Source organism: Streptococcus cristatus (genome assembly GCF_003943815.1).
GTDB lineage: Bacteria > Bacillota > Bacilli > Lactobacillales > Streptococcaceae > Streptococcus > Streptococcus cristatus_F.
The window spans coordinates 1-56,652 of sequence record NZ_RJNA01000001.1; the positions used below are offsets into that span (position 1 = coordinate 1).

At 42.4% G+C, this 56,652-nt stretch carries 55 protein-coding genes, 6 pseudogenes and 1 riboswitch (1 of these 62 only partly in view); of the genes and pseudogenes, 43 read left to right on the forward strand and 18 right to left on the reverse strand.

The window, feature by feature from the left end; all coding sequences use genetic code 11:
- Positions 1-261: 261 nt before the first annotated feature.
- The 7 genes from D8872_RS00005 to D8872_RS00040 all read left to right on the forward strand — a co-directional run bounded on the left by D8872_RS00005 (position 262) and on the right by D8872_RS00040 (position 5,633).
- The gene (locus tag D8872_RS00005) at positions 262-1,122 is read left to right on the forward strand and encodes an ImmA/IrrE family metallo-endopeptidase (protein WP_125389516.1); all 861 of its coding nucleotides are present in this window, start codon (positions 262-264) and stop codon (positions 1,120-1,122) included.
- An 8-nt stretch (positions 1,123-1,130) separates the two neighbouring features.
- Positions 1,131-1,817, forward strand: coding sequence for a helix-turn-helix domain-containing protein (locus D8872_RS00010; protein WP_125389517.1), 687 nt, complete (start codon positions 1,131-1,133; stop codon positions 1,815-1,817).
- Between the two features lie 3 nt (positions 1,818-1,820).
- Positions 1,821-3,236: a Y-family DNA polymerase gene (locus D8872_RS00015; protein WP_125389518.1), complete on the forward strand. Its 1,416-nt coding sequence runs from the start codon at positions 1,821-1,823 to the stop codon at positions 3,234-3,236.
- Positions 3,233-3,595, forward strand: a complete 363-nt coding sequence (locus D8872_RS00020) for a hypothetical protein (protein ID WP_125389519.1) — start codon at positions 3,233-3,235, stop codon at positions 3,593-3,595. The genes D8872_RS00015 and D8872_RS00020 overlap by 4 nt, the downstream gene beginning before the upstream one ends.
- Positions 3,588-3,827 carry a DUF5960 family protein gene (locus D8872_RS00025; RefSeq protein ID WP_125389520.1) on the forward strand — a complete coding sequence of 80 codons (240 nt, stop codon included), beginning with the start codon at positions 3,588-3,590 and terminating at the stop codon, positions 3,825-3,827. The genes D8872_RS00020 and D8872_RS00025 overlap by 8 nt, the downstream gene beginning before the upstream one ends.
- A 167-nt stretch (positions 3,828-3,994) precedes the next feature.
- Positions 3,995-4,759, forward strand: a complete 765-nt coding sequence (locus D8872_RS00030; RefSeq protein WP_125389521.1) for a class I SAM-dependent methyltransferase — start codon at positions 3,995-3,997, stop codon at positions 4,757-4,759.
- Positions 4,760-5,294: 535 nt separating this feature from the next.
- Positions 5,295-5,633 (forward strand): inorganic diphosphatase, encoded by a 339-nt coding sequence (locus D8872_RS00040; RefSeq protein ID WP_125389522.1) that lies wholly within the window; start codon positions 5,295-5,297, stop codon positions 5,631-5,633.
- A gap of 227 nt (positions 5,634-5,860) precedes the next feature.
- Here D8872_RS00040 and D8872_RS00045 read toward each other — a convergent pair whose 3' ends face one another.
- A complete protein-coding gene (locus tag D8872_RS00045) occupies positions 5,861-9,130 on the reverse strand; it encodes an LPXTG-anchored zinc carboxypeptidase (protein WP_125389523.1) in 3,270 nt (1,089 codons plus the stop codon).
- Between the two features lie 244 nt (positions 9,131-9,374).
- On the opposite strand from D8872_RS00045, the gene D8872_RS00050 reads away from it, so the two are divergent.
- The 6 genes and pseudogenes from D8872_RS00050 to D8872_RS00080 all read left to right on the forward strand — a co-directional run bounded on the left by D8872_RS00050 (position 9,375) and on the right by D8872_RS00080 (position 14,172).
- The gene (locus D8872_RS00050) at positions 9,375-9,641 is read left to right on the forward strand and encodes an ACT domain-containing protein (protein WP_125389524.1); all 267 of its coding nucleotides are present in this window, start codon (positions 9,375-9,377) and stop codon (positions 9,639-9,641) included.
- Between the two features lie 11 nt (positions 9,642-9,652).
- Positions 9,653-10,990, forward strand: coding sequence for a PFL family protein (locus tag D8872_RS00055; protein ID WP_125389525.1), 1,338 nt, complete (start codon positions 9,653-9,655; stop codon positions 10,988-10,990).
- Between the two features lie 263 nt (positions 10,991-11,253).
- The gene (locus D8872_RS00065) at positions 11,254-11,955 is read left to right on the forward strand and encodes a histidine phosphatase family protein (RefSeq protein ID WP_125389526.1); all 702 of its coding nucleotides are present in this window, start codon (positions 11,254-11,256) and stop codon (positions 11,953-11,955) included.
- 109 nt (positions 11,956-12,064) lie between these two features.
- The gene (locus D8872_RS00070; RefSeq protein ID WP_125371891.1) at positions 12,065-12,754 is read left to right on the forward strand and encodes a histidine phosphatase family protein; all 690 of its coding nucleotides are present in this window, start codon (positions 12,065-12,067) and stop codon (positions 12,752-12,754) included.
- A pseudogene (locus tag D8872_RS00075) lies at positions 12,751-13,490 on the forward strand (M15 family metallopeptidase). The gene D8872_RS00070 and the pseudogene D8872_RS00075 overlap by 4 nt, the downstream one beginning before the upstream one ends.
- 313 nt (positions 13,491-13,803) lie before the next feature.
- A complete protein-coding gene (locus D8872_RS00080; RefSeq protein ID WP_125371887.1) occupies positions 13,804-14,172 on the forward strand; it encodes an EXLDI protein in 369 nt (122 codons plus the stop codon).
- A gap of 95 nt (positions 14,173-14,267) precedes the next feature.
- On the opposite strand, the gene D8872_RS00085 is transcribed toward D8872_RS00080, so the two are convergent.
- Genes D8872_RS00085 through gdhA form a run of 3 tightly spaced genes read right to left on the reverse strand, consistent with a single transcriptional unit; the run spans position 14,268 to position 16,256 of the window.
- Entirely contained in the window at positions 14,268-14,393 is a 126-nt protein-coding gene (locus D8872_RS00085; RefSeq protein WP_125371885.1) for an NADP oxidoreductase, read from the reverse strand.
- Complete coding sequence (locus tag D8872_RS00090) at positions 14,394-14,879, reverse strand: GNAT family N-acetyltransferase (RefSeq protein ID WP_125371883.1); 486 nt, start codon at positions 14,877-14,879, stop codon at positions 14,394-14,396.
- Positions 14,880-14,909: 30 nt separating this feature from the next.
- Entirely contained in the window at positions 14,910-16,256 is a 1,347-nt protein-coding gene (gene gdhA / locus D8872_RS00095; RefSeq protein ID WP_049505678.1) for an NADP-specific glutamate dehydrogenase, read from the reverse strand.
- 223 nt (positions 16,257-16,479) lie between these two features.
- Between gdhA and D8872_RS00100 the strand changes: the two genes are divergently transcribed.
- Complete coding sequence (locus tag D8872_RS00100; RefSeq protein WP_125389527.1) at positions 16,480-17,415, forward strand: dihydroorotate oxidase; 936 nt, start codon at positions 16,480-16,482, stop codon at positions 17,413-17,415.
- A 265-nt stretch (positions 17,416-17,680) separates the two neighbouring features.
- Here the strand turns inward: D8872_RS00100 and yidC are convergent, their stop codons facing one another.
- On the reverse strand, positions 17,681-18,601 hold the full coding sequence (gene yidC, locus D8872_RS00110) for a membrane protein insertase YidC (RefSeq protein ID WP_125389528.1): 921 nt from the start codon (positions 18,599-18,601) through the stop codon (positions 17,681-17,683).
- 82 nt (positions 18,602-18,683) lie between these two features.
- Positions 18,684-18,962 carry an acylphosphatase gene (locus D8872_RS00115; RefSeq protein WP_048766204.1) on the reverse strand — a complete coding sequence of 93 codons (279 nt, stop codon included), beginning with the start codon at positions 18,960-18,962 and terminating at the stop codon, positions 18,684-18,686.
- 141 nt (positions 18,963-19,103) lie between these two features.
- Here D8872_RS00115 and D8872_RS00120 point away from each other — a divergent pair, with 141 nt between their 5' ends.
- From D8872_RS00120 to D8872_RS00145, 6 genes are all read left to right on the forward strand, one after another.
- Positions 19,104-19,844, forward strand: coding sequence for a TrmH family RNA methyltransferase (locus D8872_RS00120; RefSeq protein ID WP_125389529.1), 741 nt, complete (start codon positions 19,104-19,106; stop codon positions 19,842-19,844).
- Between the two features lie 44 nt (positions 19,845-19,888).
- Positions 19,889-20,380, forward strand: coding sequence for an HDIG domain-containing metalloprotein (locus D8872_RS00125; protein ID WP_125389530.1), 492 nt, complete (start codon positions 19,889-19,891; stop codon positions 20,378-20,380).
- Positions 20,381-20,399: 19 nt separating this feature from the next.
- Positions 20,400-21,083 (forward strand): Bax inhibitor-1/YccA family protein, encoded by a 684-nt coding sequence (locus tag D8872_RS00130; protein WP_045498897.1) that lies wholly within the window; start codon positions 20,400-20,402, stop codon positions 21,081-21,083.
- Between the two features lie 180 nt (positions 21,084-21,263).
- Positions 21,264-22,727 (forward strand): flotillin family protein, encoded by a 1,464-nt coding sequence (locus D8872_RS00135; RefSeq protein WP_125378834.1) that lies wholly within the window; start codon positions 21,264-21,266, stop codon positions 22,725-22,727.
- A gap of 162 nt (positions 22,728-22,889) precedes the next feature.
- On the forward strand, positions 22,890-24,314 hold the full coding sequence (gnd, locus tag D8872_RS00140; RefSeq protein ID WP_048766212.1) for an NADP-dependent phosphogluconate dehydrogenase: 1,425 nt from the start codon (positions 22,890-22,892) through the stop codon (positions 24,312-24,314).
- 9 nt (positions 24,315-24,323) lie between these two features.
- Entirely contained in the window at positions 24,324-25,013 is a 690-nt protein-coding gene (locus tag D8872_RS00145; RefSeq protein ID WP_062004390.1) for a response regulator transcription factor, read from the forward strand.
- 87 nt (positions 25,014-25,100) lie between these two features.
- Here the strand turns inward: D8872_RS00145 and D8872_RS00150 are convergent, their stop codons facing one another.
- On the reverse strand, positions 25,101-25,583 hold the full coding sequence (locus tag D8872_RS00150; RefSeq protein WP_125371867.1) for an S-ribosylhomocysteine lyase: 483 nt from the start codon (positions 25,581-25,583) through the stop codon (positions 25,101-25,103).
- A gap of 277 nt (positions 25,584-25,860) precedes the next feature.
- Between D8872_RS00150 and D8872_RS00160 the strand changes: the two genes are divergently transcribed.
- The 5 genes and pseudogenes from D8872_RS00160 (at position 25,861) to D8872_RS00180 (ending at position 30,234) form a co-directional block, all read left to right on the forward strand.
- Positions 25,861-27,474 (forward strand): ribonuclease Y, encoded by a 1,614-nt coding sequence (locus D8872_RS00160; RefSeq protein WP_061910604.1) that lies wholly within the window; start codon positions 25,861-25,863, stop codon positions 27,472-27,474.
- 98 nt (positions 27,475-27,572) lie between these two features.
- Positions 27,573-27,683, forward strand: a pseudogene (locus D8872_RS00165) (SAM-dependent methyltransferase); the annotation flags it as partial.
- 238 nt (positions 27,684-27,921) lie between these two features.
- Complete coding sequence (locus tag D8872_RS00170; RefSeq protein WP_125389532.1) at positions 27,922-28,518, forward strand: TetR/AcrR family transcriptional regulator; 597 nt, start codon at positions 27,922-27,924, stop codon at positions 28,516-28,518.
- The gene (locus D8872_RS00175; RefSeq protein ID WP_125389533.1) at positions 28,518-29,471 is read left to right on the forward strand and encodes an ABC transporter ATP-binding protein; all 954 of its coding nucleotides are present in this window, start codon (positions 28,518-28,520) and stop codon (positions 29,469-29,471) included. The genes D8872_RS00170 and D8872_RS00175 overlap by 1 nt, the downstream gene beginning before the upstream one ends.
- Entirely contained in the window at positions 29,458-30,234 is a 777-nt protein-coding gene (locus tag D8872_RS00180) for an ABC transporter permease (RefSeq protein WP_125389534.1), read from the forward strand. The genes D8872_RS00175 and D8872_RS00180 overlap by 14 nt, the downstream gene beginning before the upstream one ends.
- Before the next feature lie 287 nt (positions 30,235-30,521).
- On the opposite strand, the pseudogene D8872_RS00185 reads toward D8872_RS00180, so the two are convergent.
- Together D8872_RS00185 and D8872_RS00190 are read right to left on the reverse strand one after the other, a co-directional pair.
- Positions 30,522-30,728 (reverse strand): annotated as a pseudogene (locus D8872_RS00185) (beta-carotene 15,15'-monooxygenase); the annotation flags it as partial.
- Between the two features lie 50 nt (positions 30,729-30,778).
- A complete protein-coding gene (locus D8872_RS00190; RefSeq protein ID WP_125389536.1) occupies positions 30,779-31,573 on the reverse strand; it encodes an ABC transporter ATP-binding protein in 795 nt (264 codons plus the stop codon).
- 126 nt (positions 31,574-31,699) lie between these two features.
- On the opposite strand from D8872_RS00190, the pseudogene D8872_RS00195 reads away from it, so the two are divergent.
- Positions 31,700-31,885 (forward strand): annotated as a pseudogene (locus tag D8872_RS00195) (AI-2E family transporter); the annotation flags it as partial.
- Positions 31,886-32,137: 252 nt separating this feature from the next.
- Positions 32,138-32,517: pseudogene (gene tnpA / locus D8872_RS00200) on the forward strand (IS200/IS605 family transposase).
- 48 nt (positions 32,518-32,565) lie between these two features.
- On the opposite strand, the gene D8872_RS00205 reads toward tnpA, so the two are convergent.
- Positions 32,566-34,005 (reverse strand): TrkH family potassium uptake protein, encoded by a 1,440-nt coding sequence (locus D8872_RS00205; protein WP_125389537.1) that lies wholly within the window; start codon positions 34,003-34,005, stop codon positions 32,566-32,568.
- 4 nt (positions 34,006-34,009) lie between these two features.
- Positions 34,010-35,359, reverse strand: a complete 1,350-nt coding sequence (gene trkA / locus D8872_RS00210) for a Trk system potassium transporter TrkA (RefSeq protein ID WP_048766226.1) — start codon at positions 35,357-35,359, stop codon at positions 34,010-34,012.
- Between the two features lie 305 nt (positions 35,360-35,664).
- On the opposite strand from trkA, the gene D8872_RS00215 reads away from it, so the two are divergent.
- The 8 genes from D8872_RS00215 (at position 35,665) to D8872_RS00250 (ending at position 42,137) form a co-directional block, all read left to right on the forward strand.
- Positions 35,665-36,174, forward strand: coding sequence for a tRNA (cytidine(34)-2'-O)-methyltransferase (locus D8872_RS00215; RefSeq protein WP_185761356.1), 510 nt, complete (start codon positions 35,665-35,667; stop codon positions 36,172-36,174).
- Between the two features lie 80 nt (positions 36,175-36,254).
- Positions 36,255-36,473, forward strand: a riboswitch (FMN riboswitch).
- A gap of 144 nt (positions 36,474-36,617) precedes the next feature.
- Positions 36,618-37,175, forward strand: coding sequence for an ECF transporter S component (locus D8872_RS00220; RefSeq protein WP_062004384.1), 558 nt, complete (start codon positions 36,618-36,620; stop codon positions 37,173-37,175).
- Positions 37,165-37,815, forward strand: a complete 651-nt coding sequence (locus tag D8872_RS00225) for a phosphatase PAP2 family protein (protein ID WP_125389539.1) — start codon at positions 37,165-37,167, stop codon at positions 37,813-37,815. Before D8872_RS00220 ends, D8872_RS00225 begins: the two co-directional genes overlap by 11 nt.
- Positions 37,816-37,919: 104 nt before the next feature.
- Positions 37,920-38,219 (forward strand): MGMT family protein, encoded by a 300-nt coding sequence (locus D8872_RS00230; RefSeq protein ID WP_185761357.1) that lies wholly within the window; start codon positions 37,920-37,922, stop codon positions 38,217-38,219.
- Positions 38,220-38,278: 59 nt separating this feature from the next.
- Positions 38,279-39,226: a tRNA modification radical SAM protein MnmL/YtqA gene (gene mnmL / locus D8872_RS00235; protein ID WP_125389541.1), complete on the forward strand. Its 948-nt coding sequence runs from the start codon at positions 38,279-38,281 to the stop codon at positions 39,224-39,226.
- Positions 39,220-39,768 carry a tRNA 5-(aminomethyl)-2-thiouridylate-methyltransferase MnmM gene (gene mnmM, locus D8872_RS00240; protein WP_125389542.1) on the forward strand — a complete coding sequence of 183 codons (549 nt, stop codon included), beginning with the start codon at positions 39,220-39,222 and terminating at the stop codon, positions 39,766-39,768. The genes mnmL and mnmM overlap by 7 nt, the downstream gene beginning before the upstream one ends.
- A 47-nt stretch (positions 39,769-39,815) precedes the next feature.
- Entirely contained in the window at positions 39,816-40,070 is a 255-nt protein-coding gene (locus D8872_RS00245) for a hypothetical protein (RefSeq protein ID WP_125378818.1), read from the forward strand.
- A 12-nt stretch (positions 40,071-40,082) separates the two neighbouring features.
- Positions 40,083-42,137, forward strand: coding sequence for a cation:proton antiporter (locus D8872_RS00250; protein WP_125389543.1), 2,055 nt, complete (start codon positions 40,083-40,085; stop codon positions 42,135-42,137).
- A gap of 124 nt (positions 42,138-42,261) precedes the next feature.
- Here the strand turns inward: D8872_RS00250 and D8872_RS00255 are convergent, their stop codons facing one another.
- The gene (locus D8872_RS00255) at positions 42,262-44,535 is read right to left on the reverse strand and encodes an ATP-dependent Clp protease ATP-binding subunit (RefSeq protein WP_125389544.1); all 2,274 of its coding nucleotides are present in this window, start codon (positions 44,533-44,535) and stop codon (positions 42,262-42,264) included.
- 241 nt (positions 44,536-44,776) lie between these two features.
- Between D8872_RS00255 and D8872_RS00260 the strand changes: the two genes are divergently transcribed.
- From D8872_RS00260 to D8872_RS00280, 4 genes are all read left to right on the forward strand, one after another.
- Positions 44,777-45,007: a DUF1797 family protein gene (locus D8872_RS00260; RefSeq protein ID WP_005592360.1), complete on the forward strand. Its 231-nt coding sequence runs from the start codon at positions 44,777-44,779 to the stop codon at positions 45,005-45,007.
- A 139-nt stretch (positions 45,008-45,146) separates the two neighbouring features.
- Positions 45,147-46,001 carry a bifunctional methylenetetrahydrofolate dehydrogenase/methenyltetrahydrofolate cyclohydrolase gene (locus D8872_RS00265; RefSeq protein ID WP_125389545.1) on the forward strand — a complete coding sequence of 285 codons (855 nt, stop codon included), beginning with the start codon at positions 45,147-45,149 and terminating at the stop codon, positions 45,999-46,001.
- Positions 46,002-46,278: 277 nt separating this feature from the next.
- Positions 46,279-46,935, forward strand: coding sequence for a CBS domain-containing protein (locus D8872_RS00270; protein WP_125389546.1), 657 nt, complete (start codon positions 46,279-46,281; stop codon positions 46,933-46,935).
- 255 nt (positions 46,936-47,190) lie between these two features.
- Positions 47,191-48,732 carry an ABC-F family ATP-binding cassette domain-containing protein gene (locus tag D8872_RS00280; RefSeq protein ID WP_125389547.1) on the forward strand — a complete coding sequence of 514 codons (1,542 nt, stop codon included), beginning with the start codon at positions 47,191-47,193 and terminating at the stop codon, positions 48,730-48,732.
- 121 nt (positions 48,733-48,853) lie between these two features.
- Here the strand turns inward: D8872_RS00280 and D8872_RS00285 are convergent, their stop codons facing one another.
- Positions 48,854-49,279, reverse strand: coding sequence for a MarR family winged helix-turn-helix transcriptional regulator (locus tag D8872_RS00285; RefSeq protein WP_125389548.1), 426 nt, complete (start codon positions 49,277-49,279; stop codon positions 48,854-48,856).
- A gap of 62 nt (positions 49,280-49,341) precedes the next feature.
- Between D8872_RS00285 and D8872_RS00290 the strand changes: the two are divergent.
- Positions 49,342-49,776, forward strand: a pseudogene (locus tag D8872_RS00290) (GNAT family N-acetyltransferase).
- A 57-nt stretch (positions 49,777-49,833) separates the two neighbouring features.
- Here the strand turns inward: D8872_RS00290 and D8872_RS00295 are convergent.
- The 4 genes from D8872_RS00295 to D8872_RS00310 all read right to left on the reverse strand — a co-directional run bounded on the left by D8872_RS00295 (position 49,834) and on the right by D8872_RS00310 (position 52,537).
- Positions 49,834-50,151 (reverse strand): DUF960 domain-containing protein, encoded by a 318-nt coding sequence (locus D8872_RS00295; protein ID WP_125389549.1) that lies wholly within the window; start codon positions 50,149-50,151, stop codon positions 49,834-49,836.
- Positions 50,152-50,337: 186 nt separating this feature from the next.
- Positions 50,338-50,871 carry a nucleoside tri-diphosphate phosphatase gene (ntdP, locus tag D8872_RS00300; protein WP_005590859.1) on the reverse strand — a complete coding sequence of 178 codons (534 nt, stop codon included), beginning with the start codon at positions 50,869-50,871 and terminating at the stop codon, positions 50,338-50,340.
- 86 nt (positions 50,872-50,957) lie between these two features.
- Positions 50,958-51,734, reverse strand: a complete 777-nt coding sequence (gene recX, locus D8872_RS00305; protein WP_125389550.1) for a recombination regulator RecX — start codon at positions 51,732-51,734, stop codon at positions 50,958-50,960.
- 26 nt (positions 51,735-51,760) lie between these two features.
- Positions 51,761-52,537 carry an aminoglycoside 3'-phosphotransferase gene (locus D8872_RS00310; protein WP_125389551.1) on the reverse strand — a complete coding sequence of 259 codons (777 nt, stop codon included), beginning with the start codon at positions 52,535-52,537 and terminating at the stop codon, positions 51,761-51,763.
- A 55-nt stretch (positions 52,538-52,592) separates the two neighbouring features.
- Here D8872_RS00310 and rlmD point away from each other — a divergent pair, with 55 nt between their 5' ends.
- Positions 52,593-53,951 (forward strand): 23S rRNA (uracil(1939)-C(5))-methyltransferase RlmD, encoded by a 1,359-nt coding sequence (gene rlmD / locus D8872_RS00315; protein WP_125389552.1) that lies wholly within the window; start codon positions 52,593-52,595, stop codon positions 53,949-53,951.
- 98 nt (positions 53,952-54,049) lie between these two features.
- On the opposite strand, the gene D8872_RS00320 is transcribed toward rlmD, so the two are convergent.
- The gene (locus D8872_RS00320) at positions 54,050-54,982 is read right to left on the reverse strand and encodes a nitronate monooxygenase (protein ID WP_125389553.1); all 933 of its coding nucleotides are present in this window, start codon (positions 54,980-54,982) and stop codon (positions 54,050-54,052) included.
- Between the two features lie 292 nt (positions 54,983-55,274).
- Here D8872_RS00320 and D8872_RS00325 point away from each other — a divergent pair, with 292 nt between their 5' ends.
- Both D8872_RS00325 and D8872_RS00330 read left to right on the forward strand, forming a co-directional pair.
- Positions 55,275-55,505 (forward strand): DUF1858 domain-containing protein, encoded by a 231-nt coding sequence (locus D8872_RS00325; RefSeq protein ID WP_037617645.1) that lies wholly within the window; start codon positions 55,275-55,277, stop codon positions 55,503-55,505.
- Positions 55,506-55,507: 2 nt separating this feature from the next.
- Positions 55,508-56,652, forward strand: the 5' portion of a protein-coding gene (locus tag D8872_RS00330; RefSeq protein WP_125389554.1) for a DUF438 domain-containing protein. Its footprint extends 217 nt past the window's final position; only the first 1,145 of its 1,362 coding nucleotides appear in the window; its start codon is at positions 55,508-55,510; the stop codon falls past the right edge of the window.

The following is a 56,652-nucleotide window of genomic DNA, read 5'->3' on the forward strand; positions in this document are numbered from 1 at the left end:
ACAGTGGATAGCAAGTATGACAAATACTTACCTTCGTATAAAGAAGAAATTTTCAACAATCTTAAATTTATTAAATAAGCATCTTATAGATCTTTTATCAATCTTTGGATGGATCATATATAATAGTTAGTAAAAATCATAATCAAGGAAATAATTATTACTTGTATACAAGAAGGTGGACAATCGTCCACTTTTTTTATATAATATATTCAACCAAATTGGTTTAGTTTTGTAAATCATACTTAAAGGAGGTATCATTCTTTGGATGAATTGTATACAAGAGTAAGTAGTGCAACAAAACAAGTGTTATACCAGTACATGAAGAATAATAATATCTCGTTACTAAATTATAATTTCATTTATTTTTTTCAACATTGTATTCAGAAGAACCAAATTAAAGTGATTAGTCACCACTTCTCGAATCACAAGATAGAAGGTTTGACAGTAGTTGATGAGTTAGGTGTTAGTTTTTCTTATGAGCGAGATAATCCAAAAGTAAAACAAAATTTCACACTTTGTCATGAGTTAGGGCATTTTATTCTTGGACACGAAAGAAATTATTTTACAGAATCGATAGATAATCAGGAAAATTTACTAGAACGGGAGGCTAATATCTTTTCAGCTGTGGTATTAATGCCAGATATTGTTCTTTTATCAAAAATCTATTATAGTTGTGAGAATTTTAAACAAGTTCAAGAGAGTCTTGAAGTCTCGAAACAAGCATTATTCTTTCGTCTTTTAGATTTGCTAAGAGAATATTGTCCTGATAAAGAGAGTGAAATTAAGCAAGCGATCGATCTATACATTGACGGGAAGAATTTTTCAATCCTCCTCTTATTTCAAAATATAAAAGAACAAATTATCGAGGAATTTAATCAATATGAATCTTCTTGTATTATTCATATTAAGCAAGCTGTTAATAAAACAGGTTTTGCGACTAGCCAAGATTTTCCAGAATTATTGGATCAGAAAAATTGGAAGAAAATTAAGGAAAATAGTATCAATCTAAAAACGTGGCTTGTCTATAATAAAGGAAAGTCGATCGCCTATGTTTGGGATAAGGAAAAATTTTCAGATGAAGAGGCTAAGAAAAAAGCAGAATTGCAATTATTACTAATGTAAGGTGAATTATGTATCAACCAGAAAAATTGAAAGCTCGTAGAAAAGAGTTAAAAATGACCCAAAAAGAGATCGCAGATCAATTAGGAATTAGCTACCAAGCCTATTCAGCCTGGGAACGTGGAGTAAAAGCACCTTCTAAGGGAAAAGTAAGGCAGTTGGAACAAATCCTTAGTGTACCCAAAGGTTATTTTACAGAAATTGAGATAGTTCGTTTGTATAATACACTGTCGAGTAAAGGTAAAGATCAAGTAGTTACTTATGCTAGAGATTTAGTTCAAAAAGAGCAGTCACAAAAGGTTATGTCGATATCAAGAAAACTTTACGAATACCATGTTTATGAAAAAATGTCTGCTGGTATCGGAGCTTCCGTTTATGATGATCGAAATTATGATACTGTTTATTTCGATGAAGAGTTGGCCCATGACTTTGCTTCATGGGTATCTGGAGATTCAATGGAACCTAAATATCATAATGGTTCAGTAGCTCTTATACGTGAGACAGGTTTTGATTATGATGGAGCAGTTTATGCGGTTGTCTGCAATAATCAGACATATATCAAACGAGCCTATCGTGAAGAAGGCGGCCTACGATTGGTTTCAATTAACCCAAAATATAAGGATATTTTCATTTCTTATGATGAAGATCCAAGAGTAGTTGGAATCATAGTAGGAAACTTTATGCCATTGGAGGACTAATTTATGGGCTATTTTGATTATTCAAGGGAGCCCAAAAGTGACATTGCTTTTATAGATATGAAGTCCTTCTATGCTAGCGTAGAGTGTGTATCAAGAGGTTTGCATCCTCTCAAGACTTCGTTATGTGTCATGAGCCGAGCGGATAATTCAGCTGGTCTTATTCTAGCATCTTCTCCTATGTTTAAGAAAGTATTTGGTAAGTCTAATGTAGGACGCTCTTATGATTTGCCATTTGATATTAATACCAGAAGGTTCTCCTATTATAATGCTAAAAGACAAAGATTGAGAACAGATCCTGATTATATAAGGTTTATAGAAGAGTGGGCCAAGGTTACATTAATAGTTCCGCCTAGGATGGATGAATACATAGCTGTAAATATGGAGATTCAAAGGATATTTCAAAATTATGGAAGTCCTGACGATATTTATCCCTATTCCATTGATGAAGGTTTTATTGACCTTACAAGTTCACTAAACTATTTTATTTCAGACAAAAATATTTCTAGGAAAGATAAGCTAGATGCTATTTCTGCAAAAATTCAAAGGGATATTTGGAGAGAAATAGGGATCTATTCAACTATAGGAATGTCGAATGCAAATCCACTGCTCGCAAAGTTAGCTTTAGATAATGAAGCAAAGAGAACACCTACAATGAGGGCAAACTGGTCTTACCAAGATGTTGAAAGGAAAGTTTGGAATATCCCCAATATGACAGATTTTTGGGGAATTGGAAAACGAATGGAAAAACGTCTGAATGGTTTAGGGATTTATTCAATCAAAAAGTTGGCTAATACTAATCCAGACATGTTAAAGCAGAATTTGGGAGTGGCAGGTCTTCGCTTATGGTTCCATGCTAATGGAGTGGATGAAAGTAATGTTCATATACCCTATAAACCAAAGTCTAAATGTTTAGGAAATTCTCAGGTTTTACCACGGGATTATGTGGAGCAAAGAGAAATTGAGATTGTACTACGAGAAATGGCGGAACAAGTCGCTATTCGTCTAAGGCGAGCAGGTAAGAAAGCAACTGTTGTCGCTATACATTTAGGTTACTCTAAACAAGAAAACAAACGTTCTATCAATACCCAAATGAAGATAGAACCAACAAATAATACGGATATACTCACAAACTATGTTTTGAAGTTATTTCATAACAAATACACTTCGGGAGCAATCCGAAATGTGGCGGTCAGCTATTCAGGATTTGTGGATGAATCTTATGGATTGATCTCACTATTTGATGATGTTGACAAAGAAAAAAAAGAAGAAAGGCTCCAGACAGCTATTGACTCTGTTAGAAATCAGTTTGGCTTCAGCTCTCTATTAAAGGCAAATTCATTAGATAAAGCATCAAGAAGTATTGCAAGAAGCAAACTGATAGGAGGTCATTCTGCTGGAGGCTTGGATGGATTAAAATGATCGATCGTTCTTACTTACCATTTCAATCAGCGCGAGAATATCAGGATCCAGGTATGCAGAAGTGGATGGGCTTCTTTTTATCTGAACATACCACCTCGCTAGGTGAAGAGAAAAATCGTAGTGACTTATCTAGTAATTTGGACAAGGCTGAAAAGCTCTTGTTGCTTTCTCAGCTTTATATTGAACAGCTAAAAGGGCGACTTACCGTCAAACACAAAGCTCAAAAAATCACCATCATAGGAGAAGTTAGAGAATTATCTAGAAAAGAAATATCCGTCAAAACATGTGACGGATATAAGTTAGTTCAAGTTGACGATATCCTACAAATTCATCTTTTGGAGGAGGTAGCTTATGAGTAGAAAAGAACTCTATGAGAATAAATTACAGATGGATTATTTTTCAGAGGACTATATCCGATTTGAAGAAGATTTCCAAAAATATTCAGCGATGGATGTGCCATTGACATTTTTAATTGATGATATACTTCGAACAATGGCTATTAATCAGAAGAACTACTTCAAGCTTAATAAAGAAAATGCCAAGGATGGAAGGGATCATTATTTTTATTTTAAAGTGATGAAAGAAAAATAATCTTTGGTTCGATATTTTAAATATAGGAAAAATAAATTTTAAAAATACTAATTAAGAAAATATTGAAATAATAGTAATTGAACATATGGTATAATAAAATGAAATCAACTGCTGACAACACATCTAACCTAAATCTAAACAGTATAAAATTACGAGGAGATTATAAGATGAACGATTATATAAAATTCAATGAAGATAGATGGAATAATGTAAAAAATGACTATACTGAGCCATTGACACATGAAGAATTAGAAGAAGTTAGAAAACATCCAATTTCTGTTGCCTTAACTGTTGGGAAAAAAGTTCCGAAAGAATGGTTTGAAAAAGCCAAGGGAAAAAAGATATTAGGTTTAGCTTGTGGTGGTGGACAGCAGGGGCCCGTTTTTGCTGCAAAAGGTTATGATGTCACCATAATGGATTTTTCTAAATCACAATTAGAAAGAGATGAGTTGGTTGCTAAAAGAGAAGGCTTAAAAATCAATACCGTTCAAGGCGATATGACAAAACCATTTCCATTTGAAAATGAAACTTTTGATATTATTTTTAATCCGGTTTCAAATGTATACATAGAAGATTTAGAAAACATGTACAAAGAAGCCTCTCGAGTATTGAAAAAGGGTGGACTGTTAATGGTCGGATTTATGAATCCTTGGATCTACATGTATGATGCTGACACTGTATGGGACAAACCCGATGAGGAATTACTTTTAAAGTTTTCAATACCTTTTAATTCAAGAGAGCTTGAAGAGGAAGGCGAAATCACCATAAATCCAGAATATGGATATGAATTTAGCCATACTTTAGAAACTCAGATTAGAGGACAACTCAAAAATGGTCTCGCTATGATAGATTTTTATGAATCGTGTGACAAAAGACATAGATTATCACGTTATGGAAATGACTATATCGCTACACTTTGCATTAAACTATAATATTATAGAACATACTTCAGGAGAATAGCCCGTTTTGTTTTCCGTAAGGGTTAAAATCTAAATCCCAGTTTGTTGAAATAAAATAATTAAATAAAATGATAGAGAGGAGGTAAAAGCAAATAGCCGCTACTTCCTTTTTTGTTGTCAAACATTCAAAAATGGAAAGGAGAATTTATGAAAGAACTGAAAAATACAGATAAAAAAGGCAGTAGCACAAAGAGAAAGATTAGAAAGACCCCCCTATGAGGTTCTTGTCTATTTCAATGAAAATACAACTGAAATAATGCTGAGGGAGCTTAGGAGAAAATTGGATGAAAAAAAGATGATTTTGATTAAAAAGTCCTTGACAAGTAGCAACGGGAAAAACAGCGAAGTCTATTCTAATTTCATGTGGTGCAAGGCTTGCATAATATAGGAAATATAAACGAATAATCAGGCTATAGATAGAAAATCTCGCTCCAGCGGGATTTTTCTTGTATAATGAAGCTAGAAAGTAGCTGATGGAGGTAAAGAAAGGTTGAAATGCAAGGAAAAAATGTTTAGCGCTGTTATTGATCGGCCGGTCGGTTTTAAAGATTCTTTTGGGAATGTCTATCCGATTAATTATGGCTATATCCCTGAGCTGATGGGTGGAGATGGCGAAGAGCAGGATGTGTATATTGTTTCCCATGATCAGCAGCAGCCTCTGGAAAATTTTACAGGAAAGTTGATTGCTATCATCCATCGTCGTGATGATATAGAAGACAAGTGGGTTTTGGCTCCTGTTAATGAGGAGGTTGATAAAACTTTGATAGCGGAGCAGACTCAATTTATGGAGCAGTATTTTGATTCCTGGATTGAGATGGTGGAAGAGACTGCTGATTCCAATCCTTAATATCCATGATAAAGATCAGAAATCGGCTCTTGTTAGCGCTGTTCTAACTGGTTTAGCTTAATAATGAAAGTCTATATTCGATTAAGCTTTCCTAAATATCGGATAAAATTACAAGATGGTAAGTCACGAAAAAAATCGCATGGATGAAACTGAGATGATTTGTCCATGCGATTTTTGTATTTAGGTGGCTGTCATGAGCAAAGTTCTATCTAGCAGAATAGAAATGTTTACGCTTCTTTCTTTTTGAGTAAGAAGAGACCACCGCTTGTAGCCAGAAGAATCGTTGCAACTGTAAAGAGAGCAGAGTTTTCCTTGCTTCCTGTTTGGGGGAGCTGAGGCTGCAGGGTATTTGTTGCTTTTTGAGCTGTAGTGGTAGGCTGTGCTTCGCTTGTTTTCTGAGCAAGGCTTTCTAATCGCTCTTCTTTCGCTTTCGGAGTTGTCGGTTTGTCAGCTGGTTTGCCTGCTTGTTTTGGCTGAGGTTTTGGGTTCAGAATTTCTACAATTTCGACACTTGGTTTGTGAGTGACAGGCATATCTTTCAGCTCAGCTAATTGATCGCCAAAGACAGCGTTCGATACCCAACGGTAGAAGTGAATGGTATGTAGACGATTGGTTGGATTTCCAGCATAAACGAAGAGTGGATGTTCCTTGTAATTACCAGAAATAGCAACGATTTTATTGGCTAATTTTTCGTTGCCTGGCCACCAGCCTGCAATGTAATAGTCACTGTCTGCAATAGTCGCCAAAGTCTTGAAGTTGGCAGGAGCTTTTGCGATCCAGTTTCCAGAATTAGAATAGAAGAGATCATTCTTCTTATAGCCGCTAGTCAATGGATCTTTGTCGTCTATAATAGCCTTCATCAGACCTTCAAAATCGCTACCGCCGGAGAATCTTTCCGCATCAAATCCATCTAGAACACCCAGTTTTTCAAGGCGTTGCATAGCAGAGCCACCCACTACAATGGTTGGTTTGCGACCAAGAATAGACTTGTCAAATTTGTTGCTTTCAAGGACGATGACATCAGCTTCATCAGGCGTATCGACAATATCAAAGCCTAGATTTTTCAGTGCCAGAGCGGTATGAGTAGGTGAGTCCACTCCTGCCCAGTAGAATTGATGAGGGGGTGCATAGACTTTCAGTGCTTTCAAGCTTGGCCCTTCCGGAACCTTATACAAGGCATCTCCATAAATAGCATAATCACCTAAGAGATTTGCAAAGGTTGATGTATCAACGATATAGCCATCCTCTGTCAGATAGACCTTCTTACCTTGGCGAATAGCTTGGTTGACAGCTTTGACCGCGCTGTCAGATGTATTAGCGATGACATAGTAAGGTGCAGAGTAGTTGATATCGCGCGTCCGAGTAGCACGGAGAGCAGTGACTTCACCGAGTTTGCCATCAAAGAGTTTATCTTTAAAGATAGGCTCAGCTTTAAAGCCTCTCATATCTGGGAAGTTTACCAAAAGTTCAGCATACATGGCAGCCCAAGCAGATTCGTTTGATCCTTTGTAGAGGATATGGTTGGCATAGCCGCGCTTAGCTTGAGCCATATCGACAACTAGGTCGCCCTTCTTATAGTTGCCAACATCTTCCTTCAATTCTTGAATGACAACACCGTTTCTCTTGAAGTATTCAATCATATTAAAGGCTTGTTGGGAATCATTGTCTTTGTCGAGTCCCATTGGGATGACGTAATAGTCAGGGAAGAATTTTTTCTGACCATTTTTCACCCGTCCAACAACTTTGCCGTCAGGTCCGACCAACTCATTTTCAGCTTTTGGATCTTCAACCTTGTTGATGCCACGGAGATAGAAGTTGAGGCGCATTTCCATGAGCTTGTCAGGATCTTGGGACAGGTAAGAGATACCTCCGAGGACAGCATGGTAGCCAGCCTTGTAGGATTCCTGATTGCCCTCAGGGATTTCAATGGTATGTCCTAATATGCCGTGGTACATAGCATAGACACCAGTGTAGCCGGAGAAGGAGTCATCCCAGCCATCGCCCCAGTCTAGTTTAGGGATGATATAGCTGTCATACTTAGAGTTAGCGACGCCGGCACGTCCCATGTGATGGGCGTTTTCCAGCATATTTTCAGACAAAAGGTCGTATTCAAAGTTTGGATCGTGTGGCGGTGTCGCTGGCTCGATCAAGAATTCTTTAACGAATCCATGAATGTCATAAAGTGCAATTGGATTCCATTTGTTAATGAGTCCAGCTACAGTACGGGTTTCTGGGTTGGCCTGATAGCTAGTGTCGCGGTTTGGATCAATTCCGTTGGCAAGAGCACGCGTATTGGCAACATCTCCGTCAGGATTTTCAGTAAAGTCAAAGAGGAAAATGAATTTCTTGAGGAGTTCTTTGACATTGAGTGTGATATTTTTAGCAGCACCGTTGGCGTCAGTTGTTTGGAAGGAAATTTGTTCCTTGGTCGCAAAAGTATTGAAGAGCCCAGTGATGATGTCAATGGCTGGTTGTTCGTCAGCGTGGGTGTTATTGATAAGGACTGGAAGTTTATAGTCCAGCGTACCATTTTTCAGAGCAGCTAACATTTCAGCTGGTTTAGTAAGGGCGACTGTATTGGTTGTGTTGAGATAGTCGTCAATGCTCTTTTGGTCGGAGCTGATGATACCCAACTTGATATCGCGACCCTGAGCACTCTTTCCGATGTTCTCAATCTGTACCAAGCGATCCGTTTTAGCATTTTGGAGACTCTTTTCAATAGCTGCCAGCATTTCATCGTGGGTATGGAAATCTTCGTAGGGACGAAGGACAATATTCTTGCGAATAGTCAGGCCAAGATCTTCGCTGGTTCCGACTAATTCATGACTTCCCATAAAGTTGCGGTAGGTTCTACGGATATTGTTTGGTGTCCGCAGGCTTAAGTCTTGCCCAAATAATTCATTAAATTTTAGGGAAACTTTTAGGTCGTTTCCATCAGCTTTTTCTTCGACAGTGACAAATGGATCACCTGTGAAGCTTCCATCATCCATTTTCCAAGTTTTCCACTCGCTAATAGGCTTGTTGTCCAGTGTCCAAGTGATTTTACCAGCTTGAGCCCCCTGCTTTTGAATAGTTTCTTCAATATTGGCTTTTTCGGACATGTAAACCTTACTGTCGGCAAGCTGAATCTTGTTTTCTTGGGAGCTAGCTGCATGGACTTCTGTTTTAGTCGTAGTGTCCAGTTTTTGGGTAGTTTCAGCTGCTTTTTCCTCTGACGCTGTGGAAGGAAGACTTGGAGCCTTGCTGTCCGTAGCTTCAGATGGGCTGCTTTTCTCTAGTGAATCAGCTTGTGGAATAGTCGAAGGTTCTTCAGGCTTCTCTGTACTTGCAGGTGTAGGCTGCTCCACTAGAGAACTGATTTTGCTGTTGTCTTGCGGAGGTTCAGCAGGGTTAAGCGTATCAGCTGCCGCATTTCCTTGAGCTAAAACGGCTAAGAGAACCGCAGCGGATAGGCTGAGGGCTTGTGTATATAAGCGTTTCTTATATGAGTTTTTCATAAGAAACCTCCTTTTAAATGTGTTCTTTAAGTTTAGTATAACAGAGTTTGAAACCGTTTACAAACAAAAACATAGATAAAAAATAAACTTCTAACGAAAGGATGAGATATGTGTAATTTCTGAAGAGTATTTGAGTCTGATATTTAAACAGCCCGCAAGATTCGCAGTGTGGATTTCTGCAAATTCATGCAAAAAACAGGCATTTATGCTACAATATTAGCAACAAAGATGATTGGAGCAAACGATGAAAGCGATTATTACGGTTGTTGGAAAAGATAAGGCAGGGATTGTGGCTGGTGTAGCTACTAAAATTGCAGAGCTGGGGCTCAATATTGACGATATTTCTCAAACTGTTTTGGACGAGTTTTTTACCATGATGGCCGTCGTTTCTAGCGACGAAAAGCAGGATTTTGCAGCACTTCGTAGTGAATTTGAGGTCTTTGGTCAGACCCTCAATGTCAAAATCAATATTCAAAGCGCAGCGATTTTTGACGCTATGTACAATATCTAAGGAGAGGGCACATGGATATTAGACAAGTAACAGAAACCATTGCCATGATTGAGGAGCAGAATTTTGATATTCGGACTATTACCATGGGCATTTCTCTCTTGGACTGCATTGACTCGGATATTGAGCGGGCGGCGGACAAGGTATACCAAAAAATTACGACAAAAGCGAAAGATTTAGTTTCAGTCGGAAATGAGATTGCAGCTGAGCTGGGAATTCCTATCGTCAACAAGCGGGTCTCCGTGACTCCGATTTCTCTGATTGGGGCAGCTACGGATGCTACGGACTATCTGCCTCTGGCTCATGCTCTGGATCGGGCAGCAAAAGAAATCGGCGTTGACTTTATCGGTGGTTTTTCTGCCTTGGTCCAAAAGGGCTATCAAAAAGGCGATGAAATCCTCATTAATTCTATTCCACGCGCTTTGGCTGAGACGGACAAGGTCTGCTCCTCTGTCAATATTGGATCAACCAAGACCGGTATCAATATGACGGCAGTTGCGGATATGGGGCGGATTATCAAGGAAACGGCCCAGCTTTCTGACATGGGTGCGGCCAAGCTAGTCGTCTTTGCCAATGCGGTCGAGGACAATCCTTTCATGGCAGGCGCCTTCCATGGTGTTGGTGAAGCAGATGTGGTCATCAATGTCGGTGTTTCTGGGCCTGGTGTTGTCAAACGAGCCTTGGAAAAGGTCCGTGGTGAGAGCTTTGACGTGGTCGCGGAAACAGTCAAGAAAACGGCCTTCAAAATCACTCGTATCGGCCAGCTGGTCGGTCAGATGGCCAGCGAGCGTCTGGGCGTCAAGTTCGGAATTGTTGACTTGAGTCTGGCTCCAACACCAGCGGTCGGAGACTCAGTAGCTCGTGTCTTGGAAGAAATGGGCTTGGAAACAGTTGGCACTCATGGTACGACAGCGGCGCTTGCCCTTCTTAATGACCAAGTCAAAAAAGGCGGTGTCATGGCCTGCAACCAGGTCGGCGGTCTGTCTGGTGCTTTCATTCCTGTGTCAGAGGACGAGGGCATGATTGCGGCTGTGCAAAATGGCTCGCTCAATCTAGAAAAGTTGGAAGCTATGACGGCTATCTGCTCGGTAGGCTTGGACATGATTGCTATTCCAGAAGCGACGCCAGCTGAAACCATCGCAGCCATGATTGCGGATGAGGCGGCGATTGGTGTTATCAATCAAAAGACGACGGCTGTGCGGATTATTCCAAAAGGCAAGGAAGGCGATATGATTGAATTTGGCGGACTCTTGGGAACAGCTCCAGTCATGAAGGTCAATCAGGCTTCGTCAGCCGCCTTTATCGCGCGGGGTGGTCAGATTCCAGCGCCGATTCACAGTTTTAAAAACTAAGTAATAGGAGGCTGGGACAAAATCCTAGCCTCTCAATTGTCTTTGGATTGTCGAGCAAGACGAAGGGATTGAGTGGGCTCTACTAGGCTGATTTCATCAGCTTTTACAGCCCTACTCAACTGTGCGGAGGTGGGACGACGAAATCGAATTCTAACGAATTACTGATTTCTGTCCCACTCTCTTTCCCTCTGTCTTGCTCAGTCAAATGCGAGATAAATAAGCCACTCTTAGTTGGGTGGCCTTGATGAGAAAAGGAGACATTCATGGCAAAAACGAAATTATACATCATCCGGCATGGGAAGACTATGTTTAACACCATTGGTCGAGCTCAGGGCTGGTCGGACACTCCCTTAACTGAAGAAGGTGAACGTGGCATCCGTGAGCTAGGGATTGGGCTAAGAGAGTCTGGTTTGGAATTTACCAAGGCTTTCTCAAGCGACTCTGGTCGAACTATTCAGACCATGGGGATTATCCTAGAAGAGCTGGATTTGGTCGGGAAGATTCCTTATAAGTTTGACAAGCGCATCCGAGAGTGGTGCTTTGGGAGCTTTGACGGGGCCTATGGTGGCGATCTTTTCCGTGGAGTGATTCCAAGGGTGCGTGACACCGATAATTATAAAGAGCTGACTTTCCCAGAATTGGCAGACGGCTTGGTTGAAGTGGATACGGCTGGCTGGGCTGAGCCCTGGGAGCAACTGAGCGAGCGGATTTTAGCTGGATTTACAGCTATTGCCCAAGAAGTGGAAGCCGCTGGTGGAGGCAATGCTTTGGTTGTCAGCCATAGTATGACCATTGGGACTTTTGCCTACCTGCTGGACAAATCCATTAGCAAAAATCCTGAGGTTGACAACGGCAGTGTGACAGTTGTTGAATATGAAAAAGGGCAATTTACGATTCAGATCTTGGGAGATGTATCCTATCGTGAAGTTGGTGCCAAAATTTTGGACGCTGAAATAAACAGTTAAAAGAAATCATGGAAATAGTTGAGTTTTATTGAGCTGTCTTCTTTCAATCTTAGAAACTGCTTTTTTTCAGAAACGTGATATAATGAGAGGAGAATAAGGGGGGAAGTGTATGGCAAAAACAAGATTATACCTCATCCGGCATGGCAAAACGATGTTTAATACAATCGGACGAGCTCAGGGCTGGAGTGATAGTCCGTTGACAGCAGAAGGTGAACGTGGCATCCATGAACTAGGAATTGGTTTGCGAAAAGCGGGTATTGATTTTAAACTAGCTAGATCCAGTGATTCGGGTCGAACCATTCAGACCATGGGAATTATTCTGGAAGAGCTGGGCTTGACTGGAAAGATTCCTTATAGGTTTGACAAGCGCATTCGAGAGTGGTGTTTTGGCAGTTTTGATGGTGGCTATGATGGCGAGCTCTTTATGGGGGTCATGCCTAGGGTCTTTAATATCGATCATGTCCATCAACTCAGCTATGCCGAGCTGGCAGAAGGTTTAGTAGAAGTCGACACGGCTGGCTGGACTGAGAATTGGGAAAAACTCAGTGGCCGAATTTGGCAAGGCTTCTCAGAGATTGCTGAGGAGCTGGAGGCTGCGGGCGGTGGCAATGCTTTGGTAGTTAGTCATGGCATGACCATCGGAACTTTTGTCTACCTTATTAATCGCATGCAACCTCATGGCCTAGGCAATGGTAGTGTGACCATCGTAGACTATGAAGATGGACAATTTTCGGTTGTTTCCATCGGTGATATGTCCTATCGTGAAGTTGGAGCGAAAGAGCTGGAGGACAAGGCTTGAGAAGAGGTCGCCATGAAAGAAAGAGAAAACTCTCTTTGTTTCGACTAATAAATAGGCTCTTATTTCTAGGAATTGGGATCAGTTTGCTGTTTGCTCTATTGCGAGTGCAAGATATGGATGAAGACTTGCCAACTTTTATTAATCATGGTTTTGGAGTCCAGAGTTCTGACTTACCCAAGGTGTCTGTTGATGATTGGGAGTTGACTTTAATCAATCGTAACCATTTACAGGAAGAGTCTCATCCTAAGTTGACCCAAATCGATGATATTCAGGTAGATAGCCGTATTGCTGAAAACACTAGACAATTTTTAGCTGCAGCTCGAACCATTGCACCAGGAGAAACCTTGATTTCGGGTTATCGTAGCCGAGCAGAGCAGACAGAGCTCTATGAAGAAGCGCTAGCCTTGGCCGAAGAAGAGGGCTTATCTCGGCAAGAAGCGGAGCAAGAAGTGCAAAAGCGGATCCAGCTGCCAGGCGCCAGCGAGCATCAGACAGGCTTGGCGATTGATATGAGTGAGCCAGAAGGTCAGAATGATGAAGTAGCACATAAGATTGCAGAATTGCCCCTAAATACGGCTTTATTCTGCGCTATCCTGAAGGGAAAAGCGATATTACTGGTGTGAATTTTGAAAATTGGCACTATCGTTATGTTGGCGTAGAGTCGGCCCAATACATGCAAAAACATCATCTAGTTTTAGAGGAGTATCTGACTCTTTTGAAAGAGTCAGCTCGGTAAAGTGTCACAATCCATTGATAGACAAAAAATCAGCTGCTCAAATGAGCAAGCTGATTTTAAGGCTCTTTGTCAACTGTAGTGAGTTTCAAAAAGTTACTAGAATTTTGATATAAATTCAATTTTCTTATTGACCCTGACCTTGGGGAAGGGGGATACTAATACAAGATAAGAAAGGAGAATATTATGCAAATCAATATGATTCGTTCAGAAGAAGCAATTTTAGAGGCGACGAAAGACTTTTGGAAATGATACATTTTTGCTTGAAAATCTACCAGAACCTGATATAATGTAGGTAGTTTCTGGAGGTATCAGTATGCATTACAAAAGAATTGAGTTAAAAGTCACAAATCAAGGTATCCATGAGCGCAAGATTTTTCAGGGTGTTAAGATTTTCAGCCGCAGCAAGCTGTCCAAAGATCAGAAAAGCATTCTGACGCAGAAGATTTACCTGACACCGAAGCAAAACATTGTTTACTATCAACGGACAGATGTCAACTATGACCAGAACTGGCACCATAAGAAGGATTATTACGAACTAACTTATGGCCAGTTGGACAGAGAAACTGTCTTTAAGGTTTGCCAAGATTTTGACGAACTAAGTCCTTTCCTGGAGAATGAGCTGCTTGAGAAGCTAAAAGAAAAGCAGTCAGCAGGCAAATTTTTTGAAAAATTAGATATATAAAAATCCGACTGCTTNTANAAGCAGTCGGATTTCTTTGAGTTATAGTTAAATAGTACTTAAACAGGACCTTGCGCAATCATAGCGTTGGCCACGTTTTAGAAAGCAGCAATGTTAGCACCAGCCAGGTAGTCTTTGTCAAGTCCGTAAGTTTCAGCGGTAGTTTTAGCTGTGTTGAGGATGTTGGTCATGATGTCTTTGAGACGACCAGAGTATACTAACATCTATTCATCTGGTAAGAGGGATTTTATCATCCAGATATTCATAGCTGGATGTCCGGCGGAGTTAGTAAGTGGTTGTTGCAGTGATGTGAAACTATAGTGTTGATAGATGGACACAGCCGTAGCCAGTTCAGTAGCGGTTTCTAGATAAAGCTGTTCATAACCTGCTAGACGTGCTTCTTGGAAAATCTGCTTTATCAGCCGACTGGAATAACCTTTGCCACGACTATTTTTAGTGACATACAATTTTTGTAATTCAGCAATCTTATCAGAAACAGGTGCAAAGCCACCACAGCCAACCAGCTGACCTTCGTCTTCCAGAACAAAGTAAGCTGCCCTCTCTTGCTGTTGATAATAGTCGGCCAAATGATCCAGATGAGAATCAAAGTAGACAGTTCCTGGTTTGTCAAGCCCGAATTCTTCTAGGCTAGCTCGAATGAGCTGCGCTACAGCTGGATTGTCTCTCATTTCTATTGGCCGTAAGTTCATGATAGTCCTCCGATAGGATGTATCGACTAATTAAACAATACCTTGTGCAATCATAGCGTTTGCTACGTTTTCGAAGGCAGCGATATTTGCTCCTGCAAGGTAATCAGTACCAAGTCCGTATGTTTCAGCAGTTGTTTTAGCTGTGTTGAAGATGTTGGTCATGATGTCTTTGAGACGGCCGTCCACTTCTTCACGAGTCCATGAGAGGCGAAGGCTGTTTTGGCTCATTTCAAGGGCAGATACAGCTACACCGCCAGCGTTGGCAGCTTTGGCTGGTCCATAAAGGATTCCGTTTTCTTTATAGACTTTAATCGCATCAAGGTCACTCGGCATGTTGGCACCTTCTGATACGCAGATAACACCTTGAGCAACCAAACGTTTAGCCGCTTCACCATTGATTTCGTTTTGAGTCGCACATGGAAGAGCAATATCGTAGTTACCAGCGTAAGTCCATACAGAACCTTCATGGTAAGTAGCAGTTGCTTTTTCAGCAGCATACTCAGTCAAGCGAGCACGGCGTTTCTCTTTGACATCTGTAAGGAGGTCGAAGTCAATACCATTTTCGTCGATGACATAGCCGTTTGAATCAGATACTGAGATAACAGTAGCGCCAAGTTCAGTCGCTTTTTGAAGAGCATATTGAGCTACGTTACCAGAACCGGAAATCACCACTTTCTTACCAGCAAAACTGTTACCATTTGCTTTGAGCATTTCTTCAGTATAGTAAACCAAACCGTAACCAGTAGCTTCTGGGCGAATCAAGCTACCACCGAATCCAAGAGGTTTACCAGTCAAGACACCAGCATCAAATTGGTTCAGGCGTTTGTATTGACCGTAGAGGTAGCCAATTTCACGTCCACCAACACCGATATCACCAGCTGGGACGTCAAGTGATGGTCCGATGTATTTTTGCAATTCAGTCATGAAGCTTTGGCAGAAGCGCATCACTTCAGCATCAGTCTTTCCTTTAGGATCGAAGTCTGATCCACCTTTACCTCCACCGATAGGAAGTCCAGTTAAGACGTTTTTAAAGATTTGTTCAAATCCGAGGAATTTCAAGATCCCTTGGTTTACAGTTGGGTGGAAACGAAGTCCGCCTTTATATGGTCCAACAGCTGAGTTAAATTGAACACGGTAACCACGGTTGACTTGCACTTTTCCATCACGGTCAACCCAAGGAACACGGAAAGAAATCACGCGCTCAGGCTCAGTGATACGTGCCAAGATGTTTTCTTCGATATACTCAGGGTGTTTTTCAAATACAGGTTCCAAAGTGCTGAAGAATTCTTCAACCGCCTGGAGAAATTCGGCCTCATGCCCGTTACGAGCTTTCACAGTTGCAAACACGCTTTGGATATAGTCTTTAGCAGATGTCATATCGTTCTCCTTTTTGTTGTTATATTTTATTACACGAGCCATTATAGCAGAATTTTTTTAGGGTGTAAAGAAAAAAGTTGAATTTTCTGAAAATTTCCATAATATTTTTTTGAAGATTCTAGGTGGAAATGCCGAACCTTTTGCTAGAAAATTAGGATAAATCCTTTATAGGAAGAATTTTAATGATATAATAGAGAAAATTAAGGAATAAGAGGTCAAAATAATGACAACAACCAAGACAAAAATTGCAGGTTTTGAATTTGACAACTGTCTGATGAATGCTGCAGGAGTGGCTTGTATGACAGTGGAAGAGTTAGAAGAAGTCAAAAACTCTGCTGCAGGAACCTTTGTGACAAAGACGGCGACGCTGGACTTTCGTCAGGGAAACCCAGAGCCTCGCTATCAGGATGTGCCATTGGGTTCTATCAACTCCATGGGCCTGCCCAACAATGGTTTAGACTACTATCTTGACTACCTGCTGGAACTCCAGGAAAGCGAACCAAATCGCACTTTCTTCCTCTCTTTGGTCGGTATGTCGCCAGAAGAAACCCACATCATTCTTAAGAAAGTTCAGGCAAGTGAATTTAAAGGGATTACTGAGCTTAATCTCTCCTGCCCCAATGTTCCTGGCAAGCCGCAGATTGCTTATGATTTTGAAACGACGGAAAAGATTTTGTCAGAGGTTTTTGCTTATTTCACTAAGCCATTGGGAATCAAGCTGCCACCTTACTTTGATATTGTACATTTTGATCAGGCTGCCGCGATTTTCAACAACTATCCGCTCAAATTTGTCAATTGTGTCAACTCGATCGGAAATGGTCTTTATATTGAAGATGAGTCAGTGGTCATTCGTCCGAAAAATGGTTTTGGCGGTATTGGCGGCCAGTACATCAAGCCGACTGCTTTGGCCAATGTCCATGCCTTTTACCAACGCCTGAAACCGGAAATCCAAATCATCGGAACAGGTGGTGTCCTGACGGGGCGTGATGCCTTCGAGCATATCCTCTGTGGTGCTAGTATGGTGCAAGTAGGAACAACCCTTCATAAAGAAGGCGTGGCAGCCTTCGAGCGCATCACCGCCGAACTCAAGGCGATTATGGAAGAAAAAGGCTATGAAAGCCTAGAAGATTTCCGTGGAAAATTGAAGTATATTGATTAAAAGTTTAAGAAAGGAGGCTGGGACAAAAGTCCTAGCCTCTCAATTGTCTTTGGATTATCGAGCAAGACGCAGTGGTTGATCGGGCTCTACTACGCTAATTTCATCAGCTTTTACAGCCCTACTCAACTGTGCGGAGGTGGGACGACGAAATCGAATTCTAACGAATTACCGATTTCTGTCCCACTCTCTTTTAGTATTGTTAGGGGAATAGAAAAAAGCCCTCCAAGATTAGATGGGAAATCTTGGAGGGTCATGGATAATTTATTTATCTAGAACGTTGTTTACCAGCGTTGCGTTTGTTTTTCTTTTTATTGCTATGAGTGATTGCTTGGCTCGCTTTTGGTGTCACATCCTTGATGCGGCCAGCATTGCTCATGGCTTTCGGAGGATTCTTTTCATATTCTTCAGCTACTTGCTTTCTAATCCGCGGACGCATCAAGTAGTTAATGATGAATTGTTGGATAATTTGGATGAAACCACCGACTACCCAGTAGAGGGTCACAGCCGCTGGTGACATAAAGGAGAAGACAACAATCATAATCGGGCTCATGTAAGTTGCACTCTTCATCTGCGCTTTTTGGGTTTCATCTTCGATACCATGTAGGGAGAGAAGTGACTGGATGTAGTAGAGTACACCGACAATGAGAGTCAAGGCTAGACTAGGTTTTCCAAGATTGATGCCAAGGAATGTACTGCTGGCTACACCGTTTGTGTATTGGGCAGCGAAGAAGAGGGCAGAGAAGAAAGGCATTTGAATGAGTAGTGGGAGGCAGCCGATACCGCCAAACATACTCAGACCATTTTCTCTTTGAGCAGCCATAAGTTCTTGCTGCGCTTCTAGTTTTTCTTCTTGAGTTTCGGCATTATTGATTCGTTCTTGGATAGGGGCAAAGATGGGCTTGAAGTAGTTCATCTTTTCTGACTGAAGAGTAGCCTTCCAAGACTGATAGATTCCCAGTGGGAAAATAATCAGCCGCACGATGAGTGTAACGATAATAATCGCTAGACCATAACCGAGACCTGAATTCTTAGCAAAGAACTGGATGCTATCTGCCATAGGCTGGCCAAGCACGTCCCAAATAATACCAGAAGGATTACCGGCCTTGTCTCGTCCGACACACCCTGTCAATAATAGAAGGAGGGACAAGCCCATTCCAGAGAATAAAATACGTTTAAATGTTTTCACGAGTTCATTTCCTTTGTTTCTAAAAAAATAATACCTATCTATTCTACTGTTTTTTAAGGAAATATACAATAGTTCTCCAGACCTAATTTGCAATTTTAAAGTCAGTATAGGACTCAAAATTGTCCATGGTGACATCTAAATAGCTGACTTTTGAAAAAGGAGTTGGACCCTTGCGGATTTCTTGAATGAACTTGGCCATGAGGGCAGAGCTTTCAGCTTGAGCCAAAATTTCGACTGTACCGTCGTCATTATTCCAGACGCGACCTGTAATCCCGCCAATCTGCAAAGCAAGGGAGTAAACGCCCCAACGAAAGCCGACGCCTTGGACTCGTCCTTGCGCAATCATTCTTACTTTTTGCATCGTTACCTCCTTTTGTAGCGGTTTGAAACTCGCTTTTCAGCCTATAGCGCAGCGAGCAGTTGCTTGCTGGAGACAAGATTTTCTCTGAAGCTAAGTCTAGAGGATGAGTTCAAAACTGCTAGATTGTGTTATAATGTATTTATGAATATTATAACCTCAAAAGCCAATAATGTGGTAAAAAAAGCTAAAAAGCTGCATCAAAAAAAATATCGTAGCGAGTCGTATTTGATTGAGGGCTGGCATCTTTTTGAGGAGGCTCTGGCCAGTCAGGCACGGATTCTGCGAATTTTTGCCTTGGCAGAGTACGAAGAGCGCTTGGCGGCATTTTCCCAGACGATTTTTGTCATTCCAGAGATTCTCAGTGATTTGGCAGATAGTAAGACTCCTCAGGGAATCGTTGCAGAATTAGTCTTTGAGGAGCAAAACATTCCAGAAAAGCTGGAAGGTGCCTACCTCTTTTTAGAAGATGTGCAGGATCCTGGCAATGTCGGAACCATCATCCGAACAGCGGATGCGGCGGGTTATCAAGGAGTTTTTATCTCTAGCCACTCCGCTGACATTTACAATCTCAAAACCTTGCGTTCTATGCAAGGTAGCCATTTTCATCTGCCCATTTATCGCGTGAGCAGAGAGGATATGCTGGCTCTAGCTCGTCAAAATGATTTACAAATTCTGGCTTCGACCTTATCAGAAGATTCTGTGGATTATCAAAAGGTCGAAAAACATGAAGATTTCCTCCTAGTCATGGGCAATGAAGGTCAGGGAATCAGCCAAGAAATGACGGATGCGGCTGATGTTTTGGTTCATATTTCCATGAAGGGGCAGGCTGAAAGTCTTAACGTTGCTGTGGCAGCCGGCATTCTGATGTTTGCTTTAAGCTAGCTTTTAGAAATCTCTCTATAATAAAACTAAATGGAGGTGATGATATGCCTTACAGAGAAGATGATGAATTTATGGCCTATGTGGGGCATTTGATCGAGAAGCCCAGTGTCCAACGCTTAAAAGGAATTACGCATCATATTCATTCCAATAGGCTTGAACATTCGATCAATGTCAGTTATACTAGTTATAAGATTGCTAAAAAACTTGGCTGGAATGCCCGCAGTACAGCACGGGGCGCTCTTCTGCATGATCTATTTTATTATGACTGGCGCGAAACCAAGTTTAAAAAAAGCCATGCCTGGGTACATCCCCGCCTAGCAGTTCGAAATGCCCGTAAGATTACCAAGCTCAATCGAGTTGAAGAAGATATTATCATCAAGCACATGTGGGGAGCGACCTTAGCACCACCCCGCTACAAGGAGTCATTCGTTGTGACCATGGTGGACAAGTATTGGGCGATCAAAGAAGCGACGGCACCTTGGCGACAAAAGCTAAGTGGGCGTAAAAAGTATCATCGAAAGATGATGAAAAGTTAAAATATAAAAAGGAGACGTTATGAACAATACAATTATTCAAGAAAACAGTGGACTTTCTAGTTTTTATTCTAAGGTCTACGGATTTGTTGGGATGGGAATTGCCATCTCTGCTCTGGTTTCGGGTCTAATGCTGACGACCTTCCAGACAGCTCTAGTTGAGATTTTGCTTCATTATAGCTGGATTTACTATGGAGCTATCTTCATTGAGCTGGCCTTGGTTTGGTCAGCTTCCAGCAGAGGCCTCCGCAATAGTCCAGCTGCTCTTCCTCTCTTTTTGAGCTACTCAGCTCTAAACGGATTTACCATGAGTTTCATTGTGGCCATGTACACAGGGGGCGTAGTTTTCAAAGCATTTGCAGTTAGTGCGGCTGTTTTCCTTGTCATGGCAGCCATGGGCGTCATCATTAAAAAAGATTTATCTGGCATGGGCCGAGCTATGATTGCGGGCCTGATTGGGATTGTGATTGCAAGTTTTGTCAATATTTTCCTGGGTAGCGACATGATAGACTATATTGTCAGCTATGTCAGTGTTGTCATTTTCGCGGGGTTGATTGCTTGGGACAATCAAAAGATTCGCTACGTTTATGAGCAAACGGGTGGACAGGCAGGTCTTGGCTGGGCTATTTCTCTAGCTTTGAGCCTCTACCTTGACTTTATCAACCTCTTCCTCAGCATCCTTCGTATCTTTGGAAGAAATGATTAGTAAAACATGGATAGTTTCCTTGATGAATGAGGAGCTATCTTTTTTGTTTGAGGGGCATTTCAGAAGTTGGATAGGAGTAGCAGTAAAAATTTTGCAAACTGTTAATTTTTTGATATACTAACTAAAAATATATTTGGGCAATGCATTCGTCTATTGTTCTGGAAAAGAAAGGAAGTTTCTATGGATATGTTATTTATCCCAGGCTGGTTGATTTTTGCAATCGTTGCAGCCATTGTGCTTATTATTCTTTTGGCTAAGGGCTATGTCAATGCTAAGCCAAATGAAGTAGTCGTTATTACTGGTCTGCGTAAGCAGCGCCATTTGAGAGGTAAGGCTGGCTTCATGATTCCTTTTGTAGAGCAGCGCTCTTATCTGGATATTGAGCAGTTTTCTACAGACGTCCGTACTTCTGAGTCTGTTCCAACACTTGATTTTATCAACGTTCGTGCCGATGCGGCTGTTAAGCTGAAGATTGGTACTACGGATGAAATGATTGAGCGTGCGGCAGAAAACTTCCTTAATTGGAATACAACAGATATTTCTAATTCTGTCCAAGATGTCCTCGAAGGGAACCTTCGTGAGGTAATCGGCCAGATGGAACTGCGCAAGATGGTCAATGACCGTCAGGAATTTGCTTCTAAAGTGCAAGATAACGTAGCGCCAGATTTGGCTAAGATGGGTCTGGAAGTCATTGCCTTTACCGTTCAATCCTTCTCTGATGAAGGCGGCGTTATTGACAACCTCGGTATTGAAAATGTCGAAACGATCAAGAAAGACGCCCTGATTGCCAAAGCTAAGGCTGAACGTGAGCGCAAGGAAGTTGAAGCTGAGCAGGACAAGCTGGCTAACGACAAGCGCGTGGCCGCTGACTTGGAAATTGCTCAAAAGCAAAATGAACTCAAACTGAAACAAGCAGCCCTCAAGCAGGAAGCGGATATCGCGCAAGCTAAAGCTGACGCGGCTAAAGGGATTGAGGCTGAAATTCAGCGTCGTGAACAAGAACGTGTGGCGGCAGAAGCCAACATCATGAAGCAGGAAAAAGAAGCGGAAGTCAAAGAACGGGAAGTTAAGGTCCGTGAGCAGGAATTGGATGCCAATATCCGCAAGCAAGCCGAAGCTGAAAAATATGCCCGTCAACAGGCGGCAGAAGCGCAATTGATTGAACGTCAGCGTCAGGCCGAAGCGGAACTCTTTGAAACACAAAAAGAAGCCGAAGCCCGCAAGGCTCAAGCCGAGGCTGAGAAATTTGCGCAACTACAAGAAGCAGAAGCTATTGAAGCCAAGGGACGTGCAGAAGCGGAAGCCATTCGTCTTAAACTAGAAGCGGAAGCCCAAGGTTTGGACAAGAAAGCAGAAGCCATGAAGAAGATGCAGGAAGCTGCGATTACGGAGATGATTGTCGATAAATTGCCAGAAATCGCTCGTGCGGTGGCAGAGCCATTGACTAAGGTAGATAAGATCACCATGTATGGTGAAGGCAATGCTTCTAAAATGGTCGGCGACATCATGCAGAGTATTGACCAAGTTTCCCAAGGAGCAGGCTTTGACATTCGTCAACTGTTAGCTGGAGCACTTGGTGTCAATATGACTGTCAACAAGCTCAAACAAGATGAACAAGCGGTTATCGAAGTTGATGAGAAATAAATCCAAATGTGTCTATGATATCCAAACAGCTGGGAGTTGAAACTTCTGGCTGTTTGTTTATCATCCATCAGAAAAGCATTTCTATCAGCTAAATACTTTTCATTACCATGTAAAAATGTTAAAATATAACAGATTAAACAACTAAGATTATAGGAGTAGAAAATGACAAAAGCTAACTTTGGTGTCGTAGGTATGGCCGTAATGGGTCGTAACCTTGCCCTAAATATCGAATCTCGTGGTTATACAGTTGCCATTTACAACCGTAGCAAAGAAAAAACAGAAGACGTGATTGCTTGCCATCCAGAAAAGAAATTTGTACCTAGCTACGATGTAGAGTCTTTCGTTCAATCTATCGAAAAACCTCGCCGTATCATGCTCATGGTTCAAGCTGGACCTGGTACAGATGCAACTATCCAAGCTCTTCTTCCACACCTTGACAAGGGCGATATCTTGATCGACGGAGGAAACACTTTCTACAAAGATACCATCCGTCGTAATGAAGAATTGGCAAACTCAGGTATCAACTTTATCGGAACTGGTGTTTCTGGTGGTGAAAAAGGTGCCCTTGAAGGTCCTTCTATCATGCCTGGTGGCCAAAAAGAAGCCTACGAATTGGTTGCTGATGTTCTTGAGGAAATCTCAGCTAAAGCACCTGAAGATGGCAAACCATGTGTGACTTACATCGGTCCTGACGGAGCTGGTCACTATGTGAAAATGGTCCACAACGGTATCGAGTATGGTGACATGCAATTGATCGCAGAAAGCTATGACCTCATGCAACACTTGCTTGGTCTTTCTGCAGAAGACATGGCTGAAATCTTCACTGAGTGGAATAAAGGCGAGCTTGATAGCTACTTGATCGAAATCACAGCTGATATCTTGAGCCGCAAAGACGATGAAGGCCAAGATGGACCAATCGTAGACTACATCCTTGATGCTGCAGGTAACAAGGGAACTGGTAAATGGACCAGCCAATCAGCGCTTGACCTTGGTGTGCCATTGTCACTAATCACTGAATCCGTATTTGCCCGCTATATCTCTACTTACAAAGAAGAGCGTGTACATGCTAGCAAGGTGCTTCCAAAACCAGCTGCCTTCAAGTTTGAAGGAGACAAGGCTGAGTTGATCGAAAAGATCCGTCAAGCCCTTTACTTCTCAAAAATTATTTCTTACGCACAAGGTTTCGCTCAATTGCGTGTGGCTTCTAAAGAAAATAACTGGAACTTGCCATTTGCGGACATCGCATCTATCTGGCGTGATGGCTGTATCATCCGTTCTCGTTTCTTGCAAAAGATCACAGATGCCTACAACCGCGATGCAGATCTTGCTAACCTTCTTTTGGATGAATACTTCTTGGATGTTACTGCTAAATACCAACAAGCAGTGCGTGATATCGTAGCTCTTGCTGTCCAAGCTGGTGTACCAGTACCAACTTTCTCAGCAGCCATTACTTACTTTGATAGCTACCGTTCAGCGGATCTTCCAGCTAACTTGATCCAAGCACAACGTGACTACTTTGGTGCTCACACCTATCAACGTAAAGACAAAGAAGGAACATTCCACTACTCTTGGTATGACGAAAAATAGGATAGGCCTATGGCAAAGCGAATTTTATTAGTAGAAAATGAAAAGAATCTTGCACGATTTGTGACTTTGGAACTGCAAAAGGAAGCATTTCTTTTGGATGTAGTTGAGACAGGAAGTCAAGGTTTGGCACTAGCTAGAGAAAATGACTATGATCTATTTTTGCTTAATTATGACCTGCAGGATATGACCGCTAGTGAGTTTGCTAGGCAACTGAGTTTGTTCAAGCCGGCCTCAGTCATTATCGTCTTAGCCAGCCGTGAAGAGATCAAAGAACATGCAGATGAGATTCAGCGCTTTGCTGTTTCCTATACCGTCAAACCTTTTATTATTAGTGATTTGGTTGAGAAGGTCTCCGATATTTTTCGAGGTCGGGACTTTATTGACCAGCATTGTAGCAAGCTGAAAACACCGACTGCTTACCGCAATCTACGAGTTGATTTGAAAAATCATATCGTCTATCGTGGAGAGGAAGTGATTGCCTTGACACGACGAGAATATGATTTATTAGTGACGCTGATGAGTAGTCCAAAAGTCATGAGTCGCGAGCAGCTTCTAGAACGTGTCTGGAAGTATGAAGGTGCCACTGAGACTAATGTAGTAGATGTCTATATTCGTTACCTACGGAGTAAGATTGACGTTGCTGGGCAGACCAGCTATATCAAAACTGTCCGTGGCATTGGCTATGCTATGCAGGAATAAAAAGAACAAACCCGCCTTCTGTTGCCAGAAGGGCGGGTTAATTTTTAGCGCAAATAATAAAATCCTAGAAGATTAAAATCCCTCTGCTTAGAGGACATGGCGCTCAAAAGCATTGTCAGAGATTCCTTGGCTGAGAATGAGTTTCGCCCATTCTTTGGCAGAAAAAAGGCTATGATCCTTGTAATTGCCACAAGATTCGATAGTAGTACCAGGGACATCTTCCCAAGTAGTCGTTTCAGCGATTTCTTCTAAGCAAGATTTGATGACTTTAGCAATTTCAGTCGCTGAGTGCTGTCCCCACATAATCATATGGAAACCTGTGCGGCAACCGAAAGGCGAGCAGTCAATCATACCGTCAATTCGCTTGCGAATAAGCATAGCCAGCAAATGCTCGATGGTGTGCAGGCCAGCAGTTGGAATAGAGTCTTCATTTGGCTGCACCAAGCGAATATCAAAGTTAGAGATAATATCTCCTTTGGGACCAGTTTCCTCGCCAATGAGACGAACATAGGGTGCTTTTACGATTGTATGGTCAAGCTCAAAACTTTCAACGATAACTTCTTTAGACATGGTTTCTCCTTTAAAATTTTAAAATTGGAACCTGAAAATGAGATCAGGTTTCAAAAGCGACATTTCAAACACTTCCTTTTGATTATAGCATAAAAAAATAAGAGTTAGGAAATAAAAAAATTTTATATATTAAATTCTTTGATTTAGCGCCTTTTCGCCCAATAATAGGCAAAAATCAGGCTTCTTTTTCAAAAAATTGATTTGTGAATTTCTGCTATTTATGATAGAATAAAAAGGAATTTTGAATTCAATAATTAAATAGATTTGGAGTAAAAACATGGGCTTATATACGATAGCTGCTTTTGTTTTTGCTGCCATCATTGGTTTAGTGATTGGGTATGTAGGAATCGCGGTTAAGATGAAAGCATCTAAAGAAGCTGCGGAACTTACTCTTTTAAATGCTGAACAAGAAGCAACCAATTTACGCGGTCAGGCAGAACGCGAAGCGGATTTGATTGTCAAAGAAGCGATGCGCGAAACCAGTTCGCTTAAAAAAGAAGCACTTTTGGAGGCAAAAGAAGAAGCCAGAAAATATCGTGAAGAGGTTGATGCAGAATTTAAGTCTGAGCGTCAAGAGTTAAAACAAATTGAAAGCCGCTTGACAGAGCGTGCAAGTAGTCTTGACCGCAAAGATGATAATTTAACCAACAAGGAAAAGACTTTGGAGCACAAAGAACAAAGTCTGACTGATAAAGCTAAACACATTGATGCGCGTGAAGCACAAGTAGCTGAGCTAGAGCAGCAAAAAGAAGCTGAGCTTGAGCGGGTAGCATCCCTGACTCAGACGGAAGCGCGTGAGATTATCTTGACCAAGACCGAGGACAAGCTGTCCAAGGAGATTGCAACTCGTATTCGGGAAGCAGAGCAGGATATCAAAGAGCGTTCGGACAAGGTAGCCAAGGATATCTTGGTTCAAGCTATGCAGCGGATTGCTGGTGACTATGTGGCTGAACAGACTAATTCAACGGTTCATCTTCCTGATGACAGCATGAAGGGACGAATTATCGGACGTGAGGGTCGCAATATTCGAACTTTTGAAAGCTTGACAGGGATTGATGTTATCATTGATGATACGCCTGAAGTAGTTACTCTTTCAGGTTTCGACCCAGTTCGTCGTGAGATTGCCCGGATGACCATGGAAGCTCTTCTCAAGGATGGTCGGATCCATCCGGCTCGTATCGAGGAATTGGTCGAAAAGAATCGCTTAGAGATTGATAACCGTATTCGAGAGTATGGTGAAGCCGCAGCTTATGAAATCGGAGCACCAAACTTGCATCCTGATTTGATGAAAATCATGGGTCGCTTGCAGTTCCGTACTTCCTACGGGCAAAATGTTCTCCGCCACTCGATTGAGGTTGCCAAATTGGCTGGAGTTATCGCTGGAGAGTTGGGTGAAAATGCGAACTTGGCTCGCCGTGCTGGTTTCCTCCATGATATTGGTAAGGCTATCGACCGAGAAGTAGAAGGCAGCCACGTGGAAATTGGAACTGAGTTGGCTCGCAAGTATAAGGAGCATCCAGTTGTTATCAATACGATTGCTAGCCACCACGGAGATGTGGAACCTGAGAGCGTTATTGCAGTCATCGTTGCAGCAGCTGATGCTCTAAGTGCAGCTCGTCCAGGAGCTCGCAGTGAGTCGCTGGAAAGCTACATCAAGCGATTGCAAGATTTGGAAGAAATTGCGAACAGTTTTGAAGGAGTTAAGACAAGCTTTGCCCTTCAGGCAGGTCGTGAAATCCGAATCATGGTCAGTCCAGAGAAAATCAAGGATGATAAGATTACAATCTTGGCACATGATGTGCGTGAAAAGATTGAAAACAACTTGGAATATCCAGGAAATATCAAGGTCACAGTCATTCGCGAAATGCGAGCAGTTGATTATGCTAAATAAAACGATTGAGACANTGTCTCAATCGTTTTGTTTGTTTTAAATGAAGTAGTAAATCGCCAGTGCTTGGCAGAAGCCAGCTTGAACAATGCTCGATTAATCTTAGTTACCTGCCTCAGCAGGACTTCATCCTTGCCCTCTACAAGACCATCAATCAGATTAACAACCCGCCTTTCTTGGTCATGATTGAGAGATTGGGAGAAGGAACTTGAGATACAATAAGGATACAGAGAGAAAAGCCAGATAATAGGAGCTTGCAGTACTGTATCCTTATTTTTAAATCGTGAAAATCAAATAATTAGGCCTAAAAGAAGAGAATTAAGGTGTGTGTAAATTTAAAATCTTATATTTTCTTACAAAGAAGATATAAGACTTTTGACATTTTTCATTTTATATGATAATCTATGACTGTAAAATCAAAAAACGTCACAGGATTTTTAGGAGGAAGTTATGGCTACTGCTTTTACTGCTGAAGAAAAAGAAGCAATTAGAAAGAAATTACATAAAGTTGCAAAGGAATGCCTTCAAAGATATGGGGTTAAGAAAACCACAGTTGACCAGATGGCAGCAATGGTAGATATTTCTAAAGGTTCTTTTTATAATTTTTATTCTTCAAAGGAAATGTTATTTTTTACGGTCTTAGAAGAATATCAAATAGATGTTATGAATCGCCTGACAGAACAATTAGGTATGGAAACCAAGATAGATACAAATCGTCTGGTAGAGTTACTTTATGATTTTTATCAAGATTTTCGCTATTCATTTATGTATACCATATTTAAAAATCATGAAATGGAATTACTCCTAAGAAAATTGCCAAAAGAGGCGATAACAAATCATCATCTGATAGATGATAGGATGGTTAAAAAAATTGTGTCCCGAATCAACATTAGAGAAAATGTATCGGTAGAAATCGTCTCTGCTTTATTTAGAACGATTGCTATGACTATTCTACACATCGAGGAAATCGGCGAAAAACAATTTGATACTACATTGAAGTTAGTCATACAAGGAGTTGTGGAGCAAATTACTAAGGAGGACAGGTAATGGTGAAAGAAGCAATTAGAGCCGCAAAGCTTTCTAAAAGATATGGAACAAAAAATGTTGTCAACAACTTGAATTTATCAATAAAACCTGGTGAAATAGTAGGTTTTTTAGGACTGAATGGTGCAGGGAAAACAACGACGATGAGAATGATGCTAGGATTGATAAAATCTACATCAGGAGAATGTTATATCCAAGGAAAAAAGTTAGATCTGAGTAATTTAGAACTTCGAAATGAAATAGGTTATATTATTGAGACGCCTTATTCTTATCCAGACTTAACTGTGAGGGAAAATTTAGAAATCGTTAGTAAATTAAGAGGGGTTAATAAAGATAATATTGACTGGGTAATTGAAAAATTAAAACTAAAGCAATATGAACATAAACAGGAGAAGCATCTTTCTTTAGGAAATGTTGCGCGTTTAGGAATTGCAAAAGCGATTATTCATAAACCTAAAATTCTAATTCTTGATGAGCCGACAAATGGATTAGATCCTTTTGGAGTTATTGAAGTGAGAGAACTATTAAAGGAATTGGCGAATCATCTAGGTACAACTGTTCTTATTTCAAGTCATAATCTAGAGGAAATATCTAAAATTGCTACTAGGATAGTCATTATACATGAGGGCAGACTTATAAGAGAAGTTGAAAGCAATGAATTAGAGCAGTACTTAGAAAAGAAGTTATTAGTAAGTGGCTCTAATAATAAAGCTATGAAAGAAGTATTATCTAACCATGGCTATCAGGTAAACATTCAATCAGACACAGAAAATAATATCGATTTCTTAGAACTAATTGATAAAAAATCTGTGGAATATCCGGAAGAAATTGCTACATTGCTAGTTCATGCAGGTTATCCACCTAAATCACTGATTGTTGAAAAAGAAGATTTAGAGCATTATTTCTTAAGAATACTGAATGACTATAATGGAGGAATCTCGAATGAAAAAGCTTAGTTCCTGTATTTTAATTGAATGGAGAAAGTTAATAAAATCAAAACTTTCCATCGTAACTGCTTGTTCTATCTGTTTAGTTCCTTTTATTGTTGGCTTGTTTGCAACTATGATGAAATATCCAGAGAATTTCAAAAATCTTGGTTTGATTTCTGCAAAAATGGAAATGATGAGGATAACAGATTGGTCGTCATACTTAATGACCATATCACAAGTCATTTCTGTTGGGGGATTGCTCATTTTTGGATTTACAGCATCTTGGGTTTTTGGTAGAGAATATTCTGATAAAACGATGATTGACCTATTAGCACTCCCGATAAGAAGAGATACAATCGTATTATCCAAGTTTATCGTTATCGCTCTATGGAGCTATATTCTATCAATTTTTGCACTTTTATTGGGATTATTAGCTGGCAATCTGATTGGACTTGAAGGCGGTAGCTTAACGGTGATTTTCAAAGGTGTACTTACTTTTGGTTTTTGTACTACTTTTACAATCATACTCTCTACTCCAGTAGCTCTTTTTGCTTGTTTAGGCCGGGGATATTTGTCACCATTGGCATTTATCATTTTTACTATTATTTTTTCTCAGCTTGGTTCTGCTCTTAACTTTGGGAAATACATTCCATGGGCGATTCCTGCACTCGCAAGTGGTATTGCAGGAAAAGCACTATTGAATTTTGGGAGCATTGTCAGTTTATTTGGGGTCAGTATTCTAGGTCTTATTGCAACAATAGCGTGGTGGCGGTATGCTGATTACGATTAAAATGAAGTGATGAGAATAGTAATAATACAAATTTAAGTATAATTCATTTCAAATCAAAACAACCCCTCCTGTTCAGATTGAAGAACAAGAGGGGTTATATTATGACAATCGAAAGTTTTGGGAGAATGGAGACTATGTGAGTATCGTTGGCCTAAATGAAAAGATAGTTTCTAAATATATAGGCGATTGGGAAAAAATGATCTTGTCTTTGATAAGTTAAATGTTAAAGTGTTCTCAGATGGTAGTTTTAGAACAAGGTAAAATCTCGTTACAGGCATCAGTCAGGTGAGGGACAAAATCCAAAAAAGATGCTTGGTCTGAACTTTTTCCAACAGGGGCCGGATTAAAAAGAGGCTGAGGAGAGAGAACAGGAGGATAGGGTAGAAATACCAAGGATTACTGACGAATTGAACTCCCTCAGCAATCCTCAAAGGGATGTAAGTATGGGACAGCAGAATCTGCCCAGACAGGAAAAGCAAGACAATCGCAGCCATGGTCAGAATCAGAAACTAGCCCAGTTTGAAGATGGTGTTAGAAAATTACTTCATAAGGACCTGTTCTCCACCTTGATGAAATAGCGGTCTTCTCCCAGCTCAATCAACTCGACTGGCTGAGGATAGAAGCGATCCATGACCTCTTTTTGAAGAATATCTTCTTTAGGACCTTGCGCTATAATTTCACCTTCTTTTAGGAGCAGGACATGATCCATAGCAGCAGTGATTTCCTCTACATGGTGGGTGACATAGAGGATGGTTGGAGCCTGGTCCATTTGCGTAATCATACCAATTTGATCCAGCAGGCTCTCGCGGGCAAAGAGATCCAGACCGCTGGTCGCTTCATCTAAGATAAGCAGTTCTGGCTTTTCCATGAGACTGCGCGCAATCAGCAAGAGCTGCTTTTCCCCTTGAGACAGACTGGTGTAGCTCCGGCCAATCAAATCTTGTCCGCCAATGGAAGCCAGCATTTCCCTAGCTTGATCCAGTTCAGTTTGTCCGTAAGGAGCGTAGAGAATACTGCTTTTATACTTTCCTGTCAGGACGATTTCTTCAGATGTGAGATGGCTGGGCAGGCGTTCAGCAATGAAGGAGCCGACTACTCCAATCTTAGTTCGCAGCTCAGGAATGTCTCCAGCACCAAATTCCGTACCGAGAACCGTCACCTTGCCCTGAGTCTTCCAATGTTCAGCCATAAGCAAGCGCAGGAGAGTAGATTTTCCTGAGCCGTTGAGACCGAGAATGGCCCAATGCTCTCCCTTTTTCACCTGCCAGTTGAGATCTCTTAAGATGGTTCGGCCTTGCTTAGCCAAGCTTACATTTTCTAGTTTGATAATTTTTTCCATTTTTACTCTCTTTCGTTAAATCTCCTTTATTATAACAAAATTTAGGATAAAATAACTGATAGGAGGAGGCAGATGTTTTATAAAAGTCAGCTGGTGTAGGTCCTTTTGCTAACGATGATCTTCTTTTATCTCCGTATCGTTGGCGGTGTAATGAAGGTCTATCCTATTACCATCATGGTACTCTTGCTCTTATCCAGCAATATCCATGGCGTTCTGGGGATGATTGTGGCAATCCCGACTCATTCTATCCTCAAAGAAATCGCTAAGTTATCGGTCAATATCTATGATAACCACAAGGAAGCCCAGCAGTAGAGGAACGAAGAGTTGGGGATTATTAATAAATAAGGATGAGTTCGGGATTCGATTGATTCCAGAGTTTCGAGACCAGAAATAAGACGGAAGAAGGGTCTTCCGTCTTATTTCATTATGTCTTCAAGTCAGTTTTTCTCGTAGAGAAAAACAAGAAAACCACCAGCTTAGCTGGTGGTTGCCAAGGCTTTGAGCTTTCATTTCTTTTTCCTAGTATAATCTACTTGTTCAGGTAAGATAAAGGAGGAAAAGGAAATGGCCAAAATCAGTTACAGTTTATCACATATCAAATGGATGTGCAAATATCGTATCATCTTTACCCCCAAGTATCGCAGAAAAACCATTTACTACAAAATAAGACGAGATCCCATTGAGATCTTTTGTCATCTATGTCAATACAAAGGTGTGGAAATTACTGAGAGACAGATGATACCAGATCATGTTCACATGCTTGTCTTGATCCCTCCAAGACTTACGATTTTTGATTTCACGGGGTATTTGATAAATATGTAAGTATCGTTGGCCCAAACGGAAAGGCAGTTGCCAAATATGTTCGCGAGCAAGAGAAAAATGGAATTGTCCTTGAAAGGTTAAGTGCTAAAGCATTCTTAGATGGCGATTTTAGAACAAGATAAAAGCCCGTTGTTACGGGCATTAGTCAAGTAACTATAACTATTTTCCTGCTATCTATTAGACCAGGTTCTTGGTAGGAATAGAAGTAGGATTGGATAGATTTCTAAACGCCCTGCAATCATGGCAAGAGAGAGGAGGAATTTAGAAAATGGGCTATAGATAGAGAAGGTCTCGGTTGTCCCAATCATTGGTCCGATATTATTGAAACAGCTGATGACAGCACTGGTAACAGTCATTAGATTGTTATTGTCCAGACTGATGATAAAAATCAAAGCTGCGATAATCAAAATATAAACAACCAAATATTTGAGAACCTTGTGTTGGGTATCTTTATCCAAAACAGCGCCGTTGATATGCATGGTTAGAACGCGGTTTGGCGAAAGCGTGGAAAGGATTTGGTTTTTAGCGATGCGGCCGATGATAATGGCACGGATTACTTTGAAACCGCCAGCGGTGGAGCCAGCAGAACCTCCGAGACACATGAGCAGCAGCAGAATGACTTGTGAGAAGAGGGGCCACTTTACGGTATCTCCATAGCCGAATCCTGTCGTAGTAATGATGTTGGAAACTTGGAAAAATGAAATTTCTAAGCTTTTAGCAAATTCCCCGTAAATATGGAGAACATTGAAGCTAATCAAAATAGTGGCAGTGAGGACAATCCAGAGATAGCCTTTCAACTCCTCATCATGAAAACAGGCCTTAAATCTTCGAATCAAGAGATAATAGTAGAGATTGAAGTTCACCCCAAAGGTCAGAACGCCGAAGCTGACAAGGTAGGTGATTAGAGAACTATTGTAGTGGGCAATTCCGTCGTTAAAGACAGTGAAGCCTCCCGTACCAGCCGTTCCCATTGCGATGACGATACTATCAAAGAGTGGCATGCCGGCGAGGAAATAAAGAAAGGCAAAAAGGGCAAAGAGCGCTAGATAGATAATATAAAGAATCTGGGCAGTGTTTCTTAATTTCGACACAACCTTACCAAAGACTGGTCCAGGAACTTCTGCTTTCATGACCTCTAAGTGGCCATTTTTAGCATTGTCCATGATAGCTAAGGCAAAGACCAGCACCCCCATTCCTCCGATCAAGTGGGTAAAACTACGCCAAAAGAGGAGGGAGTGGGAAAGGACAGATACATCATTTAAAATCGTAGCACCAGTAGTGGTAAAGCCAGAGCTGACTTCAAAGAAAGCATCAATTAGATTAGGAATCTGGCCAGAAAAGACAAAAGGCAGAGCGCCAAAGAAGGACCAGAGAATCCAGCAAAGGGCAACAATCAGGACCCCTTCCTTGGTGTAAATGTGGGCATCCTTAGGCTTAAAGGCTGAACCTAATCCACCCAAAATCACTAAAATAATCATTGTCGCGCCGATCGAAAGGAAGACTTCAAGATCTTCATGGTAGATCAGGGCAACGATTGTTGGAACCAACAAGAGGGCTGCTTCGATGAGCAGGAGTTTGGAGAGGAGAAAGCGAATCATAGATCTATTCATGGGGCTACCTCTCTAACAAATCGTAAATCTTATCGATGTTTTGAATCAAGGTTGTCACGATGATCTTATCTCCGACTTCCAAATAGTCATCTCCACTTGGGAAGATGGCTACGCCTTGACGAATGATAGCAGCAATCAGCACCCCGCTCCTTAACTTGAGCTGAGAAAGAGGCTGTTCGATCATTTTATTTCCTTCGTTGATCTGAAATTGGAGTGTTTCAATTTGGCCATTTGCTACATGGTGCAAGGCTTCTAGGCTGGAGAATTGTGCGTTATTCCGTCCGCGGATGAAGTGCATAATGGTATCAACTGCGATTCCTTTTGGCGTGACAATACTTGCGAAGTCTTGGTTATCAATAATCTCAAGCAGACTGGTCCGATTCACTTTGGTGATATTTTTCTGAACTCCGAGGTTATTGAGGAACATGGAGGTGATGATATTTTCTTCATCGACGCCTGTCAGAGTAGCTATTGCATCGTAATGTGCAGCTCTTTCCTCGAGTAGAATATCTTTGGCTGTACCGTCTCCATTGACCACGTAGAGCTCAGGGAATTCTTGGCTGAAGAACTCTGCACGCTGGCGATTGATCTCGACGACCTTGAGCTCAATCTTGCTATTTTTGAGAATGTTTAAGAGATAATAGGCAATCTTACCTGCCCCAATAATCATGAGGCTCTTGATGACTCTTGGTCGGATTTTATTGTGGAAGCGGACAATTTCTGAACGATTTCCAGTCAGGAAGATCTTATCAGATGGCTGCAAGGTGAAATCACCATCTGGAATGCTGAGTTTTCCTTCTCTCTCAATAGCACAGATGATAACGTGAGGGAAATGCTTCCTAAATTGCGAGAGACTCATTTGGCAGAGATGACTTTCTGGCTTGATCTTAAACTCCATCAAGGTCACTCGACCATTGGCGAAATGCTCCAATGACAGAGCGTTAGGAAAATCAATAATATTCGCAATATAACGAGCAGCGAGGAGTTCAGGGTTGACCATCAGAGAGAAGCCTAGAATATTTTTTTCTTTAAAATAAGCATTGGAGTATTCAGGATTTCTTACGCGGACAATAGTTTCTTTGGCCCCCATTTTCTTTGCGAGAACGGCTGAAACCATGTTGACCTCATCCTGCTCAGTCATGGCAATAAAGATATCGCAGTGGGCAACATCTGCTTGCTCCAATATTTTAAAATTCGCACCATTCCCAACGATGCCCATAATATCGTAACGTTTTGTAATATGATTTAGAACAGCTTCATTTTGTTCAATTAAAACGACATCATGCTTTTCAGCAACAAGTGAGCGACAAAGGGCGGCTCCGACCTTCCCGCTTCCGACGACGATAATTTTCATATTATTCCTCCCGAATATGTATCTATCATACCTTTTTTTATATAAAATTTCATCTATAAATCTCAATAAAGTCGTTTTTTACAGAATAGTAAGCTGTTTCAAAAGAAAACCTACAAAAATCTCACTTTTTGAGGTCATTTTTGTTGACTTGTCGGAAGAAAATGATATACTAGGAAAGTACCCTCATTGATTTACATCAAACCTGTTGTGATGTAAGTTAATGATGCCTTAACCACGCTGTTTGCTGAGCTTGACTCCGGGCAGTGTGGCTATTTTTTTATTCTAATGAAAATCAGGAAAAAATCATGTCTCAGCAAAATCACATCGTCCTTTTTGAACCACAAATTCCACAGAATACAGGCAATATTGCTCGTACTTGCGCAGCGACTAATTCTCCCCTCCATATCATCAAGCCCATGGGCTTTCCTATTGACGACCGTAAGATGAAGCGGGCTGGACTGGATTATTGGGACAAGCTGGATATTAGCTTCTATGACAGTCTAGATGACTTTATGAAGCAGATGGACGGACGACTCTATCTGATTTCTAAGTTTGCCGAGAAGGTCTACTCGGAGGAGAATTTCGCAGCAGAAGGGCCATATTATTTCATGTTTGGTCGTGAGGATAAAGGCTTGCCAGAGGAATTTATGCGTCAGCATCCAGAAAAGGCCTTGCGCATTCCCATGAATGACCAGCATGTCCGCAGCTTGAATGTCTCTAATACGGTCTGTATGATTGTCTACGAAGCCCTACGACAACAGAACTTTGCAGGACTGGACTTGGTGCATGAGTATGAAGCGGATAAGTTGAAGTAAAAGAAAAATAGTTGAATTGAAATAATATTTATTACATCAATCAAAAAGCTTGCTCTGGCAGGCTTTTTTTGTTATGATAAGAGTGTCTTCAGGGCAGGGTGAGATTCCCGACCGGCGGTAAGTTTGACTAGCTATTTTAGCTTTCTCGTCGTTGTCTTGTCTCGATATACTTTAAGTATGATCTTCGACTGCGACGCCTAGATAAATCTAAAATATCTTAGCTAAATAAGTCCGCGAGCGAAAGCTGATGTGGTGCGATTCCACAACCGACAGTATAGTCTGGATGGGAGAAGACGAAAGGCGTTATTGCCTGGCCGGTTGGTCGTTTTAATTTTATTTTAAGGGGTATTTTATATACTCTTATAAATTCTGAAAGGATTTTTCGGGCCTTGTGTTAGCAGCCTTCCAGCTTCTCTAATTTTTATAAATTGGAGGAACCTGTTATGACAAATACGCGCAAAATGGCGATAGTAGCGGCTTTATCTGCACTATCTTTTCTGCTCATGTTCTATCAAATCCCTTTGGTAGCCGAGTTTCTAAAATTGGATTTTTCGATTATTCCGATTTTATTAGCCTTGGTTCTCTTGGATTTTAAGAGTTCTGTAGCAGTTTTGCTCATCCGCTCTGTTTTAAAATTGTCCTTAAATGGTCATGGAGTGGAAACCTTGATTGGTTTGCCGATTAATATTGTGGCGATTCTGGTCTATGTCATCTTCTTTGCTCTTTTCTGGGAAAAGAAGAGAGATTTGATGAGCTATCTGCTTGCATCTTTCCTAGGAATTCTTTCCTTGACTGCAAGTATGCTGGCGCTGAATGCTTTTTATGCCATTCCGCTTTATGCTCGTTTTGCAAACTTTGATATCGGTCAGATGATTGGTGTAAGTAAGTATCTACTGACCATGATTGTTCCCTTTAACCTATTAGAAGGAGTAATCTGGGCGGTGGCTTTCTGGCTGATTTACACGCTTTTGACGCCCGTTCTAAAACGCTATGAAAAATAAACAATCTTATCTAACAAAGGGCTCTTTTGCCCTTTTACTTTTCGTCATACTAGGCTACATGGTCAAGTTTTATCCAGAGCAGCTGGTTGCCTTTGATAGCCTGATTCAGACCTGGCTGCGGGGAGACTTGCCTGCAGCTTTGACGACATTTTTCAAACTGGTTACTAGTTTCATTGACCCACTAGGGATCATTATCTGGGTTTCTGCCCTTGTCCTATTTTTCCTGTATAAAAAATGGAAATTAGAAGCTGCCTTGCTAGCGGGAAATCTGGTTTTACATGGGATTTTGATTAAGCTGATTAAACTCGTCTACCAAAGAAGTCGGCCCAGTATTTCACATTTGGTCGAAGAGGGAGGCTATTCTTTCCCAAGTGGGCATGCCATGGCGACAGCCATTGTTGTTGGGACCTTGATTATCATTGTCCAGCAACGGATGCAAAATCAACAAATCAAGCGTCTGGTACAGGGCTTGCTCTTGCTCTTTATCTTGACCATTATGGCATCCAGAGTCTATCTGGGCGTGCACTACCCGACGGATGTAATCGGAGGAACCTTGCTGGGCTTTGCCATTCTCAATATCGAATTTCCCTTTTATGACAAGCTGCGCTTTCAGTGGCGCTTCACGGGAAAGCAGAAATAAATGATAGATGAGAAAGGTCAGCTTTTGCTGGCCTTTTTATCTTGACAAAGGAGGCCTTTTCTTTTAAGATAAGAGCAAGTGAGGTCAGGAGGTGATTGTCCGCTTTGAATCCAGAAATCATAAAGTCGGTTTTAGCTCTTGTAGATGAGATTCCTGCTGGGTGCGTAACGACCTATGGTCAGATTGCCCGTTTGATTGGGCGGCCTAAAAATGCCCGCTTGGTGGGGAAGATACTCAGTCAGTCGGAGCTTTATGGCGGCAAGCATCCTTGCCACCGGGTGGTCAATGCAGCAGGGCGTCTGACACCGGGCTGGGAAGAGCAAGCGCACTTGCTTTGGGCAGAGGGAGTGGACTTGAAGGTCAATGGCTGTGTAGACCTCAAGCGTTATCAGTGGGAGGCATGATTTTCTTCTTTCTTAGTGAAGGGGGAAATTTTTGTTTCTATACTCTTTTTTGTGGTAGAATGGAAGGTATGAAATCTTACAATGCTTTGAATGATTATTATCGAAAACTTTTTGGAGAAAAGACCTTTAAGGTGCCCATTGATGCGGGCTTTGACTGTCCCAATCGGGATGGCACCGTGGCGCATGGAGGCTGCACTTTCTGTACCGTTTCGGGTTCTGGTGATGCCATTGTGGCACCAGATGCGCCCATTCGCGAGCAGTTCTATAAGGAAATTGACTTCATGCACCGCAAGTGGCCTGATGTTCGTAAGTATCTGGTCTATTTCCAGAACTTCACCAATACCCATGAGAAGCTTGAGGTGATCCGTGATCGTTATGAGCAAGCCATCAACGAGCCGGGTGTCGTTGGAATCAATATCGGAACTCGGCCCGACTGTTTGCCTGATGAGACCATCGCCTACTTGGCTGACCTGTCTGAACGCATGCATGTGACCGTGGAGCTGGGGCTTCAGACCACTTATGAGGAAACTTCAGACCTTATCAACCGTGCTCATTCTTATGAGCTTTATGTGGAGACGGTCCAGCGCGTTCGTAAGCTAGCTCCCAAGGCGGAGATTGTCTCTCACTTGATTAACGGTCTGCCGGGAGAGACCCATGAGATGATGCTGGAGAATGTCCGCCGCTGTGTAACGGATAATGACATTCAAGGAATCAAGCTTCACCTGCTTCACTTGATGACCAATACCCGTATGCAGCGGGATTATCATGAGGGGCGACTGCAGTTGCTCAGTCAGGAGGAATATGTCTCCATCATCTGTGACCAGCTGGAAATTATCCCTGAGCATATCGTCATCCACCGTATCACAGGCGACGCCCCGCGAGATATGTTGATTGGCCCTATGTGGAGCCTCAATAAATGGGAAGTTCTCAATGCCATCGAAGCTGAAATGCGTCGTCGTGGTAGCAAGCAAGGCTGTAAAGCAAAGGAGCAGAAATTCGTATGTTAAGACCTTTACAGATGGCCCATGCCTTTTTGGCAGAAGTCGTGACCAAGGAAGATACCGTAGTGGATGCTACTATGGGCAATGGGCATGACACGCTTTTTCTGGCTCAGTTGGCCAAGCAAGTCTATGCTTTTGATATTCAAGAGCAGGCTGTGGAAAAGACCCGCCAGCGCTTGGCAGAAGCTGGCTTAGACAATGCTCAGCTAATCTTGGCTGGGCATGAGAGTCTGGACCAATACACGGACCATTTCAAGGCTGCTATTTTTAATCTTGGCTACCTGCCTTCGGCGGACAAGTCTGTCATTACAAGACCCGATACGACGCTGGAAGCTCTAGAAAAGGTCTGCCGAGGCTTAGAAAAAGGTGGCCGCGCAGCTATCATGATTTACTACGGGCATGAAGGTGGTGAAGTTGAAAAAGATGCGGTGCTGGACTTTGTCAGTCAGCTGCCCCAGCAGGACTTCACCGTCGTCCTCTACAAGACTATTAATCAGATTAACAATCCGCCTTTTTTGGTTATGATTGAGAAATTAAAAGAAAAATAAGGATTCCAAAGTTGCTAAAAACTTTCTGGGGAATCATTTGGAGAAAAATGGATAAACAATATTTGCATGAAAAATTGGCTGGCTTACGAAACAAATACGTCGAGTCTGCCAATGAAGAAACGACTGTTGGCCTTTTGGACGAGGCCAAAATGAATAAAAAAATGCTGCGAATCAAGAAAAAATTGGTGAATTTAGAAATGGAGCGCTGCCAAAAGATGATTGAGCACCGCGATCTATCCAAAATTGATCAAAAGATTTCAGCGCAAAAAGAATTGTTTAAAGAGTGCTGCCAGCAAAGATAAAGGAGGTTCAAAGTGGAAATCCTTCTCTACACGATTGTTTTTTTGCTCTTATTGGTTATATCGAATGTGACCAACCGTTTGCTGCCCCAGCTTCCTCTACCTCTAGTGCAAATTGTGCTGGGGATTTCGCTTGGTTTTCTCCTTCCTCAGGGGAAATTTCATTTAGATACAGAGCTATTTTTGGCCTTGGTAATCGGGCCTTTGCTCTTTCGGGAGGCTGAGGAAAGTAATATTACAAGTATTCTCAAGCACTGGCGAATCATTTTGTATTTGATTTTTCCAGTTATCTTTATTTCAACGCTTGGTTTGGGCTATCTGGCCCATCTTCTCTGGGCTGCCTTGCCCTTGGCGGCCTGTGTTGCCGTAGGAGCAGCTCTGGGACCGACAGACTTGGTTGCCTTTGCTTCCCTATCAGAGCGTTTTTCCTTCCCCAAGCGGGTGGAAAATATCCTAAAAGGAGAGGGATTGCTTAACGATGCGTCTGGTCTAGTTGCTTTTCGTGTGGCTCTTTTGGCCTGGACTACAGGAAGTTTTTCCCTAGGAAAAGCTAGTATATCCTTAGTTCTTTCCATTATTGGAGGATTTGCTGTTGGGATGGCCAGCGCAGCTCTTAATCGCTGGTTGCATAAACTGCTGATGAGTGCCCAAGTATCAGATATTGCCAGTGAGCTCTTGCTGGAGCTGAGCTTACCCTTGGTTACCTTCTTTTTAGCAGAGGAGATTCATGTCTCAGGGATTATCGCAGTAGTCGTTGCAGGTATCTTTAAGGCTAGCCGCTTCAAGCGGATAACGCTTCTGGAAGCTCAGGTGGATTCGGTCACGGAAACCATCTGGAATACAGTGAACTTCATGCTCAATGGCTCTGTTTTTATCATCTTAGGAATAGAGCTGGAGATGATTGCAGAGCCAATTTTAAAGAGCCCGATTTACGATAATCTCTTGTTACTCGTGAGCATTGTTCTTTTGACTTTCCTGCTCTTTGCTCTTCGGTTTATCATGTTGTTCACTTTTTACTTCATCCGAATCAGAAGATTGCACAAGAATGTTGGAAACTACCTGAAGGAAATGCTGCTGCTGACCTTTTCAGGTGTCAAAGGAACCGTCTCCATTGCGACTATTCTTTTGATTCCGAGTCAATTGGAGCAAGATCATCCTTTGTTGCTTTTCTTGGTTGCAGGTGTCACCTTTCTGAGCTTTCTGACAGGTTTACTCACTCTTCCTCATCTGTCTGAGGAAAGAGAAGAGGAAGCCGAGCACCTCATGCACATTGCTATTTTAAATGAAGTGGTGAGTGAGCTGGAAGCAGGCCTCAAGCAAACCAAGGCTAAGGCACCTCTCTATGCGGCTATTGACAATTACCATGGCCGAATCGAAAATCTAATCCTTGAACAGGAAGACAAGGCCACTCAGCGAGACTTGGCAGCTCTGAAATTATTGATTTTGAGTATCGAAAATGATGGTCTGGAGCAAGCTTTTGAGGAAGGAAAAATCAGCGACCGCAGCTATCACCTCTATCAGCGTTACCTGCAAAATATCGAGCAGGGAATCAATCGCAACCTGGCTTCTCGCTTTACCTATATGCTTCTCGTTACCCTGCGTGTATTGCGCATGTTGCTCCATGAAATCGTCACTCTTGGTGCCAGATGGCGCTCTTGGAGGCAGGGTGGAGCTAAGCATCTAACTGCTGAGGATATGGAGGATATAGCAGAGCTTTATCTGTCCAATACCGAAGTCATTATCGAAAGTTTGGAACATCTAAAAGGTATTTATAAGCCTTCTCTAATTACTTTTTTGCAGGAATCTCGACTAAGGGAAACGGAGATCATCGGTAGTGGTGCCTTCGTCGAGCGTGTTATTGCGCGATTCAAGCCCAATAACATCTCAGAAATGATCTGGGGCTATTATTTGGAGAGAAAAATTATCTTTGAATACGAGAAAAAGAAATTGATCTCAAGTAGCTATGCTAAACGCCTGCGCCAAAATGTCAATAATTTAGAAAATTACTCACTGAAAGAAAGAGCCAATACTCTACCTTATGACATGGTTAATTACGCTAGAGAGCGCTAGAAGATAAGGCTATCCAGTGAGCTCCACTAAAAATTAAATAGAATTCAAAAAGAGAACGGCATGCTTTAGCCGTTCTCTTTTTGCTTGTTTTTTAAAGTCTATCAAGACGCAGAGTTAAAATCAGTTAGCTTTGGCTTTCATCGAGCTTGGTTTTTTCTGCTTCAGCCTTTTTGGCTGACTTGATAAGAATCTTGCCATTGCTGGTCATGATTGCTTTGAGTTCTTTTTCGCTTGGATTTTCCAGATAGAAGTCAGTAATGGCGTCTTCGATATGATCTTGAATGGTACGGCGCAGTGGGCGAGCACCCATTTTCGGATCGTAGCCCAGATCAACCAATTTTTCTTTGACTTTCTCCGTAACATCCAGATGAATGTCATTGGTTGCCAAACGTTGATTGACATCGTCTAGCATAAGGTTGACGATTTGCAGCAGATTGTCCTTGCTGAGTGGCTTGAATTCGATAATGCCGTCGAAGCGGTTCATAAACTCAGGACTAAAGAAGTTGCCCAATTCACCCAAAACGGAATTGGTACGGCCTTCACGAGCTGCCCCAAAGCCAACGCTGGCTTCAGCTTTGCCAGTTCCGGCATTGGATGTCATGATGATAATAGTGTCCTTGAAGCTGACAGTCCGACCTTGACCATCGGTCAGGCGGCCATCATCCAGAACCTGCAGGAACATGTGCATAACGTCAGGATGGGCTTTTTCCACCTCATCCAGCAGAATGAGCGAGTAGGGATTGCGGCGGACGCGCTCAGTCAACTGACCAGCCTCCTCATAGCCGACGTAGCCTGGAGGGGCACCGACCAGCTTGGCCACGCTGTGTTTTTCCATGTATTCACTCATATCAAAGCGAATCATGCTGTCAGCCGAGCCAAAGAGCTCAATGGCTAGTTGCTTAGACAGCTCAGTCTTACCGACACCAGTAGGACCGACAAAGAGGAAGCTACCAATTGGACGATTAGGACTTCCCAGTCCGACCCGGTTGCGGCGGATGGCCTTGGCAATCTTATCCACGGCATCATCTTGCCCAATGACATGAGCTTTTAAATCGCTGGCAAGATTGACCAGTTGAGACTGTTCTTTTTCTTTGAGGTCGCCGACTGGGATATTGGTCTTTTGCTCTACAATGTGCTCAATGGTTTTCTCGCTGATAATTGGAATATCGTTATCCAGCACGCTCGTCTTTTGGAGTTCCTTGTATTTGGCAATCTGATCGCGGAAGTAAGCCGCTTTTTCAAAGTCTTCGTCACGAGTTGCCTGAGCCTTGAGGTTTTCGGCCTCAATCAGACGCTGGTCAATGACCTTGGGATCAACAAAGTTGAGGGTCAGATTCATCTTAGAACCAGCCTCATCCAAGAGGTCGATAGCCTTGTCTGGCAGGAAGCGATCTTGGATGTAGCGGTTGGAGAGAAGTGCCGCAGCTTCAATGGCCGCGTCTGTGTACTTGACATGATGGTAGTCTTCGTATTTTTTCTGAATCCCTTTGAGGATGGTAATCGTTTCCTCTACTGTCGGCTCGTCTACTTTGACCGGCTGCATGCGGCGCTCGAGGGCTGCATCCTTCTCGATGATACGGTATTCATTGAGGGTAGTAGCTCCAACCATTTGGAGTTCTCCGCGAGCCAGAGCTGGTTTGAGGATGTTCCCAGCGTCCATATTGCCATCGCCAGCAGAACCCGCTCCGACAATTTCATGGATTTCATCAATAAAGAGAATGACATCTTGACGAGAACGAATCTCGTCCATGAGCTTCTGCATCCGCTCTTCAAATTGGCCACGGATACCAGTCCCTTGTACTAGGCTGACAACGTCCAGGCGGATAACTTCCTTGCCTTGGAGTTTATGAGGCACATCCCCGTCCACAATCTTCTGGGCTAGGCCTTCGACCACAGCTGTTTTTCCGACACCGGGTTCCCCGATAAGGACAGGATTGTTCTTGGTGCGGCGGTTGAGGATTTCAATGACACGAGTAATCTCTTCGTCCCGACCGATGACAGGGTCAATTTCTCCTTTACGGGCAATCTCAGTCACATTGATACCAAACTCTTCTAGGAGACCTTTTGGCTTTTGCGGAGCCTGTTGGCGCGGACCAGATCCACGGTTGGAATTGCCACCATAGCCACCGCCACCGTAGCCTCCTCCAGATTGAGTTGGCGGGATATTTGGATTTGGTTCTTGCGGTTGTTGGAAATTACCAAGGCTATTAAAGAAATCGTCAATAGGATCAATTCCTTGATTGTTAGCCTGAGTCAGTCCTCGAAACAGACTATTGTTAGGGTCTGTCTTCATGATTTGGTAGCAGTTTTGACAAAGGTCAATCTGCTGCTTATTCCCATTTACATTTGTATAGAGATGGATGGTTGATTCATTGATTTTACAATTTTGACAAAGCATATTCTACCTCTTTCTTTGGCCGTAGATCCACCTATTTTTAAATGGTCAAAAATAGTCAAAGTATTATAGTTTCATTATATCAGTATTCTTGCACAATGCAAGAATTTACTACAAAATCCTCCCTGAGACTGATTTTTTGAGAAATTATAGAGCTAAAAAGAGAAAAAAATGGTCTTTTACTGGTATTTCAGTTTCTTTTTATGGTAAAATAGGAGAGAAGCAAGTAAATAGGAGAAATAAAATGGAATCACATTTAGTTAGAATCATCAATCGTTTGGAAGCTATGGCCAAAGACGGTGGAAATTTAAAACGTAATTTTGAACGTGAAGGAGTAGTTGTTGCCGAAGTGGCGTATAGCTACGACGAAGAAAATGGACCAATTTTTACTCTGCGTGATGTGGCAGCGCGTGAGACTTATACTTTCGATAGTATTGACTTGATTGCCATGGAAATTTATGAATTATTATACTAAAAAGCAGGGTTCTGCTTTTTTATTTTGCTCGTCAAGCTCAGTCTTTCCTCCTATAACTTTATATAAGAAAAATGTATAAGTGGGACAGAAGGATTTCTGATATAATGAATAAATATAGTGAAAAAGAAATGAGAAAAGAATGGCAAATATTATTGACGGGAAAGCTTTAGCGGAAAAGCTTCAAGCGAAACTTGCAGAAAAAACAGCAAAACTAAAAGCAGAGACAGGTCAGGAACCTGGTTTAGTGGTGATTTTGGTGGGCGACAATCCAGCCAGTCAAGTTTATGTGAGAAATAAAGAGCGGTCTGCTCTAGCTGCTGGCTTTCGCAGTGAAGTTGTGCGCCTGCCTGAGTCAACGAGTCAGGAAGAATTGCTGACCTTGATTGCTAAATATAATCAGGATCCAGCTTGGCACGGAATCTTAGTCCAGCTTCCTTTGCCAGCCCACATTGATGATGAAGCGGTTCTATTAGCCATTGATCCAGAGAAGGATGTAGATGGCTTTCATCCGACCAATATGGGGCGACTTTGGTCAGGACATCCCTTGATGATCCCTTCTACACCAGCAGGAATCATGGAAATGTTCCGCGAATATAAGGTGGACTTGGAAGGAAAGAATGCGGTGGTGATTGGCCGTAGTAATATTGTCGGCAAACCCATGGCTCAGCTTCTGTTGTCTAAAAATGCGACCGTTACTTTGACGCACTCAAGGACCCACCATTTAGCAAAAATTGCAAAGAAAGCTGATATTTTAGTGGTGGCTATCGGACGAGGACACTTTGTAACCAAGGACTTTGTCAAGGAGGGAGCTGTCGTGATTGATGTCGGCATGAACCGGGATGAAAATGGTAAGTTGATTGGCGATGTTAAATTTGACGAAGTGGCAGAAGTGGCTAGTCTCATTACTCCAGTTCCAAAGGGAGTCGGACCGATGACCATTACCATGCTAATGGAACAGACTTACCAGGCCTTTGTTAGAAGTTTGGAGAAATAATAGAAAAGTGCCATTAGGTTGATCGATTTCTTCTTTCAATTGTTTTTGGTCATCTTGTCGCTAGTGGTATTAGACAAGAAACTCTAGAAATAGGCTAAAGCGAGGCTGGATCAAACGTTCCCCCTCGTTTTCTCATAGAAGAATCTAGCCTTTTTATAGGTAGCTAGCCTGATTTTTCTAAATTTTGAAAACATAAGAGAAAATTGTGAAAGCGTTTGAAATTAGTTGGAAAATACAGTATAATAAGATTAGAAAAAGAAACTAGAGGAGGCTTCTCATGGCAGTAAAAGATTTTATGACACGCAAGGTTGTATACATTAGTCCAGACACAACGATTGCGCATGCGGCAGATATTATGCGCGACCAAAAATTGCACCGCTTGCCCGTGATTGAAAATGATAAGCTGGTGGGTCTTGTGACAGAAGGAACAATCGCAGAAGCAAGTCCATCAAAGGCAACGAGCCTATCAATTTATGAAATGAACTATCTTCTAAATAAAACTAAGGTAAAAGATGTGATGATTCACGATGTTGTTACTATTTCCCAGTATGCTAGTTTGGAAGATGCGACTTATTTGATGCTGAAAAATAAAATTGGAATCTTACCAGTTGTTGACAATGAGCAGGTCTATGGAATCATTACAGATCGCGATATTTTCAAGGCTTTTCTAGAAGTGTCTGGTTATGGCGAAAAGGGCGTTCGGATGCGCTTTGTCACAGAAGACGAGGTTGGTGTCCTATCGCATATTATCGCATTACTTGTCGAAGAAAACCTCAATATTTCAAACACAGTCAATATTCCTCGTAAGGACGGTAAAGTTGTCATTGAGGTACAAATTGACGGAGATATTGACTTGGTTTCCTTGAAGGCCAAGTTTGAAGCACACAATATAAAAGTAGAAGATATTACCCGCACCAGTGCAAAAGTTTTATAAAGTAAAAGAGGCTGGGACAAAAGTCCCAGCCTCTTCAATTGTCTTTGGCTTGTCGAGCAAGACGCAGGGGTTGAGTGGGCTCTACTACGCTGATTTCATCAGCTTTTACAGCCCTACTCAACTGTGCGGAGGTGGGACGACGAAATCGAATTCTAACGAATGACCGATTTCTGTCCTACTCTCTTTATTTTCTTGCCAATTGGCTTCCTAAGATGGTATAATCAAGGAACTGCAATCAATGATAGAGGAGAAAAGATGAGTATTTTAGAAGTGAAAAATCTCAGCCACGGTTTTGGTGACCGGGCTATTTTTGAGGATGTATCCTTCCGCCTGCTCAAGGGGGAGCATATTGGTCTAGTCGGTGCCAATGGTGAGGGAAAGTCAACCTTTATGAGTATTGTGACGGGTAAAATGCTGCCGGACGAAGGTAAGGTCGAGTGGTCCAAGTATGTGACGGCTGGCTATTTGGACCAGCATGCTGTGCTAGAACAAGGCCAGTCTGTCCGCGATGTCTTGCGGACGGCCTTTGACGAGCTTTTCAAGACCGAGGCCCGTATCAATGAAATCTACATGAGCATGGCTGAGGATGGAGCGGATGTGGATGCCCTCATGGAAGAAGTGGGCGAGCTACAGGACCGCTTGGAGAGCCGAGATTTCTATACGCTAGATGCCAAGATTGACGAAGTTGCACGAGCACTAGGTGTCATGGACTACGGTATGGAAAGCGATGTGACAGAGCTATCTGGTGGGCAGCGGACTAAGGTTCTCTTGGCTAAGCTGCTTCTGGAAAAGCCAGATATCCTGCTTTTGGACGAGCCAACCAACTATCTAGATGCGGAGCATATTGACTGGCTCAAGCGTTACCTTCAGAATTATGAAAATGCCTTTGTCTTGATCTCGCATGATATTCCTTTCTTGAACGATGTGATCAATATCGTCTACCATGTGGAAAATCAGCACTTGACCCGTTATTCTGGGGATTATTACCAATTCTTAGAAGTCTATGAGATGAAAAAATCTCAGCTGGAAGCAGCCTACGAGCGCCAGCAGAAGGAAATTGCAGACCTCAAGGATTTTGTGGCCCGCAACAAAGCCCGTGTGGCGACCCGTAATATGGCCATGTCCCGCCAGAAAAAGCTGGATAAGATGGATATTATTGAGCTGCAAAGTGAGAAACCAAAACCTTCCTTTGATTTCAAATCAGCCCGTACACCTGGCCGCTTTATCTTCCAAGCCAAGGATTTGCAGATTGGCTACGACCGGCCTCTAACTCAGCCTCTTAACCTGACTTTTGAGCGCAATCAGAAGGTGGCCATCATCGGGGCAAATGGGATTGGGAAAACCACTCTTCTTAAGAGTCTACTAGGTATTATCCCACCAATCGCTGGGGAAGTTGAACGTGGGGACTATCTGGAGCTGGGTTATTTCGAGCAGGAAGTCGAGGGCGGCAATCGTCAGACACCGCTGGAAGCAGTCTGGAATGCCTTTCCGGCCCTTAATCAGGCAGAAGTTCGAGCTGCTCTGGCCAGATGTGGCTTGACTTCCAAGCATATCGAGAGCCAGATTCAGGTTCTTTCAGGTGGGGAGCAGGCCAAGGTCCGCCTTTGCCTCCTCATGAACCGAGAAAATAATGTTCTGGTTCTGGATGAGCCGACTAACCACCTGGATGTAGATGCCAAGGAGGAGCTCAAGCGCGCTCTGAAAGAATACAAGGGCAGCATCCTCATGGTCTGCCACGAGCCTGATTTCTATGAGGGCTGGATGGATCAAATCTGGGACTTCAATCAACTAACTTAAAAAGCTATTAAGGCGGTTTTGATTGCAGAGACTAGGAGGACTCACTTAGTCACTTGCAAGCAGCCGCTTTTAATAGCTTTAGTTTTTAATATCACATAGTTGCAAATGCAATTATATTGTGTTATACTTCTTCTTGTTGGGAGTTTTGGATTTTCTGTAAGATATGATCCAACTGAAAGAGTTCAGATGAAGTCAGTTGATGCAGACTAGCCTGAATATATCTGTTCTCGTAGCCAATCAGCTTATCATATACTCTTAGTGCAGGAGTCAGTGGATAGAGCTCCTTGAATTTCTTGTTTTGAGCCTTGGTTTTCTTGACAATCAAGCCCCTTTCTTCCAGCTTTCTTAGAGAGCGGCTTAGAGTAGTCTTGTCAATCTGAACCAGCTCTGCCAGCTGAGATTGATGGATGGCGGGATGTTCGACAATGCGAGTAAGAATGAGAAAGAGATTATTATCAAGCCCGCATTGGCTAGCTTCTTGGTTCATTCTCATCATGGCTTGACGGGAGATGAAACCCATTTGACGAAATAACTGACGATAATCCATAAGAACTCCTTTGATAGTTGCATTTACAATGATTATATAATAAAGCAAGGACGGAAACAAGTATGTGGCATAAAAAATATTTGCAAGAGTTGGACACGCTAGAGTTTTACAAGATTCTAAAACTGCGGATCGATACCTTTGTCGTCGAGTAAGAGCGAATCTATCATGAATTGGATGAAAAAGACTTAAAAGCTGTTCACATTTTTCATGTTAATAAACAAGAGGAAGTGGATGCCTATGCCCGCGTGTTTGTGGAAGATGGAAAAGTCGTTTTCGGCCGCCTTGTGACAGCTCCGTCAGCTCGGGGGAAAGGATTAGGCAGTCGCTTAGTAGAGGAAATTCTGAATCTTTGTACTGAAAAGTGGCCAAGAAAAATCATTGAAATTGAAGCCCAGGAGCAAGTCGTGGGGCTTTATGAAAAATTCGGTTTTGTAAGTCAGGGAGAGCCTTTTATCTTTGAATCAAGGCCCCATATCAAAATGATTTACAACAAATAAAAAAATCCAGTTGAAGAACCACTTATAATGACGGTGTCTCAACTGGATTTTGCTTTCTTAAAACATGGAGTATTCATCGGCTAACATGACTGTTTCTCTGCCGTCATTGTCCACAACGTAGATCATTCGAGGATAGAAAGGGTCAAACTTATAGGTGAAATCAAAGGAGATAAGTGTATTGAGATGGTCCTCGGAGAAGCGAAAAGTCAGCTTCCCTTCGTTATTAATCAATTCGAAGCGAATCAGATTATTCAAAGGGAAGACATCTTTAAGGAAGTTGTCGATGATGTACCAGAAAGTGTCAATCACATCATCTGGCAAGCTAGTGATAACGCCAAAGCTGGCATAGCGACCACGAGTATTGGTAAAAGCCATGAGACTCACTCCTTTCTGGAAACCTAGCTGCGGTAGACCAAATATCAGTCATTTAGTGTGACACAGCAATATTGTTGGTTCTATCATACAAGAAATAAGTAGGAATTGCAAGAAATTGCTTCTTTGCTGGACGGAGGTCTTTTGAGAAAGAGAGCAAGAAAAAAGAGCTTGCGCTCTTTGACAACTTTATCGATTCTTTAGTTCAACATAACGTTTGTACCAAATTTTCACATAAGCATCGGAGAAGGGACCGCGTTCGTTGTTGATCCAGTCAACCAGAATCTTAACGTTTTCCTTGAGAATGAAATCCAAATCATCCGAATAGTTCATTTGCCTTTTATGACGTTCATATTCTTCCACATCAAGCAGCCGTTTTTCTCCGTCTGTGAAGACCTTGACATCTAAATCATAGTCGATGTACTTGAGGGCTTCATTGTCCAGATAGTAGGGGCTGGCAAGGTTGCAGTAGTATGAAGTGCCATTATCACGAATCATGGCAATGATATTAAACCAATATTTCTTATGAAAATAGACAATGGCAGGCTCTCGTGTTACCCAACGCCGGCCATCACTTTCTGTCACCAGTGTGTGGTCATTAACGCCAATAATGGCATTTTCTGTTGTCTTTAGTACCATGGTATCTCGCCAAGTGCGGTGAAGATTCCCATCATGCTTATAACTTTGAATTGTAATAAAGTCGCCTTCTTTGGGAAGTTTCATAACCTACCAACTTTCTACAATTTATAAGTTTATCCTCTTTATTGTAACATATTTTCATAAAAATGCCTAAGTTTTCATAGAAAATCTTAAAGATATTCTCTTAGAGCGCTGGCAATGTCGGAGAAATCATAGCCTTTACGGGCCAGAGCTTGGGTCAGACGCTGTTTTAAGTCATAGCCCTCGTACTTTTTGGAGTACTTGCGGTATTGCTTGTCTAGCTCTTTATAGAGCAGTTCTTGTTGGTTTTCCTGGTCTTCTTCGATGTCTAAATGCTGATAGGCGGTTTTGGCTTGGCTGTATGAAAATCCTTTGTTTATCAAGGATTGAAGAATTTTATCTTGTAAGGCCTTGCTGGGCAGTTTTCCCTGGTATTTTTTGAGCAATTTTTCGGCAACTCGCTCGGCTACTTCAGTGAAATCAAATTGTCTTAATTCTTCTTCAATAGTAGTGCTAGAAATTCCTTTTTGACTGAGTTTTTGCTTGAGAACAAAAGCGCCCTTGTCACCAGTGAGAAGGTTGGATTGGATAAAAGAATTAGCATATTTTCTGTCGTTGATCCAATTTTCTTTTTTTAAAGCATCCAAGACTTGGCTGATGATGTCTGGCTGGATATCGTTCTGGGTCAGATAGTCCTTGACTTCCTTGGCAGTTCTTTGCTTGAAGGAGAGATGGTAGAGGGCTAGATTTTTGCCGTAGGAAAATTGGGCGTAAGTTTGAATCTCTTTTAACTCCTGCTCCGTGATTTCCATCCCTTTAGACAGCATGAAGCGGACGATAGTGTCCTCTGTGATATAGAGCTTTTCACTGTCGTCCAACTCCAAGAGGTAGAGTCTTTTTTTCTTTTCGATTTTTGTGATTTTCATAAGAGATTTTGGCAAAATCCTTTCTTTTAGCCAAATGCTTCAAAGGAAGCAATCAAGCGCAGTTTGTCTGTATCAACATCCTTCCGGCCATAGTAGTCAAGAAAGAGCTCTGCGTATTTGGGGTCAGATAAATTATAAGTAAGAGACCAGATGGCCCAGTAAAGGTCAATGTGGCGATCACTGAGGCCAGCGAGACCAACGTCAATAAAGCAGGAGAAGGTTGCTGCGTCTTTCAGAATGAAATTAGGCAAGCAGGCATCTCCGTGAATCAAGGAGTCTGACGTCAGTAGGTGTCCCTGTTCTTGGATAAGCTGGTAGGCTTCCTCTCGACTTTGGATATGAAATTGAGGCAGCAAGGCTTTTTGATAAAAGCAACCTTTATGGTAATTTTCCTCTGCTTGCTCTTTATAGTGTTGGAGGCGATGCTGGATTGGGAAATTCTGGGGTTGGATGCTATGAAGTTTTCTGAGCGCGGCAGCTATTGTTTGGCAAAGCTCTTCTGGCTGTTGAAGAAAGGCTAGGGCATCCTTGCCCTCGGCTTCTCTAGTCAGCAGGTAGTCATGATCTGCTGATAGGTAGTGAATGACAGGCACACCGAGTTCTTGCTTCTCAAACCATTTGGCAAGTGTGGCTTCTTGGGCTAACTGGCCTTTTTGGTCAATTTTCAAATAATAGCCCGTATCGGCATAGAAAACACGGGCGCTTGAATGTGAGGAGCTGTCGTAAAAGTTGGCTCCCTCTAGATAAGTTCGGATTTGCTCAGGGAAATGTGCGAGTGGAAGAGATATTTTTTCTGCTTTCATACTTTTATTGTAACATATTCTCAACGAATCGACTCTAGCGTGGTATAATAGAGGCATGAATGTAAAAGTGAAGCAAAGAATCCCTCTCAAAATCAAAAAAATGGGAATCAATGGGGAAGGAATTGGATTTTATAAGAAAACGCTGGTTTTTGTGCCGGGGGCTTTGAAAGGCGAGGAAGTCTACTGTCAGGTGACCAAGGTACAGCGGAATTTTATTGAAGCCAAGCTCCTCACCATCAACAAACGGTCAAAATTTCGGGTGGAAGCGCCGTGTGAGATTTATGAAAGCTGCGGAGGCTGTCAAATCATGCATCTCCACTATGACAAGCAGTTGGAGTTTAAGGAAGATTTGCTGCGTCAAGCTCTTAAAAAGTTTGCACCAGCTGGCTACGAAAACTATGAAATCCGTCCGACCATCGGTATGCAGGAGCCGCTCTATTACAGGGCTAAGCTGCAGTTTCAGACTCGGAAGTTTAAGGATGAGGTCAAGGCAGGGCTCTATGCCCAGAATTCCCACTATCTGGTCTCGCTGAAAAACTGTCTGGTTCAGGACAAGGTAACGCAGGCTATTGTCAATAAGGTGGCTCGGCTGTTAGGCAAGTATAGGCTACCTATCTATGATGAGCGCAAGACTGCTGGAGTGCGAACAGTCATGATTCGCAGGGCCAGAAAGACGGGTCTGGTGCAGATGATTTTTGTGACAGGGCGCAAGCTAGACTTTTCTCCAGTCGTTCGAGACCTAGTGGCTGAATTTCCCGAGCTGGAGACAGTGGCGGTCAATTATCATACGAGCAAGTCCAGTGAGATTTATGGGGATAAGACAGAGATTATCTGGGGCGAAGAAGCCATTCAAGAAGGAGTGCTGGACTATGAGTTTTCCCTGTCGCCTCGGGCTTTCTATCAGCTCAATCCTGAGCAGACTGAGGTGCTCTACGGGGAGGCGGTTAAGGCGTTGGATGCGACGAAAGAAGACCATTTGATTGACGCTTATTGCGGGGTTGGGACCATCGGTTTTGCTTTTGCTAAAAGGGTCAAGTCTTTGCGAGGCATGGACATCATCCCTGAGGCCATTGAAGACGCCAAGCGCAATGCGAAAAAGATGGGCTTTGACAATACGCTCTACGAGGCTGGAACGGCAGAGGAGATTATTCCTCGCTGGTACGCTGAAGGTTACCGGGCGGATGCCTTGATTGTCGACCCGCCACGAACTGGTCTGGACGATAAGCTGCTAGAGACGATTGTTCGCTATGCACCTGAGAAGATGGTCTACGTTTCCTGCAATGTCTCAACTCTGGCGCGCGATTTGGTCAAGCTCAGTCAGGTATATGAAGTCCACTACATCCAGTCGGTTGACATGTTTCCCCATACCGCTCGGACCGAAGCAGTGGTGAAATTGGTTAAAAAAGACAAGTAGAAGAGTGATTTATTGAAGCTTCTTTGAGGTAACGACAAAATCAAGTCTGAATGAACAGCAAAAACCTGCAGAAGTCTGCAGGTTTTTGAGTTAGAGGATTATAGCTTGATTTCAGTGTTTTGGAGAACCTTCTGAGCATCGGAAACGATTGTGTCGAGGATTTCTTTACATGGACGAATTTCCTTGACTAAGCCAGCGATTTGGCCACTCATCATAGAGCCATGTACGGTATCTCCTTCGTAAACAGCTTTAGAAAGAGAACCGATGGTGATTTCTTCGAGTTCGTCACGATTGGTGCCCTTGTTTTCTAGTTCGATATAGTGGTCGGTCATTTCATTGCGGATACAACGAACTGGTGCACCAGCAATACGACCAGTAACGGCAGTGGCAGTGTCATTGGCTGCGATAATGGCATCTTTGTAACCTGCTGAAATTGGGCATTCTTCAGAGGCTAGGAAGATAGTTCCCATCTGAACTCCTTGCGCACCGAGGACAAAGGCAGCAGCGAGACCACGACCATCGGCAACCCCACCTGCAGCGATGACTGGAATATCAACTGAGTCAACAATCTGAGGAATGAGAGCCATAGTATTGGTTTCACCGATGTGACCACCAGCTTCAGAACCTTCGGCAATCACGGCATCAACTCCGAGCTCTTGCATTTTTTGCGCGTGTTTGACACTGGCAATAACAGGGATAACCTTGATACCTGCCTCTTTCAGATAAGGCATGATGAATTTTGGTGTACCAGCCCCAGTCGTTACGACAGGAACTTTTTCTTCAATGATGACTGTCACAATATCCTTGATATTTTTCATCATGAGCATAACATTGACGGCAAATGGCTTGTCAGTCAATTTACGCAGTTCACGGATTTCTTCGCGCAACTGCTCACCCGTCATTCCTCCTGAAGCGATGATTCCCAGTCCGCCAGCTTCTGAAACAGCTGCCGCCAGTTGGTAGTGGGAAATCTGAGCCATGGCTCCTTGGAAAATAGGGTACTTGATGTTCAACAATTCTGTAATAGACATAGGGCATCTCCTTTATTCTGTATTTAAAATCATTATATCACTATAATAAAGCGTTTTCAAGAAAGCTCTAGTCTGGCAAAAGATAAGAGTTTGTGAAAATAATCTCAGTAATCCTTGATAGGACTGGCTTTTTCTTGTGAAACTCCGTTTATCAGTGTCCTTATAACAATAACTTATAGTCTATTAGAATTTGTTATATTCTCTAAGATCGAATTTGAGCAAGCGCGGAAAGGATTTTTATTGGACGCATCTTTTGTGATATAATAATAAAAAATACACGGAGGTAGGGCATATGGATAATGTGATTGATTTGTCTATTCCAGTGGCAGAAGTGATTGAGAAGCAGCCTGAGGTTTTGGATGTTTTGGTCGAGTTGGGCTTTAAGCCTCTGGCCAATCCTGTCATGCGCAATACAGTCGGGCGCGTGGTTTCTATCAAAAAAGGAGCTGGTATGAACGGCATTGACCTGAATAAAATCAAGCAAACGCTGGAATTGAACGGCTATGAAGTGGTGGGGATTTAGGCATGGCTACTGAACGCATTGAAGTCCTCAAGTCTATCTTGCTGGATTTACATAATGGAGCTTCGGCAGAGTCCGTTCAGGAGCTTTTCAACGAGCATTTTGCTGGTGTGTCCGCTATCGAAATCAGCCTGATGGAGCATGAGCTGATGAACTCGGATACGGGAGTGACTTTCGAGGATGTCATGTCCCTCTGCAATGTCCATGCCAACCTCTTTAAAGGTGCCATTCAGGATGTGGAGGTGGCTGATACCGACCATCCAGGCCATCCTGTTCAGATCTTCAAGCAGGAAAATTTAGCGCTGCGGGCTGCCCTTATGCGGGTTCGCAGGCTCCTATCCACCTATGAAAGCACAGAAGATGAAGAGCTTCTTCCAGAAATCCGCAAGGGACTCCAGCGTCAGCTGGGTTTAGTGGCGCAGTTTGATGTCCACTATCAACGCAAGGAAGAGCTTATGTTTCCTATCATGGAAAGCTACGGCCACGATTCGCCGCCCAAGGTCATGTGGGGTGTAGACGACCAGATTCGGGACCTTTTCCAAGAGGCTAGGTCTGCTGCAGAACAGCTGCCAGATACTTCTATTCAAGAAGTCAAGGATAAGTTTGAGACTTTTGCTGCTGAGTTTGAAGCTATGATTTTCAAGGAGGAGTCTATCCTTCTCATGATTCTCCTCGAGTCCTTTACTCAAGATGACTGGCTCAAGATTGCTGAGGAGAGTGATGCTTATGGCTATGCCATCATCAAGCCAACGGAGAAATGGATTCCTGCTTGGCACTCATTCTCGGAGGAGGAAGCTGGGGATGCTGCTGATGAAGGAAGCGAAGCGCCAGCCAGCACAGAGCAGACTAGTGATGGCAGATTTCAGCAGGTCATTGATACGCCAGATGGTCAGGTCACCATTTCCTTTAAGCCCAAGGAAAAGAAAGAGCAAGCCTTTAATCGGGACTCCCAGCAGCCTTTTGGCCATGGCTATCTGTCGGTGGCGGAGGCCAATCTGATTTTAGATCATCTGCCCATGGAGATTACCTTCGTCAATAAGGACGATATTTTCCAGTATTATAATGACAGTGTGCCAGCAGACGAGATGATTTTCAAGCGGACGCCGTCCCAGATAGGGCGCAATGTCGAGCTCTGCCACCCGCCCAAGTT

Coding starts and splice junctions, on each gene's coding strand:
- D8872_RS00010 (WP_125389517.1), top strand. CDS start 1,131: ATGTATCAACCAGAAAAATTGAAAGCTCGTAGAAAAGAGTTAAAAATG.
- D8872_RS00015 (WP_125389518.1), top strand. CDS start 1,821: ATGGGCTATTTTGATTATTCAAGGGAGCCCAAAAGTGACATTGCTTTT.
- D8872_RS00020 (WP_125389519.1), top strand. CDS start 3,233: ATGATCGATCGTTCTTACTTACCATTTCAATCAGCGCGAGAATATCAG.
- D8872_RS00025 (WP_125389520.1), top strand. CDS start 3,588: ATGAGTAGAAAAGAACTCTATGAGAATAAATTACAGATGGATTATTTT.
- D8872_RS00030 (WP_125389521.1), top strand. CDS start 3,995: ATGAACGATTATATAAAATTCAATGAAGATAGATGGAATAATGTAAAA.
- D8872_RS00040 (WP_125389522.1), top strand. CDS start 5,295: ATGTTTAGCGCTGTTATTGATCGGCCGGTCGGTTTTAAAGATTCTTTT.
- D8872_RS00045 (WP_125389523.1), bottom strand. CDS start 9,130: ATGAAAAACTCATATAAGAAACGCTTATATACACAAGCCCTCAGCCTA.
- D8872_RS00050 (WP_125389524.1), top strand. CDS start 9,375: ATGAAAGCGATTATTACGGTTGTTGGAAAAGATAAGGCAGGGATTGTG.
- D8872_RS00055 (WP_125389525.1), top strand. CDS start 9,653: ATGGATATTAGACAAGTAACAGAAACCATTGCCATGATTGAGGAGCAG.
- D8872_RS00065 (WP_125389526.1), top strand. CDS start 11,254: ATGGCAAAAACGAAATTATACATCATCCGGCATGGGAAGACTATGTTT.
- D8872_RS00070 (WP_125371891.1), top strand. CDS start 12,065: ATGGCAAAAACAAGATTATACCTCATCCGGCATGGCAAAACGATGTTT.
- D8872_RS00080 (WP_125371887.1), top strand. CDS start 13,804: ATGCATTACAAAAGAATTGAGTTAAAAGTCACAAATCAAGGTATCCAT.
- D8872_RS00085 (WP_125371885.1), bottom strand. CDS start 14,393: ATGTTAGTATACTCTGGTCGTCTCAAAGACATCATGACCAACATCCTC.
- D8872_RS00090 (WP_125371883.1), bottom strand. CDS start 14,879: ATGAACTTACGGCCAATAGAAATGAGAGACAATCCAGCTGTAGCGCAG.
- gdhA (WP_049505678.1), bottom strand. CDS start 16,256: ATGACATCTGCTAAAGACTATATCCAAAGCGTGTTTGCAACTGTGAAA.
- D8872_RS00100 (WP_125389527.1), top strand. CDS start 16,480: ATGACAACAACCAAGACAAAAATTGCAGGTTTTGAATTTGACAACTGT.
- D8872_RS00115 (WP_048766204.1), bottom strand. CDS start 18,962: ATGCAAAAAGTAAGAATGATTGCGCAAGGACGAGTCCAAGGCGTCGGC.
- D8872_RS00120 (WP_125389529.1), top strand. CDS start 19,104: ATGAATATTATAACCTCAAAAGCCAATAATGTGGTAAAAAAAGCTAAA.
- D8872_RS00125 (WP_125389530.1), top strand. CDS start 19,889: ATGCCTTACAGAGAAGATGATGAATTTATGGCCTATGTGGGGCATTTG.
- D8872_RS00130 (WP_045498897.1), top strand. CDS start 20,400: ATGAACAATACAATTATTCAAGAAAACAGTGGACTTTCTAGTTTTTAT.
- D8872_RS00135 (WP_125378834.1), top strand. CDS start 21,264: ATGGATATGTTATTTATCCCAGGCTGGTTGATTTTTGCAATCGTTGCA.
- gnd (WP_048766212.1), top strand. CDS start 22,890: ATGACAAAAGCTAACTTTGGTGTCGTAGGTATGGCCGTAATGGGTCGT.
- D8872_RS00145 (WP_062004390.1), top strand. CDS start 24,324: ATGGCAAAGCGAATTTTATTAGTAGAAAATGAAAAGAATCTTGCACGA.
- D8872_RS00150 (WP_125371867.1), bottom strand. CDS start 25,583: ATGTCTAAAGAAGTTATCGTTGAAAGTTTTGAGCTTGACCATACAATC.
- D8872_RS00160 (WP_061910604.1), top strand. CDS start 25,861: ATGGGCTTATATACGATAGCTGCTTTTGTTTTTGCTGCCATCATTGGT.
- D8872_RS00170 (WP_125389532.1), top strand. CDS start 27,922: ATGGCTACTGCTTTTACTGCTGAAGAAAAAGAAGCAATTAGAAAGAAA.
- D8872_RS00175 (WP_125389533.1), top strand. CDS start 28,518: ATGGTGAAAGAAGCAATTAGAGCCGCAAAGCTTTCTAAAAGATATGGA.
- D8872_RS00180 (WP_125389534.1), top strand. CDS start 29,458: ATGAAAAAGCTTAGTTCCTGTATTTTAATTGAATGGAGAAAGTTAATA.
- D8872_RS00190 (WP_125389536.1), bottom strand. CDS start 31,573: ATGGAAAAAATTATCAAACTAGAAAATGTAAGCTTGGCTAAGCAAGGC.
- D8872_RS00205 (WP_125389537.1), bottom strand. CDS start 34,005: ATGAATAGATCTATGATTCGCTTTCTCCTCTCCAAACTCCTGCTCATC.
- trkA (WP_048766226.1), bottom strand. CDS start 35,359: ATGAAAATTATCGTCGTCGGAAGCGGGAAGGTCGGAGCCGCCCTTTGT.
- D8872_RS00215 (WP_185761356.1), top strand. CDS start 35,665: ATGTCTCAGCAAAATCACATCGTCCTTTTTGAACCACAAATTCCACAG.
- D8872_RS00220 (WP_062004384.1), top strand. CDS start 36,618: ATGACAAATACGCGCAAAATGGCGATAGTAGCGGCTTTATCTGCACTA.
- D8872_RS00225 (WP_125389539.1), top strand. CDS start 37,165: ATGAAAAATAAACAATCTTATCTAACAAAGGGCTCTTTTGCCCTTTTA.
- mnmL (WP_125389541.1), top strand. CDS start 38,279: ATGGAAGGTATGAAATCTTACAATGCTTTGAATGATTATTATCGAAAA.
- mnmM (WP_125389542.1), top strand. CDS start 39,220: ATGTTAAGACCTTTACAGATGGCCCATGCCTTTTTGGCAGAAGTCGTG.
- D8872_RS00245 (WP_125378818.1), top strand. CDS start 39,816: ATGGATAAACAATATTTGCATGAAAAATTGGCTGGCTTACGAAACAAA.
- D8872_RS00255 (WP_125389544.1), bottom strand. CDS start 44,535: ATGCTTTGTCAAAATTGTAAAATCAATGAATCAACCATCCATCTCTAT.
- D8872_RS00260 (WP_005592360.1), top strand. CDS start 44,777: ATGGAATCACATTTAGTTAGAATCATCAATCGTTTGGAAGCTATGGCC.
- D8872_RS00265 (WP_125389545.1), top strand. CDS start 45,147: ATGGCAAATATTATTGACGGGAAAGCTTTAGCGGAAAAGCTTCAAGCG.
- D8872_RS00270 (WP_125389546.1), top strand. CDS start 46,279: ATGGCAGTAAAAGATTTTATGACACGCAAGGTTGTATACATTAGTCCA.
- D8872_RS00280 (WP_125389547.1), top strand. CDS start 47,191: ATGAGTATTTTAGAAGTGAAAAATCTCAGCCACGGTTTTGGTGACCGG.
- D8872_RS00285 (WP_125389548.1), bottom strand. CDS start 49,279: ATGGATTATCGTCAGTTATTTCGTCAAATGGGTTTCATCTCCCGTCAA.
- D8872_RS00295 (WP_125389549.1), bottom strand. CDS start 50,151: ATGGCTTTTACCAATACTCGTGGTCGCTATGCCAGCTTTGGCGTTATC.
- ntdP (WP_005590859.1), bottom strand. CDS start 50,871: ATGAAACTTCCCAAAGAAGGCGACTTTATTACAATTCAAAGTTATAAG.
- recX (WP_125389550.1), bottom strand. CDS start 51,734: ATGAAAATCACAAAAATCGAAAAGAAAAAAAGACTCTACCTCTTGGAG.
- D8872_RS00310 (WP_125389551.1), bottom strand. CDS start 52,537: ATGAAAGCAGAAAAAATATCTCTTCCACTCGCACATTTCCCTGAGCAA.
- rlmD (WP_125389552.1), top strand. CDS start 52,593: ATGAATGTAAAAGTGAAGCAAAGAATCCCTCTCAAAATCAAAAAAATG.
- D8872_RS00320 (WP_125389553.1), bottom strand. CDS start 54,982: ATGTCTATTACAGAATTGTTGAACATCAAGTACCCTATTTTCCAAGGA.
- D8872_RS00325 (WP_037617645.1), top strand. CDS start 55,275: ATGGATAATGTGATTGATTTGTCTATTCCAGTGGCAGAAGTGATTGAG.